We start from the raw sequence: 57462 nt of genomic DNA on the forward strand, positions 1-57462 counted from the left end.
CCAACCCGGCACCCGGCCCGCGCCCCCCCCCGGGTCTCTCCCCCCCCGGGGCCCCCTTCGGGGGGGGGGGGGGCGGGCGGCCCCCCCCCCCCCCCCCCCCCCCCCGCGACCGTTGGCGGTCCTTACTGCGGACCGAGTTCCTGCGCGGACGTATCGGCGTCGTTGCCCTGCGCGACGAGCACGTGGATATCGTTCGGCGTCACGTCGCCGACCCCGCCCGACGGAATCGTCAGCAGCAGCCAGTCGGCGTTGTTGTTGATGGTGACCGGCGCGGTCTTGAGGATCGGCGTCTTGCTGCCGGCCGTCGTGACGATCACCTGGTAGCTGCCGCCGTTCAGGTAGTTCGAATCCTGCGTCGTGGCCGGCACCGCGTTCTGGTAGGCCGCGCCCGCCATCGTCGGGCTTTGCGTCGTGATGTCGGTGCCGGGCGGGACGACGTACACGTCGACGTTCTGCGCGTTCGGCGACGCGTTGAAGCTGCGCACGCGCGCCTTGTCCGACAGCAGGCCCTTGTCGTACGGATCGTCGATCACGGAGATCAGCGACGTCGTGCTCGGCAGCGCGATCGTCGTGTAGTGATGGCCGTTCGCCGCGCTGAACGTCTGCGCGGCGACGGTTGTCGTCGTGCCTGAGACGTCGTAGCTCGCGTTCTGCGTGCCCGAATCGACGTCGTGATAGCGCGTCACGCCCTTGTACGCGACGCCGGCCTGGTCGAGCTTCGCGTTCAGGTAGTAGTCGAGATTCGGTCCGGCCGGCACCGCGTTGATGAAGCGCGCCTGCGGCTTCGAGATGCCGAGTACGGTGCCGACGTCGTTGCCGTCGCCGCCGCACGCCGCGAGCACGGAAACGGCGGAGCACAGGGCCACCAGCGTTCGTATTGATTTCATGTTGTCCTCTCGTTCAGGGAACCTGCTGACGATGCGGGACCGCCGCGCGAAGCGTCGCGCGGGGCGCAGCGCCGGTTGAGGGAAGGATGTTGACCGCCGCAGAGGCGGGCGCGGGGATGGCGCAAGCGTTGTGCCTGTGCGGCGGACGACGGCGTACGGCGGCCGGGAAGCGCGCACGCGCCGTTGCGGCGGCGTGCGCGGGACGAGGTAAACGAAGTGCGGCGAAGCGGGCGCGGGGCGGATGCCCGCTCGGTGCGGTTGTAAAAAAGACAGCGTCGCGCGGGCGACGCGCCGTGTCAGCGGTTCACGAGCCTGGCCGGATACGCGAGCGCGAGGGCGCAGCCGATCACCATGCACGCGGCAAAGCCGTACAGTCCCGCGCTTTGCGAATGGAACGTGTCGCGCAGCCAGCCGATGAAGTAGGTGCTGCCGAACCCGCCGAGGTTCGCGATCGAGCACGCGAATGCGATCCCGCCGGCGGCGGCCGAGCCCTTCAGGAACGTCGACGGCAGCGCCCAGACGACCGGCATCGCGGCGGCCGCGCCTGCATTGATCAGCGAGAACAGCAGTACCGTCCCGAGCGTGCCGTGCGACGACGAAGCCGCGACCGCCAGCGCGACGGCCGACACCATGAACGGTACGACGATATGCCAGCGGCGTTCGCGTGCGCGATCGGAGCTCGCGCCGCAGTACAGCGTGGCGAGCACGGCGGCGGCATTCGGGATCACCATCAGCCAGCCGATGTGATAAGCGTCCTTCACACCGGTGTCGCGCAGGATCGTCGGCAGCCAGAAGCTCACCGCATACAGGCCGAGCAGCACGCACAGGTCGATCAGGCCGAGCGCCCACACCTTCGGGTCGGAGAATGCCTTGGCGAGCGCATGGCTCTTGTTGCCGGACGGATCGGCGTCGAGGTTCGCGCGCAGCGTGCGCTTCTCGTCGGCGTTCAGCCATTGCGCGGCTTCGATGTTGTTGGGCAGCCAGCGCAGCACGGCGAAGCCGAGCAGCACCGACGGCAGCGCTTCGAGCAGGAACAGCCACTGCCAGCCGCCGAGCCCGTGCGCGCCGTCGAACGCGCGCATGATCCAGCCGGAGATCGGGCTGCCGATCATGCTCGACAGCGGCAGGCCGACCATGAACAGCGCGACGATCCGCGCACGGCGCGCATCGGGATACCACTGCGTCAGGTACAGCAGCACGCCCGGCAGGAAGCCGGCCTCGGCGGCACCGAGCAGGAAGCGCACGACGTAGAACTGCATCGGCGTATGCACGAACATCGTCGCACCCGACAGCAGGCCCCACGTGATCATGATCCGCGCGATCCACAGTTTCGCGCCGACGCGTTGCAGCACCAGGTTGCTCGGGACTTCGAACAGGATGTAGCCGCCGAAGAACAGGCCGGCGCCGAGGCCGTACACGGTATCGCTGAACTTCAGTGCGTCGAGCATCTGGAGTTTCGCGAGGCCGATGTTGATGCGGTCGAGATAGGCCGCGAAGTAGCACAGGCAGAAGAGGGTGATGAGGCGCAGCGTGACCTTGCGATAGAGCTGGCCGTGCAACGCGTCGTCGGGGGAAACGGCGGCGCTCGGGTGTGCGGTAGACATGGGACTGCCCCTGTTCGAGTGTGACGGATGAATGGGTGGCTCGATCGACGCGCGCGGAGGTTCCGCTGCGCACTGGAGTCTGTATATCACGGCAATTAAATAGCGTACACACTAGAAAATACCGAATCGCACAGGCATGAATCCGACCATTCGAATGAAAGCGTTTGCGCGAGAAAATCCGTGTTTATGAAGGGGTTTTCGGTGATATGGAGTGCCCGCTGAAAAGGGTGGTCCGGGTACGGATGCATGCACGAAATTCGTGCGCATACGCTCAAAAAAGAAGTGTGTGCGCGGAAGCCTGCGACAGCGCGCGAATGCACGTGCGACAGTCGCCGCGAACGGGCCCGGCGGGCCCTCGCGCCGGCGTCGTGGCCGTGGCGCCCTGTCCATGGGGCAATCGCCAGGCGCGATGCGTGCCCGGCGCCGCGCAACCTGATGCACCGCAATGACGCAGCGATCCGTTCGCCGATTGCGCCGATTTGAGGGTGTACACTGCTTGTCTTTCACTTACACCCGGCACGGGGCCTGCACTTTCATGGCGTCTTCCAAGGATTCCTACGACTTTCACGACCAGGTCGGGCACCTGCTGCGCCGCGCGTATCAGCGGCACGTATCGATCTTCCAGGAAGCGATTCCCGATTCGGACCTCACGGCCGCGCAGTTCGTGACGCTGTGCGCGGTCAAGGAGCGGCAGGCGTGCTCGCTGAACGACATCGTCAAGGCGACCGCGATCGACCAGGCGACGATCCGCGGCGTCGTCGAGCGCCTGAAGGCGCGCGCGCTGATCGAGGTGCTGCCCGACCCGAACGACGGCCGCAAGCTGATCGTGCGCGCCACCGCGCCCGGCCTCGCATTGATCGACCGCACGGTGCCGTTCGCACGGCAGGTGACGGAGCGTACGTATGGCGCGCTCAATCCCGGCGAGCGCGTCGCGCTGCAGTTCCTGCTGCGCAAGATGATGGAAGACGACGGCGACGCGTGACGCGCGAGCGGCGCAGGTGCGGCCTACGCCGCGCCTGCCGCGACGGAGGCGCCCGCTTCGTCGGCGTGCATCAGCCGGCCGGCGTCGCGTAGTGCGGCGCGCACTGTTTCGGGTGTAAACGGCGGCGCGTAGAACCGCACGCCGGTCGCATCGAACAGCGCGTTCGCGACGGCGGCGGGGCCCGGCACCGAGGCCGATTCGCCCGCGCCGAGCGGCGGTTCGCCTTGCCTCGGCATCAAGACCACATCGACGTCCGGGACTTCCGCGAAGGTCAGGATCGGATAGCTCGCCCATTCGCGCGACGCGACCTTGCCGTCCGCGAACCGCACGCGTTCCTTCAGCGTGCGGCTCAATACCTGGATCACGTTGCCGTGGATCTGGTGGCGCACGCCATCCGGGTTGATCATCGTGCCCGTGTCCTGGCCGACCGTCACGCGTTCGATGCGTATTTCGCCCGACACGCGGTCGACGCACAGGTCGACGATCCATGCCGACCACGCCGCGCCGAAGCCGGGGAAGCGGCTGTGCACGTAGCGCGCATAGGCGATGCCGCGGCCGCGTGCGAGCCGCGACCCGTCGTGCTCGCGAGGCGGGCGTGGCACGCGCGGCGTCCAGCCCGCGCGGTCGGCCACGGCCTGCAGCAGCGCGATCGCGCGCGCGTCCTGCAGATGGCGCAGCCGGAACGCGAGCGGGTCGACGCCCGTCAGCGCCGCGCATTCGTCGGCGAACGCATCGTGCGCGAACGAGTTCGGCAACGCCGATACGCCGCGCAGCCACGATGCCCGCACGAGCGGCGCGAGATCCTCGCAGACGAAACGGCGATGCGGGCTCGCATACGGCGACACGGCCGTGCGATCGCCCATTTCGAACACGCGCGGCTCGGGCGCGAGCGTGCCGGTCAGCAGCGCCGCGAGCAGCGGCGCATCGTTCGACGGATAGCGTGTCGTGAAGTCGTAGCCGAGCAGGCGGCCGTCGCGCGTGACGGTGCCGGTTACCTGCATCAGCTGGCCCGTGCCTTTCGGTTCCCACAGATGCTCGTCCGCGCGCGACAACTGCACGCGCACCGGGCGGCCGACCGCGCGCGACAGCAGCAGCGCGTCGCCGCACACGTCGTCCGCGCCGTTGCGGCCGTAGCAGCCGGCCGCTTCCATCCGCACGACGTCGAGATCGGCTTCGTCGCGTGCGACGAGCGTCGCGAGGTCATGGCGCAGCGACACGGGGTTCTGCGTGCCGGACCACACGGTGATCCGCCCGTCGCCCGGCTCCCGGTAGTCGGCGAGCGCGCAGGACGGGCCGATCGAGCCGTGCATCTGGAACGGCCATGCATAGGTGCGCGACAGCGTGATCGTATCCGGTTGGGTTCGCGCGGCATCGACATCGCCTTCGTCGAGCAGCACGCGGCGCGTGGCCGGCGCGGCGGCGATCGCGGCGGCCGGATCGTCGAGCGGCGGCAGCGCGGGATGCGGCCGCCACGTCACGCGCAACTGGCGCGCCGCGCGGATCGCGTGTTCCTCGCGCTCGGCGACGACGCCGACGAAATCGCCGAGCGCGACGACGGCCACGAGCCCCGGCACGTTGGCCACCGACGCGCGGTCGACCTCGACGAGCGACGTGCCGACGAATGCGCCGCTGTCGTGGCCCGCATACGGCGGCCGCACGACGCGGCCGTGCAGCATGTCCGGAACGCGCATGTCGTGCACGAACGTGAGCTGGCCGGTCGCCTTCGCGGGCAGGTCGACACGCGGCGCCGATTTGCCGACGATCCGGTAGTGCGCGGGATCCTTCGTGCGGATGTTCAGGTCGAGCGTCAGCGCGATCCGGTGCGCGGCGACGAGCGCGGCGAACGTGATCGCCTGCCCGTCGGCCGAAATCGTTCCATCGTCGACGGCCAGCCGTTCCGCATCGACGCCGAACCGCTCGGCGGCGAGCGCCAGCAACGTGTGACGCGCCTGCGCGGCCGCGCAGCGCAGCGGCGTCGCGGAAATCTGGATCGTCGCGCTCGCGATGGTCGGGCCCTGGTTCGGGGTCGCGGCCGTGTCGCCGAGCATCATCGTCACGCGCGCGGCCGGCACGTCGAGTTCCTCGGCGACGATCTGCGCGAGCGACGTGCGGATGCCGGTGCCGAGATCGACGTGGCCGTTGAACGCGAGGATGCGGCCGTCGTCGAGAATCGCGACGAAGACTTCGGGCAGTGCCGGCACGTAGGACGACAGGCTGCCCGGCTGGCCGGGCGCCGGCTTGACGGGCGGCGCGGGTGGCCGGATGACGGTCAGGCAGCCGTCGCGCGCGAGCAGTTCGGAGCGATTCACGGGGGAGGGGTCCTGTCGGGAGCGGCGCGGCCGGCGGGCGGCGTCGGGGCGCGTTCGGGCGGCGGCGCGCGTGAAGCCAATCTAGGCCGCCAAAAGCGCAGCGTCAATCGCGGGCGGCACGACACATGGGGCCGCCCGCGATCCGTCGCGATTCAGCGCGCGCGGGCCTGTACCGCATCGATCGCCGCGATCGCGTCGTCGAGCGGCATCACGGCCGCATATTTCTGCTGCATGTCGAACAGGTTCGCGTCGTGCGGCGCGATTGCACGATCGCCGACGCAATCGGCCAGCACGAGCGGGCGAAACCCGTGCGACATCGCGTCGACCACGCTCGCGCGCACGCAGCCGCTCGTCACGGCGCCCGCGACGAGCAGCGTCTGCACCGCGCGCTGGGCGAGCCACGGCGCCAGCTGCGTGCCGAAGAACGCCGACGGCACGGTCTTGCGCACGACGAGTTCGCCTGGCGCGGGCGTGAGTTCGGGCACGATCGCGCTGTTCGGGTGGTGCTCGGTCAGCGTCGCCATGCCGGGCACCTTCAGCGAGAACACGTTGTCGTCGCTGCCGTCGTCCGCATACACGATGCGGCTGTGCGCGACCGGCCAGCCGCGTTCGCGCGCGAGCGCGAGCGCACGCGTCGTGCGCGCGATCGCGGGCGCGATGTTGCCGCCGCCGAACGTCGCGGGATCGGCGAAGCCGACCACGAAATCGACGATCAGCAGGCCGATGTTGCCGTGCGGCGGCAGTGGCGTGCCGAAACCCTGCTGGCGATACACGTTCGCTTCGGCGTGACGGGAAAGATCGTTCATGGTGCGGGTGCTCGTCGGTCAGGCGGGTTGATCGGTCACGCGGCCGTCGCGCACGACGGTCTCGCCGTCGAGTTCGACCGTGCAGCGGCGCAGCGGGATGTCGATGTGGCAGGTGGTCGTGCGGTTGCCGCCGCCTTCGTTGTTCGGGCCGAGCGAGAACAGGAAGTTGCCCTCGAATGCGCGCGCATCCATCCCGATCGTCGCCTCGCGGTCGTACAGCCCGAGCGTCGACCAGCGCGCACGCGGCTGCAGCCCCCAGCCGATATGCGAGATCGCATAGCCTTCCGGGTCGGTGAACGTTTCCATGTAGTCGCGCAGCAGGTCGGCGTCGACGCCGCCTTCGATGCGCGTCGCGTAGCCGCCTTCGACGGTCAGCACGATCGGTTCGCTCACGTAGTGCTTCTGCGGCAGCAGGATGTCGCCGCGATCGATGACGATCGTGCCGCGCGCGGTGCGGTCGTTCGGGTAGGTCAGCGCGAAGCCGCTCGGCCAGTGGTCCCAGCGGCCCGGCGCGTCGACGAAGCCGTATTCGGCCGTCGGCGGGAACTCGCCGAGCGGGCACACGAGCGCGGTGCCGGCCGCCGAGGTCACGCGCATCTCGCGGGCAGCCGCGATTTTTTTCGACGCGGCGAGCACGCGCGTGCGGTCGGCCGGCGTCGGCACCATCCGCACGAGCATCTCGGGCGGCTCGACCGCGAGCAGGATCTTCGTGCCGGACTTCAGGATCTCGTGCTGCTCGGGCGAGAACAGCAGCGTCATCAGGTCGAGCACGAGGTCGCTCTCGCGCAGCGCGGCGATCGCGGCCTTGTTGCCGGTCAGCGGCGTCGTGCCGAGATAGGCGAGCGGGTCGCGGCTGAACGCCTTGTCGCCGTTCACCGGCGGCAGGTCGAGCCGGTTGACGATCGCGCCCATCGATTGCGTCGCGATCAGCGCGCACGACAGCGTCTGCGGGTGGGTGGCCGCGCTCGTCAGGATCGTGACGGTCTGGCCCGGTTCGAGGCGCGACAGCGTGAGGACCTGCTTCCACGCGTCGATCAGTTGGGTATCGCTGACTGGCATCGTCGGCTCCGGTAAAGGCGTATGGGAAAGAGGGCGGGCGCCGTGCGATCAGGCCGCGAGCGGTGCGCCGAGGAAGTCGCCGAACGCCGCGTAGAAGCCCGCGGCGTTGTCCCACGGAATCATGTGGCCGGCGTCGGGCACGCGCACGTGCCGCATCGACGGCGTCGCACGCTGCAGTTCGGCGACGTCGTCGTCGCGCACCACGTCGCCGCGCTCGGCCGTGATCAGCAGCGACGGCACGGCCAGTTGCGCGGCATCGGCGTGGAAATCGTCGGTATGGAATCCTTCGTACGACGCGCGCACCGCACGCTCGTCGCAGGTATGCAGCCATTCGGCGCGCAACTGCAGCTCGGCGTCGGTCCAGGTCGGGCAGAACGCGCGCATGCCTTCGGCGTCGGTGCCGGCGCGGGCGAGCGCCATCGAGTCGATGTACCACGGCAGCTTGCCCGGATAGTCGCGGCGGTTCGGGCCCGATACGGGCGGGTCGACGAGGACGACGGAGGCGAGCCCACGGATACCGTGCCGGGCCGCGCGCGCGGCGATCCGCGCGCCCATCGAATGGCCGACGAGGCTCGTGCGCGGCAGGCCGAGCGCGGCGACGAGCGCCGCGATGTCGTCCGCCTGCGCATCGAGGCCGTAGTCGAGCGACGGCGACGCGTCCGACAGCCCGCGGCCGCGCACGTCGAGCACGTAGGTGTCGAATGCCGCGCCGAACACTTCGCCGACGAAACCCCACGTGATCGCGGGGCTCGTGATGCCGGGGATCAGCACGATCGCCGAGCGCGACGCGCGCGCGCCGGTCGTGCCGCCGTAGCGCAGGTAGTGCTGGCGGATGCCGTTCGCGCGGATGTTCGCGCCGTACAGGAAAGTCGAGGACATGAATGGACTCCGTCGGAAGGGCCGCGCTCAGTACGCGCCGGACAGCAGCGCGCCGGCGCCGGGCACGACGGGCTCGAGGTCGAGCTCGCGCAGCATCGCGTAGGTGGTCGCGATCGCGGCCGTGACGACCGGCTTGCCCGTCATCGCCTCGACCTTCGCGACGGCCGGCAGCGACGGCATCTGCACGCAGGCGGACAGCACGATTGCGTCGGCGTCCTGGTACGGCAGCGTCTTCACGATGTCGGGCAGGCGTGCCGGATCGTGGCGGCCGACGTCGAGGTTGTCGGGAATCTCCAGCGCGCGATAGGCGAGTACGTCGAAGCCTTCGTTGCGGATGTAGCCGACCACGAGCTCGGTGAGCGGCAGCATGTAAGGCGCGACGACGACGATGCGCTTCGCGCCGATCACCTTCAGCGCGTCGACGAGCGCGCCCGCGCTAGTCAGCACGGGCGCCTGCGCGCCATTGTCGGCCGTGTGCTTCGTCAGGCGCGCCTGCGACACGCGGTGGTAGCCGTGGCCCATCGCCATGATCGCGACGAGGCACGCGTAGCCGAGCACGTCGACGCGCGCATCGCTCAGTTCCACCGCGCAGCGGTCGGATTCGGCATCCATTGCCGCGAGTTCTTCCTTGACGACCTTCTTCATCCGCATCCGGCTCGAGTGGTACGTGAAGCGCTCGGGACGGATCGTTTCGCGCAATCGCAGCATCGCGGGAATCTCGGTTTCCATCGTCGTGTTGGAACTCGGCACGATCTGGCCGATGCGGTAGGTCTTGCTCATGACGGGAGGCTCCGTGTCGGTAAGGGTGGGGCGGCACGCGGGTGCGGGATCGCCGGATGTCGAGCAAAGTCTAGTGTGTACATTTGAAAATGGCAATGAATCAAAATGAGGTGTAACGCAGCGAGTCCATTGGTGTGTGCGGGTTTTTGAGGAATTATCGGTATTTTCCCGAATGCAGTGACGACGCTCGATAATCCGCTTGTCCTGAATAAATTGAGTGTGTACGCTACATAAACGCCATTCAATCCGCCCGTATCCGTGCCGCGTTCGGCAATGGGCCCACGATCAGGAGATCCGCATGAGCAAACCCCGTATCGCAATCATCGGCGCCGGTCTCGGCGGCACGGCCGCGGCTGCGCTGCTGCAGCGCGGCGGTTACGACGTCGCGCTGTACGAGCAGGCGCCCGCGTTCTCGCGCCTCGGCGCGGGCATCCATCTCGGCCCGAACGTGATGAAGATCATGCGGCGCATCGGCTGCGAGGACGCGCTGGAGACGATGGGTTCGCACCCGGATTTCTGGTACAGCCGCGACTGGCAGACGGCCGACGTGCTGTCGCAGATTCCGCTTGGCGATTACGCGCGCAAGACCTACGGCGCGAGCTACCTGACCGTGCATCGCGGCGATTTCCATGCGTTGATGACGCAGGCGGTCACGGCCGGCACGATCCGCTTCGGCAAGCGGCTCGCGGCGGTCGAGGATACGGGCAGCGACGTGCGCCTGACGTTCACCGACGGCAGCGTCGAGACGGCCGACATCGTGATCGGCGCGGACGGCGTGAATTCGCGGATCCGCGAGCACCTGCTCGGCGCGGAACCGCCGCGCTACACGGGTTATGTCGCGCACCGCGCGGTGTTCCCGGCGGCGCTGCTCGGCAACAAGCCGTACGACATGTGCGTGAAGTGGTGGTCGGAGGATCGCCACATGATGGTCTACTACGTGACCGAGAAGCGTGACGAGTATTACTACGTGACGGGCGTGCCGCAGGCCGAGTGGCCCGATGGCGTATCGATGGTCGACAGCAGCCGCGACGAGATGCGTGAGGCGTTCGCGGGTTTCCACGCCGACATCCAGCACCTGATCGACGTTTCGCCGTCGATCACCAAGTGGCCGCTGCTCGAGCGCGATCCGCTGCCGTTGTGGAGCCGCGGCCGTCTCGTGCTGCTCGGCGACGCGTGCCATCCGATGAAGCCGCACATGGCGCAGGGCGCGGCGATGGCGATCGAGGATGCCGCGATGCTCGCGCGCTGTCTCGATGAAGTCGGCATCGGCGACCATGCGGGCGCATTCGCGCTGTACGAGGCGAACCGCGCGGCGCGCGCGTCGAAGGTGCAGCTCGTGTCGCACAACAACACGTGGCTGCGCACGAACGAGGATCCGTCGTGGGTGTTCGGTTACGACGTGTTCGACGTGCCGCTCGCGGCGCCGTCGCGCAGCAACGTGGCGGCCGCGGCCTGACGCGCCCGCCGTGCCCGCGCCGGCCGGCGCCGGGCCGTCGCGGCGATCGACGTGCGCGGGTACGTGCGCATTTCGGCGTGTTATATGTCAGGCGCGCGCCGGCGGGTGCCGGCCGGCGGCAGTGCCCGCCGCCGGCCGCTCCCGGCCCGCGCGCCGCATTCCGGAACCATTCATGTCCCATCCCGCCTCTCCGTCGCGGCCGCTGGCGTTTCGCGTGAACGGCACGCCGCACACCTTCGACGTCGCCGCGCCCGACGCACCGCTGCTACTGGTCCTGCGCAACGACTGCGCGCTCAACGGCCCGAAATACGGCTGCGGGCTCGGGCAGTGCGGTGCGTGCACGGTGCTCGTCGACGGGCAAGCCACGCGTTCGTGCGTCGTGCCGGCCGCCGCCGCGAACGGGCGCGACGTCACGACGCTCGAAGGGCTCGGCTCGCGCGACGCGCTGCATCCGATCCAGCGCGCGTTCATCGACGAGCAGGCCGCGCAATGCGGCTATTGCCTGAACGGGATGATCATGAGCACGAAGGCGCTGCTCGACCGCCACCCCGCGCCGGACGATGCGGCGATCCGCGACGCGTTGCGCTTCAACCTGTGTCGTTGCGGCACGCATCTGGAGATCATCCGTGCGGTGCATCGCGCGGCACGCTATCTGCGAGACGGCGATGAAGCGTGACGCAAGCCTGCCTGCGCAGCCGGAGCGCGCCGAGGCGCCCGACACGCGCGACGATACCGCTGCAGGCGCATCGCACGCGCACCGTGCGCGCTACGAATGGCCGATCGGCGACGCGCACGCGCGCGCATCGTTCGACATCGAGACGCGCACCGCACCCGACGGGCGGATGACGGCCTGGCGCTATCGCGTGCAGGCGGCCGGTGCAGGCGCGCACGATGCGCGCGGAGCGGCGGCGGACCGGGCGCATGCCGGCGCGGCGTCGCCGTTCGTCTACCGGCACGCGCAGACCTCGATCGAGCTGGCCGATGCCGACGGTGCGATTCCCGGCCACGCGCACGCATTTGCCCGTGAATCCTTCGTCGACGAACTCGCCAGCGCGTTGCGACGCGACCCGGTCGCGCTGCGGCTGCAGCACCTCGATGCCGCGCGGGACGCGGGGCCGCGCGAGACGATCCGGATGGTCAGCGAGCGCGCCGCATGGGGTGCGCCGGTCTCGGCCCGTACGAACACGCGTTCGACGGTCAGCGGACGCGGCTTCGCATTCGACGGCGATCCCGCGGCCGAATCCGACGCTGCCCGCCATGACGACGATCCGCGCTGGTCCGCATGGGTCGTCGATCTCGAAGTCGATCGCGCGACGGGCGACGTTGCGGTGCGGCGCGTCGTGGCCGGGCAGGGCAACGGCGAGCCGGGCGATGCGGCGCTGGCCGGCTTGCCCGCGTGGCAGATCGAGGCCGCGATTTCACGCGTGATGGGGGCCCGGTTGTCCGCGCGGCCCGCGCACGACGAGACCGGTGCCGGTGCGCAGCCGGACGCGATCGCACACGAACTGGTCGCACTCGACGCAGCGGCGCACCGCGCGCAGGGCGAGCTGTCCGTGCACGATGCGCGCCGGATCGAGCAGGCGGCGGCACCGGCCGCGGCGGCGATCGCGAATGCACTGTACGATGCGACGGGCGTGCGTTTTCGTGCGCCGCCATTCGATGCCGCGCACATTCGCGCGGCACTCGCGCAACCGGTGCCGGTTGGTGCCGGCGACGGGCTGCATGCGGCCCCGCGCCGTGCATCGCGCTGGCGCCGCTGGCTGGCCGGCGGCGGCGCGGGCGGCGTGGTCGGCGGGCTGATCGGGCTCGCATGCGCGATCCTGCCGGGGCCAGCGCCGATCGCGCCCGTTGCGCCCGGCGGCGCGGACGGCGCGATGTGGAGCGCCGCGACGCTCGAACGCGGCCGCCAGGTCGCGCTTGCCGGCGATTGCGCGGTGTGCCACACGGCGCCCGGCGGCGCGACCAACGCGGGCGGGCTCGCGCTCGATACGCCGTTCGGCACGATCTACACGACGAACCTCACGCCCGATCCGGAAACCGGCATCGGCACCTGGTCGTATCCGGCGTTCGCCCGCGCGATGCGCGAAGGCCTCTCGCGCGACGGTACGCACCTGTATCCGGCGTTCCCGTACACGGCGTTCGCGAAGCTGAGCGAGCCCGACCTGCTCGCGCTCTATGCGTACCTGATGTCGCAGCCACCGGTGAAGCACGTGCCGCCGAAGACGAAACTGCCGTTCCCGCTCGACCAGCGGCGCCTCGTCGCCGGCTGGAACTGGCTGTATCACGACGCACGGCCGTTTGCACCGGACCCGGCGCGCTCCGCGACGTGGAATCGCGGCAAGTATCTGGTCGACGGTGCCGGGCACTGCGGCGCCTGCCATACGCCGCGCAACGCGCTCGGTGCGGAGAAGGGCGGCCTGGCCTACCTGTCTGGCGGCGAAGCGGAGGGATGGGTCGCGCCGCCGCTCGTCGCGTCGCCGGCCTCGCCCGTGCCATGGACCGAAGGCGCGCTGTTCGACTATCTGCGCACAGGTTTCTCCGCGCAGCACGGCGTCGCGGCCGGACCGATGGCGCCCGTCGTCGCGGGGCTCGCGGCGCTGCCCGAGTCCGACGTCCGGGCGATCGCGCACTATCTGGCGTCGCTGTCGCCGCCGGTCGATGCCGCGGTCGCCGCGGACGCGGCAACCCGCCAGGCGCGCGGCGCGGAAACCGTCGCGACGCTCGGCCTCGAGAACGGCCGCCGCGCGTTCGACACGGCATGCGCGGTCTGTCATGCGGAATCGGGCGGCGTCGGGCATTTCGGCGTGCGTCCGCTGATGGGCGTCAACACGAGCGTCAGCCAGTCGACGCCGGACAACCTGCTGCGCGTGCTGCACCACGGGATCGACCAGCCGGCCACCGACCAGCTCGGCTACATGCCGGGTTTCGGCGCGGCCTTCGACGACCGCCAGATGGCCGAGCTTGCCGCCTACATCCGTGCGCGCTATGCACCGGGGCAGCCGGCGTGGCGGAACCTGGCGGAAGCATCGGCGAGGATCCGGCAGGCGGGCGAACCTTGACCGTCATGCGCGCGTGAGCGCGCGGAACGCCATGCGGGCAGGGCGAAATGACCTGCCCGACGAAAATGAGCGCGGGCGACGGCTGTAAATCTTGCCTGAAACGGCCATCGTTTAACCATTCGAAACAATGTGTTCACTGAAAGGGGCATGATCTCCGGCGATCGAGCAGGCATACTGTCGCCTATGTTGCTCAATGCACGTCGAACGGCGTGCGCCTGCCCCTCATGTCCATTCCAGTCTCTTACCGAACCCTGCGATGGTTGACCGTCGCGGCTGTTGCATGCTTGCTCGCCGCGTGTTCGACCGCTTCCGACGTGACCGCGACGTCGAACCCGAACGTGTACACCGTGACGACGCGCACGGTCGGCGTGTCGACGACGTGGGCCGATGCCCACGAGAAGGCCGTCAGCGAAGCCACCAACTACTGCACGCAGCGCGGGATGCGCGCGAGCATGAAGACGGAATCGCTGACCGGCGGCCGCCGTGTCGACGCGCGCTCCGAACTCGCATTCGAGTGCCATCCGACCTTCGAGACGGCATCGAACCCGCGCGGTTGAACGCACGGAGGTGCCGGCGCACCGCCGGCGCCTGAAGCGACGCCTGCATTTCCCTCCCCCGCATGCAAACCGACCCGCGATGCCGGACTGGCACATCGCGGGTCGGCGCACGTCCGGCGCTGGCCGTTCGGCTCAGGCCGGCCGTGCCTCGTACAGCTTCACGCACGCGGAGAAATCGAGCGTGCCGAGCCCCTGCTGGCTCATCGACTGATAGAGCTGCTGCGCGAGCGCGCCCATCCACACCGGCTGATGCGCGCTCCGGGCGGCTTCGGTCGCCAGCCCGAGATCCTTCAGCATCAGGTTCGCCGCGAAGCCGCCCGCATAGCCGCGTGCGGCCGGCGCCGTGTCGCTCACGCCCGGATACGGGTTGTACGTGTCCGAGCTCCAGCAGCGGCCGGTCGACGTGTTGATGATGCCGGCCAGCACGGCCGGATCGATGCCGAGCGCGGCGCCGAGCGCCATGGCTTCCGACACGCCCATCATCGAGATCCCGAGCAGCAGGTTGTTGCAGATCTTCGCGATCTGCCCGGTGCCCGTGCCGCCGCAATGCACGACGTTCCTGCCCATGTCGAGCAGCACGGGGCGGATGCGCTCGAAGAGCGCGGCGCTCGCGCCGACCATGAAGGTCAGCGTGCCGGCCTGCGCGCCGCCGGTGCCGCCCGACACGGGCGCATCGGCGAGCGGGAAGTCGCGTCGTGCGGCGGCGTCGGCCACCGCGCGCACGGTGCCGGGATCGATCGTGCTGCAGTCGATCAGCAGTGCGCCCGCTCGCGCGCCGGCCAGCACGCCGTCGTCGCCGAGGTAGACCGCGCGCACGTGCTGCGCGGCCGGCAGCATCGTGATCGCGACAGCGCCGCGTGCGGCCGCTTCGCGCGGCGAGCCGGCCGCCGTCGCGCCTGCGCGCACCGCGGCGTCGACCGCATGTGCGTCGAGGTCGAACACCGTCAGCGCGTGGCCGGCCTTGAGCAAATTGGCGGCCATGGGGCCGCCCATGTTGCCGAGTCCGATGAATGCAATGTCCATGTGCGGGCCCTCAATCAGCGCAGCGCGATCGTCGTGTTCACGCCGCCGGCCGTCGCGTCGTCGTCGAACCAGCGCGCGGTGACCGTCTTCGTCTGCGTGTAGAACTGCACGACCTGCTTGCCGTACGGGCCGAGATCGCCGAGCTTCGAGCCGCGCGAGCCCGTGAAGCTGAAGTAGGGCACCGGCACCGGAATCGGGATGTTGATGCCGACCTGGCCGATGTCGATCTCGCTCTGGAACTTGCGTGCGGCCGCGCCGCTCTGCGTGAACAGGCCGACGCCGTTGCCCATCGGGTTGCGATTGACGAGCGCGATCGCGTCGTCGAGCGTGTCGGCTTCGAGCACGACCACCACCGGCCCGAAGATTTCTTCCGTATAGATCGACATGTCGGTCGTCACGCCCGAGAAGATCGTCGGGCCGACGAAGTTGCCCTGCTCGTAGCCGGGCACCTTCACGTCGCGGCCGTCGAGTTCCAGCTTCGCGCCGGCCTTCACGCCTTCGTCGATCAGCGCGGTGATGCGCGCCTGCGCGGCCTTCGACACGACCGGGCCGACATCGGTGCCGGGCTCGTGGCCCGCGTTGATCTTCAGCACCTTCGCCTTCTCGACGAGATCGGGCAGCCAGTCGCGCGCCTTGCCGACCAGCACGACGACCGAGGTCGCCATGCAGCGCTGGCCGGCCGCGCCGAAGCCCGCGCCGACGAGCGCGTTGATCGACTGCTCGCGGTGCGCATCGGGCAGCACAACCGCGTGGTTCTTCGCGCCCATCATCGACTGCACGCGCTTGCCGTGCTGGCTGCCGAGGTTGTACACGTGCGTGCCGACGCGCGTCGAACCGACGAACGAGATCGCCTTGATGTCCGGATGCGTGCACAGGCGGTCGACCACCGTCTTGCCGCCGTGCACGACGTTCAGCACGCCTTGCGGCACGCCGGCCTCGATCGCGAGTTCGACCAGCTGCATCGTCGACAGCGGGTCCTGCTCCGACGGCTTCAGCACGAACGTGTTGCCGCACACGATCGCCATCGGGAACATCCACAGCGGGATCATGCCGGGGAAGTTGAACGGCGTGATGCCCGCGCACACGCCGATCGGCTGGCGCAGCGTGTAGGTATCGACGCCGCCCGCGACGTTCTCCGCGAATTCGCCTTGCTGCAGCGTGCCGATCGAGCACGCATGCTCGACGACCTCGAGGCCGCGGAAGATGTCGCCCTGCGCGTCGGGCAGCGTCTTGCCTTGCTCGGCCGTCAGCGTGTGCGCGATCCGTTCGAGATTGCGGCGCACGAGGTCCTGGAACTTCAGCATGATGCGCAGCCGCGCGCCGATCGGCGTCGTCTTCCACGTCTGGAACGCGCGCTGCGCGGACGCGATCGCGGCGTCGACCTCGTCGAGCGTCGCATACGGCACGCGGCCGATCACGTCCTGCGTCGCGGGATTGACGATGTCGCTCCATTCGGCGCTCTGCGATTCGACGAATGCGCCGTCGATCAGCAGCTTGGCGGTGGGCACGGCGAGGGTGGTCTGGGGAACTGCGGCGTTCATGGAACTCTCCGGGGAAACGGTGTGGCGATGACAAAGGGGGGCTGCTCCCGCCGCGCGTGCAGGCGCGGCGGGCGGCAGGACGAACTGAAATCGATCGGATGCCGGCGGCGGGCTCACGCGCGCGCCGGGCGCATCAATGCGGTACACATGAGCGCGAACACGCCGAAGCCGACGAGGTACGCGATCACGTAGTGCGGCTGGCCGCCGCCGGCCTTGAGCAGCGACGTCGCGATCATCGGCGCGAAGCCGCCGCCGATCACGCCGGCGAGCTGCACCGACAGCGAGATGCCGCTGTAGCGGATTTCAGCGGGGAACTGCTGCGCGAACAGCAGCGATTCCGGCGCATAGAGGATCGGGAACACGACGCCGAGGCCGAGCACGATCGCCCACCATGCGGTCGACGTCTGCTGCGTGCCGAGCATCATGAAGAACGGCGCGGCGAACGCGCACATCAGCACGAGGCCGATCGCGAACATCCGGCGCTGTCCGATGCGGTCGCTCAGGTGGCCGCACAGCGGCATCGTCACGAGCGACAGCGCGGCGCCGGCCGTGATCGCGTGCAGCATCTCGGCCTTCGGCAGGTGCAGCTGCTGCGTCGCGTAGGCGAGCGCGAACGTGACGACCATGTAGAACCACGTGTTCTCCGCGGCGCGCGCGCCGACGATCGTCAGCACCTCGCGCGGATGGCGGCGCAGCGCGGTCGTTACCGGCGACTTCTCGGCCTTGCCCTGGCGCTGCATCTTCTCGAAGTCGGGCGATTCGGGCACCTTCGCGCGGATGAACCAGCCGAGCCCGACGAGCGCGATGCTCGCGAGGAACGGCACGCGCCAGCCCCACGACAGCATGTCGGCTTCCGGCAGCGCGGCGACCGCGGCCATCGCGACCGACGACAGGATCAGGCCGAGTCCGACGCCCGTCTGCGGCAGGCTGCCGAACAGCCCCTTGCGGCCTTTCGGCGCGTGTTCGACGGCCATCAGCACCGCGCCGCCCCATTCGCCGCCCACCGCCATCCCCTGCAGGAAGCGCATCGCGATCAAGAGCGCCGCGGCCCAGTAGCCGATGCTGTCGTACGACGGGATCAGCCCGATGATCATGCTCGGCACGCCCATCAGCAGCAGCGTGATCATCAGCATCGACTTGCGGCCGATGCGGTCGCCGAAGTGGCCGAACACGATGCCGCCCATCGGCCGCCCGATGAAGCCGACCGCGAACGTGCCGAACGCCGCGAGCGTGCCGACGACGGGGTCCAGCGACGGGAAGAAGATGCGGTTGAACACGAGCGCGGCGGCCGTGCCGTAGAGGAAGAAGTCGTACCACTCGATCGTCGTGCCTGCCATGCTGGCCCAGCCGGCCAGCAGGTAATGCTTCGCGGTGCGCTCGGGCGCGGGTGTCGCGATGGTCGCATGCTCATCGAGGGTGGATCGGGTCTGCATGGTGTCTCCGTGGTGGTGCCGCGGCTCGTGGTCCGCAGGTCACGGTCGAGTATAGTTATGCGCAGATTCATCATGTACCGATAAAGAAACCGGTTGGATGTGCATTTATGCATATCGACGGCCGGCCCGGAGACTCCAGCCCCTTTTTCCCTCGCCGATGCGACATGCCACCGAGCCGGTTTCCGGCAACCTGAACTGGGACGACCTGCGCTTTTTCCTCGAAGTCGCGCGCACGCAGCGCGCAAGCGGCGCCGCGAAGCGGCTCGGCGTCGACTACACGACCGTCGCGCGGCGCATCCGTGCGCTCGAGGCCGCGATGGGCACGCTGCTGTTCGACAAGTCGCGCTCCGGCGGCTTCACGCTGACGGCCGAAGGGCAGCGGCTCGTCGCGTACGCGGACGCGATGGAGACGACCGTGCAGTCGGCATGCGACCAGGTCGCGAACACCGGCGAGGCGCTGTCGGGCCACGTGCGGATCGGGTCGACGGAAGGGTTCGGCTGCTTTTTCCTCGCGCCGCAGCTCGCGCAGTTTCGCGCCGAGCATCCGCACGTGACGGTCGACCTGCTGCCCGTGCCGCATTTCGTCAACCTGCCGAAGCGCGAGGCCGACCTCGCGATCACGCTCGAGCGGCCCGAGCGCGGGCCCTACGTGGTCACGAAGCTGTGCGATTACCGGTTGCGGCTCTACGCGACGCGCGACTACCTCGCGAGCCACGCGCCGATCACCTGCACGGACGATCTCGCGCAGCACACGTTCATCAGCTACGTCGACGATCTCGCGTTCAGCAACGAGTTGCTGTACCTCGATCGCGCGGTGCCCGGTGCGACGGCCGGGCTGCGCACGACGAGCGTGATCGCGCAGTACTTCGCGGCGCTGCAGGGCGGCGGGCTCGCGATCCTGCCGTGCTTCATGGCGGCCACGCAGCCGGCGCTGGTGCCGGTGCTGCCGGACGACGTGGTCGTCACGCGGTGCTTCTGGCTGACGTGCCGCGAGGATCTGCGCAAGCTGCGGCGCGTGACCGCGCTGTGGGATTACCTGCGCGCGGCGGCGGACGCGAATCGCGCGCTGCTGTCGGGCGAATCGGGGACGCTGCGATTCGTCGGCGAGCCGGAATAGCGGGCCGCGTGCGCGTCGTGATGACGGGCCGCACGCTTCGGCATGGCGGCGGTTGTGCCATCATGTGCGCACCGACAGCCGCCAGGAGACGGTCGTGGAAATTCATTCGCAGTGGACGTTCGATTGCCGGCCCGAGCACGTGTGGCCGCATTTCCTGCATGCGCGGATGGACGACACGCGGCCGTTGCTGTTCCGCCTCGGCGTGCCGAAGCCGGTCAGCTGCCGCGTGCTCGAAGGCGTGCCGGCCGTCGGCAACACGCGGCAGTGCACGACCGATCGCGGCACCATCGACCAGCGGATTCTCGTGCTCGACGAGCATCGCCGGCTGCGTTACCGGATGGTGGCGTCGACGGTCTGGTGCCGCGACTGGGTCGGCCTGCTGGAAGACGAATTCACGCTGACGCCCGTGGAAGGCGGCAGGACACGCGTCGAGCGGCGCACCGTGTTCAGCGCGCGCGGTTTGTTCAGGCCGGTTCGGCAGATCGGTTTATGGCTCGCGTTGCAGCAGGCTCATCGATACGCGGCGCGCAACTGGCGGCGTCTCGCGATGGCGGCGCAGGGGCAGGCGGTCGCGACGGAGCCGGCATTCAACCCGGGCACTCGAGCCGATCCGCGAGCTCGTTCAGGTCCCTGACGTCGAAGTCCCACGCATCGTCGGCTTTCAGGTCGGTCGTCTGGCCGGGCCCGTGCTCGGTCGGCCGCAGCACGAACGCGGTCGACAGCCCCTGTCGGCGCGCGGCGGCGAGGTCGCCGTTGTGGGCGGCGACCAGGCACAGCTCGGCCGGTGCGAGGCCGAGAATGTCGACGGTGTCGCTGTACACCTGCGGCGACGGCTTGTACGCGCGGACGACTTCCGCGCCGAGGATCGCGTCCCACGGCAGCCCCGCGCGCTTCGCGACGTCGACCATCAGCCGGATGTTGCCGTTCGACAGCGGCGCGATGATGAAGCGCCGCTTCAGCCGGTGCAGCGCGGCGACGGCGTCGGGCCACGGGTCGAGGCTGTGCCATGCGAGGTTGAGCGTGTCGATGTCGGCGTCGGGCACGTCGTCGATGCCGAAACGGTCGAGCGTGCGGACGAGGTTTTCGCGATGCAGCACGTCGAGCCGCACGTAGCGGCGGCGCCCGCTGCGGATTTCCTCCATCGACGGCGAATATTCGGCGCGCCATGCGTCGGCGAACACGAACGGGTCGAGCGCGGGCGCGTGGCGGTCCAGGAACGCGGCAGCGCCGCGTGCGACACCGCTTCTCCAGTCGACGATCGTTCCGAAGACATCGAAAACGAGCGCCTTGATTTCGGCAGGGTTCGTCATGGTGATCCAGTGAAGGTCGTTCGATGAGGGCCTACGTCGCCGTGCCGCCGGAATGCGCGACACCGGTTCCATCGACATTGAATCACGGATACGAAAACGCGGCCCGGCCGGCCGCGATCGCGTCCCGGTCGTGCCGGAACGGAGGGGAAGGCAACGGCCGCGCGCGGCCGCCGGCCGGAAACGCCAGCGGCGGCCGCGCGTGCCGTGCCGGTCAGCTCTTGTCGTACGAGAACTGGATGCCGGCCGTGCCGCCGGTTTCGATGAACAGGTCGATGAACGCCGGCACGGTGGCGCTGCGCGCCCAGTCGCGCTGCAGTTCGCAGAACAGCTGCGCGACACTGATCATCTTGCCGCCGGCCTGCTCGATGCGGCGCAGCGCGGCTTCGTGCGCGGCGACCGACGTGCCGCCGACCGCGTCGACGACCACGTATACCTCGTAGCCGGCCTTCAGCGCGTCGAGCGCCGGGAACGTCAGGCACGCTTCGGTCCACAGCGCGGTCATGATCAGTTTCTTGCGGCCGGTCGCCTCGACGGCCTGGCGGAATTCGACGTCTTCCCACGAGTTGATGCTCGTGCGGTCGTAGGTCGGATAGCCTTCGAGCGCATGGCGCAGTTGCGGGATCGGCGGCTTGTTCAGGCCCGTCTTCACGTTCACGGTCGAGTGGACGATCGGCAGGCCGTACGCGACGGCCGCCTTCGACGCGCCGACGATGTTGTTGATCAGCAGCTGGCGATCCATCGACGCGATGGAGTTCACCTGGACCGGCTGGTAATCGATGACGATGAACGCCGCGTTCTGCGGGGTGAGCAGGTGGTCGTTCGCGGGGTCGCGAACCGGTTCGCTTGCCATGGTTGCCTCCAGTGACGTGCGGAATGTGAAGGGGGGACTTCAAGCTTAGTGAATCGATCGGGCGGCCGATGGAGCCGGCCGGGACAATTTCCGACCGCCGCGACACGCTCGATCCACGTTGAAACAGAATGCTATGCGTGCAACAACCGGCGTTCCAGTCCCTTAAAATGCCGTCAGTGTTCTATGAATGGAACAATCATGGATGACCTGAACGACCTCTACTATTTCGTGAAGGTGGTCGAGCACGGCGGGTTCACGCAGGCGGGGCGCGCGCTGGATGTGCCGAAATCGACGCTGAGCCGCCGCATCGCCGCGCTGGAAGCGAAGTACGACGTGCGGCTGCTGCAGCGCACGACGCGTCATTTCACGGTCACGGAAACCGGGCGCGAATTCTACGAGCGCTGCCTTGCCGTGCTGGTCGAGGCCGACGCCGCGCGCGAGGTGATCGAGCGGCGGCACGCGGAACCGCGCGGCGTCGTCCGCGTGAGTTGCCCGACCGCGCTGCTCGAATACCGCGTGAGCGAACTCGTCGCGCGCTTCATGGCGATTCATCCGCAGGTGCAGGTGCATCTCGAGGCAACGAACCGCCGCGTCGACCTGCTGAGCGAAGGATTCGACCTCGCGCTGCGCGTGCGCTTCCCGCCGCTGGAGGACAGCGATCTCGTGATGCGCGTGCTGGCCGACAGCCCGCAGCGGCTGGTCGCCGCGCCGCAATGGCTGGACGGGCGAGGGGCGCTGTCGGATCCGGCCGAGCTGGCCGGCGCGCCGAGTCTCGACTGGGGGCCGGCACGGCATCATCTGTGGCAACTGGTCGGGCCGAACGGCGAGCACGCGCAGTTGCGCCATCATCCGCGCTTCGTGACCGACGACATGCACGCGCTGCGCGACGCGGCGATTCATGGCGTCGGCATCGTGCAGCTGCCGTGCATGGTCGTCGAGGACGACCTGCGCGACGGCACGCTGGTCGACGTGCTGCCGGGCTGGGCGCCGAAGGGCGGCGTGGTGCACGCGGTGTTTCCGTCGCGGCGCGGGCTGCTGCCGCGCGTACGGCTGCTGATCGACTTCCTGGCCGAACACATCCGGAAGGATTGACGGGCGGCGCGCTGCCTGCGACGTCCGCGCGCGTGTCGGTCGCTGCCGCGATCGATGCGCTGAAAGCCGTGACGCGTCCGCTGCCGGGCGCGGAAGGCAGGGCAGGAACGGGGCCGGGCGCCGTCACAATCTGACGAACCGGTGTCGGCGAAGGGCTGCCTGTACTTTCGGCGGGCTGACCGCCGGGCCGCATGCGGCGGGGCAACCGCGCGTAACCCCTGATGCACGCGGATGCGCGGGTTGTCGCGGATTGGTGTTAAATATATTTCGGCGCGCCCCGACTCGGCGCGCAAAACGGGGCGCACCGGGCATCGGCGTAAACCCGGAGCGAAAACGGCACGAAAGATCGAAAACGAATCGGGCGCATCAGACCCGATCGGACAGACGGCAGGATTCATCTTGAATACCGAACCGCAAAATTCTCGTTACAGCCTCGGCCTCGCGGCGGAAGTGCTCGCGTCCGAGCAAAGCGTGCTGAGGCTGATCACGCGCAACACACCGCTGCCGGAACTGTTGGTCGAGGTCTGCCGGCGTGCCGAGGCGTTGCTCGGCGACGGCGCGTCATGCACGATCCTGCTGCTCGATACGGACGGCGCGCACGTGCGCGTCGGCGCGGCGCCGTCGCTGCCCGCGCAGTACAGCGCGGCGATCGACGGCGCGCCGATCGGGCCGGCAGCCGGCTCGTGCGGCACGGCGATGTACGAGCGCCGGATGATCGCCGTCGAAGACATCGAAACCGATCCACTGTGGGCCGACTACCGTTCCGTCGCATTGCCGTTGGGCCTGCGCGCGTGCTGGTCGGTGCCGTTTCTCGACGACACGGGCGCCGTGCTCGGCGCATTCGCCGTCTATCACCGCACACCGTGCCGGCCAAGCGATGAGGAAACCGAACTGCTGCGCGACATCGGCAACAGCGTCGGCCTCGCGGTGCACCAGGACCGGATCGCACGGCAGCTCGTGCGCAGCGAGGAGCATCACCGGCTCGTCGTCAACAGCCTGAACGAAGGAATCCTCGTCGTGTCGCGCGACGGCGTCGTGGTCGCGAGCAACCCGAGCGCGAACCGGATGATGCGCGTGAAGGGCGATCTCGTCGGCCGGCGGCTGTCCACGGTGATCCTGCGCAAGCTGCGCGAGGACGGCACACCGATCGCGCCCGACGCGTGGCCGAGCCGGCTCGCGCTCGAGACGGCCACGCCGATGCTCGACTACACGGTCGGCTTCGGCCTCGCGGACGGCGACATCATCTGGGTGCGCGGCAATGCGGTGCCGATCGTGAGGCCCGGCGAGACGCGGGCCGATTCCGTGCTCGTGTCGTTCAACGACATCGGCCCCGTGCGCGAAGCGCAGCAGCAACTGCGCTACCTGGCGACGCGCGATGCGCTGACGGGCCTCTACAACCGCCGCTGGCTCGCCGACCGCATGCGCGAGCTGTTCGGCGGGCACGATGCGGCGGGCGGGCCCGCGCGCGTCGCGATCCTGTTCATCGATCTCGTCGGTTTCAAGAAGGTCAACGACACGGCCGGCCACGACGCGGGCGACGCGCTGCTGCGCAGCGTCGCGGCGCGGCTCGCGGCCTGCGCGGGCGGCCGCTACGCGCTCACGCGCGTCGGCGGCGACGAGTTCGTGATCCTCGTCGACGACTGCGACGATCCCGACCGCCTCGCGGTGCTCGCGCGCGAGGTGATCGACGCGATCGCGAAGCCGTTCGCGATCGCGAACAACGAGTACTGGCTCGGCGTGTCGATCGGGATCAGCGTGGCGCCCCGTGACGGCGACGATGCGGTCACGCTGATGCGCAACGCCGATTCGGCGATGTACGACGCGAAGCAGCGCGGCCGCAACCATTTCACGTTCTTCACCGCGCAGCTCAACCTGCGGCTGCAGCGCCGCTTCGCGGTCGAGCAGTCGCTGCGGCGCGCGCTGACGTCGGACATGCTGCGGCTCGCGTATCAGCCCGTCGTCGATGCGCGCAGCGGCCGCACGGTCGGTGCGGAAGCGCTGCTGCGCTGGACCAGCCCGGAGCTCGGGCCGATGTCGCCGGCGGAATTCATTCCGGTCGCGGAAGATACGGGGCTGATCGTCGCGATCGGCCAGTGGGTGCTCGAAACGGCCTGCAGGCAGGCGGCCGAATGGCGCCGCACGATCGCCCCCGACCTGATGCTGGCCGTCAACCTGTCGCCCCGGCAGTTCCACGAAGGGCTCGTCGAATCGGTCGGCCGCTGTCTCGCGCAAACGCAGCTCGATCCGTCCGCGCTCGAACTCGAGATCACCGAAGGACTGCTGATGAACGACACGGACACCGTGCTGCCGATGCTCGAAGCGCTCACGGACATGAACGTGCGGATCTCGGTCGACGATTTCGGTACCGGCTATTCGTCGCTCGCCTACCTGAAGCGCTTTCCGCTGCACAACCTGAAAGTCGACCGCTCGTTCGTGTCGGGCGTGCCCGATCATCACGACTCGGTCGCGATCACGCAGGCCGTCGTCGCGATGGCGCATTCGCTCGGCATGAAGGTCACGGCGGAGGGCGTCGAGACGCAGGCGCAGTCGTGGTTCCTGCAGCAGATCGGCTGCGACATGCAGCAGGGCTACCTGTTCAGCCGCCCGCTGGACCCGAACGACTACGCGCGCCGGCTCGGCGCCGCGTAAGCGACGCGCGCGATCAGTCGCGCGGCGCGCCGAACTCGCCGGCGCCGGGCGGCGTCGGCGACGTATCGATCTCGACGCGGTTCTTGCCTTCGTGCTTCGCGCGATACAGCGCGCGGTCGGCCGCTTCGATCAGCACGGTCGTCGGCAGGCCGGGCGCGGGCACGATGCTCGCGCCGCCGATGCTGATCGTCACGGTGTTGCCGGTCGACGAATGCGCGTGCCGCAGCCGCAGCGCCTCGATGGCGAGCCGGATCTTCTCGCCGAGCAGCCGCGCCGCGCCCGGCGACGTGGCCGGCATCACGACCGCGAACTCCTCGCCGCCGAAGCGCGCGGCGAGATCGCCCGATTGCCCGAGGCAGCGCTCGATGGTCGACGCGATCTGCTTGAGCACGCTGTCGCCCGACACGTGTCCGTACGTGTCGTTGTACAGCTTGAAATTGTCGACGTCGATCATCAGCAGCGACAGCTCGCTGCGCTCGCGCGTGCCGCGGCGCCATTCGGCGGCCAGGTATTCGTCGAGATAGCGCCGGTTCGACAGCCCCGTCAGGCCGTCGGAATGCGTGAGGCGCCGCAGTTCGAGATTGGCTTCGAGCAGTTGCTGCTGCGACTGCCGCAGCGCGCGATAGGCCTCGTCGCGCTGCAGCAGGTTCATATATGAACGCGAGTGGTAGCGGATGCGCGCGACGAGCTCGATGCGATCGGGCAGCTTCACGAGATAGTCGTTCGCACCGGCCGCGAACGCGGCGCTCTTGATCACCGGTTCTTCCTGCGTCGACAGCACGATGATCGGCACGTCGCGTGTCGCCGGGTTCGCGCGGTACGACTTCACGAGGCTCAGCCCGTCGATGCCGGGCATCACGAGGTCCTGCAGGATCACGGTCGGCCGCGTGTCGATCGCGGTGGCCATCGCGTCGTCCGAGCGCGGGCAGTAGTGGAAGTCGATGCCTTCCTCGTCGACGAGCGCGCGCCGTACGGCTTCCGCGACGATCGTCTGGTCGTCGACCAGCAGCACCATGGCCGGCACGTCGGCGGTCGGCGTGATCGGGCTGCCCGGCGGGCGGGTCAGGTCGCTAGTCATGATCGATGCGGCGTGTTGCGAGGGCAGGCATGGGTGTTGCACGTGTTCATCGGGCTCAGATCCGTGCGAGCGCCGCCAGCTCGCCCGCGATGCGTCCGAGCGGCAGGATCGCGCGCGCCGCGCCGAGCGTCGCGGCTGCCTTCGGCATGCCGTACACGGCGCTGGTCGCCTCGTCCTGCGCGATCGTATGGTAGCCCTTCATCCGCAGCGCCTTCAGGCCGATCGCACCGTCGCGCCCCATCCCCGTCAGCAGCACGCCGATCACGCGGCCGGGCCAGTGCTCGGTCAGGCTGTTGAAGAACACGTCGACCGATGGACGATACGGCGTGGCGGCCGGCTCGCGCGTGTATTCGAGCGTGCCGGTGCGCGTGATGCGCAGATGATCGTCGGTCGCGGCGAGCAGCGCGACGCCCGGCTGCGGGCGGTCGCCTTCGCGCGCGACGCGCACGGCGAGCGGCGTCTGGCCGTCGAGCCATTGCGCCATGCCTTCCGCGAACGCGCGGTCGACGTGCTGCACGATCACGATCGGCGCGCTGAAATCGGCTGGCAGGCCGCCGAGGATCGATGCGAGCGCGCCCGGGCCGCCGGCCGACGCACCGATCGCGATCAGCGGGCCGCCGCCGGCGCGGGCGGCCGTGCCGGCGAGGCGCGTGCCGCCCGGCGCGTCGAGCAGCCGGCCGATCTGGTCGATCTTCGCGAGCAGGAGTCGGGTCGTGTCGCCGGCCGCGCCGTCGCCGAGCCGCGGCGTATCGACCGCGTCGAGCGCACCGGCGCCCATCGCCTCGAATACGCGCCACGCATTCGCGCCGATGCAGCTCGTCACGATCAGGATCGCGCACGGTCGTTCGGATCGCATGATCCGCCGCGTCGCTTCGATCCCGTCGAATTTCGGCATGACCAGGTCCATCAGCACGACGTCGGGCGGCTGCGCGGCGCACAGTTCGACGGCCTGCGCGCCGTCGGTCGCGACCCACAGCACGCGGTGCTCGGGCCGGCGCGCGATCGCACGGCGCATCGCCTCGACGGCAAGCGGGAGGTCGTTGACGATGCCGATGTTCACAAGCGGAATTCTCCGGTCGGTTCGTAGTGTTGGAGGATGGCCGGGTTCATGGAAGGGGCTGCCTGTCCGGTGCCGCCGGGTGGCATCGGCGGCCGGACGGCACGGTTTTCTTTTGGGTTGACGACGCCCCGCATGCTGTCATGCGGCGCGGACGGCGGCAATCGAAAAATTTGCCCATTGTGCCGTTTCAGTGCGTTTCCTCCATGACTGCACGGTGTTTCCGGGCGATACGGGGCGGCGGGCCGGTGCATCCGCGCCTGCCGGGCCGTCGAACCGTGCCGGCGCAGGCCGCGCTAGCGGGCATGTTACCGTGCCGGCGTCGACAAACAGGAAGGGGGAGAACCGGATGACCGTGCCCGATACCGTACTCGTCAGCCGCGATCCGTACGCGCCGGCCGTGATCGAGCGCGACGGCCGGTTGCCGTACCGGATCGCCATCGTGAGCGGGCATGCGTCGTTCCACCGCGAATTTCCGGTCGATCCGGACGCGGTGCACGTGCTGCGCGACGACGCCGAACGCGACTACTTCCTGTTCGCGGTGCTTCACCATCCGTACCGGCCGAGCGCGACGAACCTGTCCGACGCGGCGCGCGAACGCTACTTCGGCACGATCCTGTTTGCCGGCCGCGCAGCGGATGCGCGGCCGCGTCGTCAATGGCTGCGCGCGTAGCCCTGGATCAGCGCGCGCATCATCCCCTCGACCGTCGCGTCGCGCAGGTCGCCTTCCTGCTCGGCTTCCTCGACGAGCGCGGCATAGGCCGTCGCGAGCGTCACGCGGTCGACTTCATGGCGTTGCTCCATCAGCGTCACCATCCCGTCCTTCGCCAGATGAGCCGAGAACGCGCGGCTGCCGATGGTCTGGAATACGTCAATCATGGCGGCTCTCCCGTCCGTTGCCGATGCTTTCCAGTGTAGTCGGCGGCCCAGGGCTCCGCCACGCACCGCGGCCGGTCGACCAGCCGGCCGCTGTTTCCTCCGATGAAACACCGTCGACACACGGCCGGGGCACGGTATCCGCACACTTCAACGTTTACCCGAACCCGCAAATTGTCGACTTTTTATCGATAAAGTCTCGTGTTAGATTTCGCCGTCCGAGCCCGATGCAAACCGGGCCGGCAGCGTGCGGCCGGCGTGCCGCGCGTCCAGACACAAGGAGGGGAAATGCTGGTGCTGATTGGGGTGCCGATCGTCGTGATCGGTTTCGCGCTGCGCTTCAACGCGCTGCTGGTGGTCACGATCGCGGGGCTCGCGACGGGGCTCGCGGGCGGGCTGAATCTCGTCGACATCGTCAGTGCGTTCGGCAAGGCGTTTACCGAAAACCGCTACATGGGGCTGATCTGGCTGACGCTGCCGGTGATCGCGCTGCTCGAGCGCAACGGGCTCAAGGAGCAGGCGAGGCGGATGATCTCGCGCGTGCAGGCGGCCACCACGGGCCGCGTGCTGATGCTGTACTTCGTGCTGCGCCAGGCCACGGCCGCGCTCGGCCTCACGTCGCTCGGCGGCCACGCGCAGATGGTGCGGCCGCTGATCGCGCCGATGGCCGAAGCCGCCGCCGTCAGCCGGCACGGCGAACTGCCCGAGGCCGTGCGCCAGCAGATTCGCGCGCATGCGTCGGGCGCCGACAACGTCGCCGTGTTCTTCGGCGAGGACATCTTCATCGCGATCCAGTCGATCCTGCTGATCAAGGGCTTTCTCGAACAGAACGGGATCTCGATCGAGCCGCTGCACCTGTCGGTGTGGGCGATCCCGACCGCGATCGCCGCGCTGCTGATCCACTGCACGCGCCTCGCGCTGCTCGACCGCCGGTTGACGCGCGGCTTCGGCCTGGTGAAGCAGGAGGGCGCGCGATGATCGGCCTGGAATCGCTGTACACGCTCGCGGGGCTGATGTTCGCCGCGTTCGCATGCTTCAACCTGACGGACCGCACGAACCCGCGCCGCGTCTTCAATTTCGCGTTCTGGGCGATCTACGCGGCCACGTTTCTGTTCGGCGCGCTACTGCCGCACTTCGTGACGGGCTGCCTCGCGATCGCGCTGGCGGTGATCGCGGGCTCCGGCAAGCTCGGGCGCGGCAAGTCCGACGAAGCGGGCGAAGCGGCGGCCGTGCGGCGCGAGACGCTCGCGCAGCGTTTCGGCAACCGGCTGTTCCTGCCCGCGCTGCTGATTCCGCTCGTCACGTTGATCGGCACGTTCGCGCTGAAGCACGTGCCGTTCGTCGATCCGAAGAGCGTGACGCTGATTTCGCTCGTGCTCGGCACGATCGTCGCGTTCGTCGTCGCGCTCGCGATGCTGCGCGATTCGCCCGTGCATGCGTTGAAGGAAGCACGCCACACGATGGACGCGGTCGGCTGGGCCGCGATCCTGCCGCAGATGCTCGCGGCGCTCGGCGCGCTGTTCGCGGTCGCGGGCGTCGGCGGCGTGGTGTCGGGGCTCGTGAGGGAGTGGGTGCCGATCGATTCGCCGTTCGCGGTGGTGGCGGCGTACACCGTCGGCATGGCGCTGTTCACGATGATCATGGGCAACGGCTTCGCCGCGTTTCCGGTGATGACGGCCGGCATCGGCCTGCCGCTGATCGTCCACCAGTTCCACGGCAACCCGGCGATCGTCGGCGCGATCGGGATGCTGAGCGGCTTCTGCGGTACGCTGATGACGCCGATGGCCGCGAACTTCAACATCGTGCCGGCGGCGCTGCTCGAACTGAAGGACAAGAACGGCGTGATCAAGACGCAGTGGCCGACAGCCTTGCTGCTGCTCGCCGTGAACACGCTGCTGATGTATGCGTTCGCATTCCGCTTCTGACGAGAGACGCACATGACCGACCGACTCACCCCCGAACTCGCCTCGAAATTCGCATCGCTCGCGCTCGCGCACCTGACCCGCGAATATCCGAACAAGCTCACGCATTCGCTCGAAGGCCCGCACGACGTACAGGGCCCGCGTGCGCTGCACCCGATCTTCTACGGCAGCTACGACTGGCACTCGTGCGTGCACGGCTACTGGCTCGTGCTGCGCGTGCTCGAACGCTACCCGGCGTTGCCGGAAGCCGAGCGCATCGTCGCGACCGTCGATGCGCACTTCACCGACGCGAACGTCGCCGGCGAGCGCGCGTATCTCGCGCTGCCGCACAACAGCGGCTTCGAGCGGCCCTACGGCTGGGCGTGGCTGCTCGCGCTTTCCGCTCAGCTCGAGCGACTCGCGCTGAAGGGTGTGCTGCCGCAGGCCGCGCGCTGGGCGAAGACGATGGCGCCGCTCACCGAGCTGTTCGTGTCGCGTTTCGAAACCTTCCTGCCGAAAGCGACCTATCCGCTGCGCGTGGGCACGCATTTCAACACTGCGTTCGCGCTGGCGCTCACGCTCGACTTCGCGCGCGACACGCAGCGCGACGGGCTCGCGGCATTGATCGTCGATACCGCGCGGCGCTGGCACCTGAACGACGTCGCGTGCCAGGCGTGGGAGCCGTCGGGCGACGAATTCCTGTCGCCTGCACTGATGGAAGCCGAGCTGATGCGGCGCGTGCTGCCGGCCGCCGAATTCGACGGCTGGTTCGCGCGCTTCCTGCCCGATCTCGCGCGCGGCGAGCCGGCGACGCTGTTCGAGCCGGCGACGGTCAGCGACCGCAGCGACGGCAAGATCGCGCACCTCGACGGGCTGAACCTGAGCCGCGCGTGGTGCCAGCGCGCGCTGGCCGGCGCGCTGCCGGAAGGCGACGCGCGGCGCGCGAAGCTGCTCGACGCGGCCGACCGGCATCTCGCGAGCGCGCTCGCGCACGTGGCCGGCGACTACATGGGCGAGCACTGGCTCGCGACGTTCGCGCTGCTCGCGCTGGACGCGTAGCGCGCGAAACCCCGCCGGCGGCAAGGTCTTCGGCGCGCGGCTATACTCGCCGCTCGGGCCGTTTCGCGCAGCATGCGTTGCACGAAACGGCCATCCGCCAGTTCGCCGCCTCGCCATGGACAAGCTGATTTCCTACGTTGCCGCGATCCACGGGCTCGCCGGCCCGGTGCAGATCGTGTCGCATGCTACGTCGCACGACCGCTGGACCGACGACGATGTCGAGGTCACGCGTGCCGAAACCGAATACCGCTTCGACAACGGCGCGATCGTGCGCCGCTCGGTCGAGCAGGACCGCGCACCGTCCGACCTGCTGTGCGCGGAATGCTGGATCGACTACGACGTGCTCCACCATCCCGATGCGCAGCCGATCAGCCCGTCGCGGCTGACGTTCGACAACGCGTGCCGCGAAACCTTCTGGCTGCGCTACCACCTCGCGTGAACGAGCGAATGCGCACGGTCGTCCCGGCCCAAAGCGGTATGAAGGATTCGGAGCGGGGATACAAGAAAGGCATGCAGCAAGCGATGAAGTGCTTCACGAACGTGAAGACGGATTCGCTGCCGTGGTGAGCGAAGCGGGGAAGGGCGTGTCACGCCCTCCCGCCGCCCTGGGCGTTACTGGTAGAAGTTGAGCGTGACCATCGCCGAACGACCCGGCGCCCACGTCGCGTAGATCGGGTACGCGCTCGCGTAATACTTCTTGTCGAACAGGTTCTGCACGTTGAGCTGCACGTCCATCGTCTTGTTCACGCGCCACGTCGCGGCCGCGTCGAAGCGTGCATAGCCGGGCGTCCACTTCCTGGTCGTCGCCGACACCGACGCGTAGGTCTGGCTCATCACCGTCGCACCCGCGCCGAGCGTGAGCTTCGGCATCACGTCGTAGCTCGTCCACAGCGTGAAGTTGTGCTTCGGCACCATCACCATCGGCAGGCCCGATGCGCCCGGGCTGCCGGGGCCGGCGTCGGTCGTGATCGCGTTCAGGTACGAGTAGCCGCCGAACACGTGCCACTTCGGCGTCAGGTTGCCCGCGAAGCCGAATTCGAAACCGCGCACGCGCTGCTTGCCCGCGTTGACCGTGTGACCGAGGCCGTCGCTCACGCGCGCGTTGGTCTTTTCGGTCTGGAACAGGGCCGACGTCAGCGACAGCTGATCCTGCAGCACGTCCCACTTCGCGCCGATCTCGATGTTGCGCGAGCGCTCGGGCGCGAGGTCCTGGTTCGTCGCGGTGATCTGGTCGGTGCCGCCGCCGAGGCCGCCGTTCGAGCCCGGCGGGTTCGACGACGTGCCGTACGACGCGTACAGGCTCACGTTGGTCACCGGCTTGAACACGAGGCCGAACTGGTAGCTGAACAGGTTCGACGTGTTCGACAGGTCGGCGACGCCGGCCTGCTTGCCGGTCGTGTCGTAACGGTCGAAACGCAGCCCCGTGTTGAACTGCCAGCGCTCGGACAGTTTCACGGTGTCGAAGAGGTACGCGGATACCGTATCGGTGCGCGTGTTCGTCGTCGCACCGGGGAAGCCCTTGTCGCCGTTCAGCACGATGTTGCCGGTCCACGCCATGTTCGGGTTCCAGCCGCCGGCAAGCGGCGTGCAGTTGCCGGCCACCGAGCACGGGCCGCCCGAGCGGATGTTGTTGCCGGCCGAATCCGACACGAGATAGCCCTCGTAGCGCGCCTGTTCATGGCTGAACTCGACCCCGGCCGTCATCGTGTGCCTCATGCCGAACAGGCTGGCGCTGCCGGTGACTTCGGTCTGGTTCGAGAAGCCGTTGAGCGCGTACTTGCCGCTCTTCGCCTGCAGGCCCAGCAGGTTCGGGTTCGATGCGAGGATCTGCGGATTCGTCGCCACGTAGTCGAGCGTCGAGCGGCCGAACATCGTCGTGTTCCTCAGCTTCCAGTCGTCGTTGATCTTGTGCTCGATGCGCACTTCGCCGGTGTCGGTCTGCCCGTAGCGGTAATCGCGCGTGTTCAGCCCGAAGAACTGCCCGCGATCGGTCGGCACCGGCGTGCCGCCCGACGCGCGGAACGGCACGCTGAAGTCCGGCATGTCGTACGAGTTCATGTGGTAGTAGCTGATCGTCACCGTGGTCGGCGTGTTCAGCCCGAACACGATCGACGGCGCGACGCCCCAGCGCTTGTTGTACACGTCGTTGCGGCCGGCCTGGTTCGCGTCGTGACCCATCACGTTCAGGCGCACGGCCGTCGTGTCGTTGATCTTGCGGTTCGCGTCGACCGTCGCGCGCTTGTAGCCGTCGGTGCCGAAGCCGATGCTGCTGTTGATGAAGTTGTCGTTCTTCGGCGTCTTCGTGACGATGTCGATGCTGCCGCCCACCGAGCCGCGGCCCGCGTAGACCGAATCGGGGCCCTTGATCACGCTGATCTGCTCGACCGCGAACGTCTCGCGGTTCTGCAGCCCCGAGTCGCGCATCCCGTCGACGAAGATCGAGTTGCGCGATTCGAAGCCGCGGATCACCGGGCGGTCGGCCGACGGGTTCGCGGCCGCGTCGCCGCCGAGGAACGTGATGCCGGGCACCGAGCGCAGCGCGTCCGCGAACGACGTGACGTTCTTTTCCTTGATCAACTGCTCGGGAATCACGGTAACCGAGCGCGGCGTGTCGAGCAGCGGCGCGGTGAACTTGTACGACGGCGAGCGCTTCACCTGCATGTCCGACAGCGCCGACGACTGGACCTCGATCGTCGGCAGCGCCGCCGGGACGTCGGCGGCAGGGGCGGGAACGGTAGCGGGAGCGGTTGCGGCGGAAGCGAGCAGCGGCGTCAGGAAAACGGAGCAGGTCAGCGCCGACACGAGGGCGCGAGGCCTCGTCTTGAACTGGGCAGGCATATCGGGAAGCAGCGGAGGATTCGGTGATCGGGTGCGTTTTCGCGATGCGGGCAGCACTGCCCGAAACATCGGAGAACGTCAATGCAAATGCGTATGATTCGCGTTTGCGGTCGCAATTGTACGGATTGGTATTGAATATGTAAACGATTGAATGGTTTTTGTACTAATCCGGTCAGGCTTTCGTGGGCGCGATTGCCTTTGCGTCGTGTGCAACACCGCTTTCCATCGCCTGGCCGGCGCGCGGCGGCGGCGACTCGCTACACTGCCGTACCGGTTGGACGGGCCCCGGCAGTCAGGCCCCGAGCAAGGAGACAAAACACGATGGACATCCAACGCGCAGCGGTCGTCACGTACCGTGGCAACGCGATCGAGAACACGCACGTCGCCCATGTGGCGGTGGTCGATGCACGCGGCAGGTTGCTGGCCCGGTTCGGCGATCCGTTCCGGATGACGCTGGCGCGGTCGGCGGCCAAGCCGGCGCAGGCGCTGTCGGTGATCGAGACGGGCGCGCCCGAGCGCTTCGGCTTCGACGATGCGGACATCGCGCTGATGTGCGCGTCGCACAGCAGCGAGGACCGCCACATCGAACGCACGCGGGCGATGCTCGCGAAGGTCGCCGCACACGAATCGGACCTGCGTTGCGGCGGCCATCCGCCGCTGTCCGATGCGGTGTACCGGTCGTGGATCAAGCGCGACTACACGCCGACCGGCGTGTGCAGCAACTGTTCGGGCAAGCATGTGGGGATGCTGGCCGGCGCGCAGGCGATCGGCGCGGCGATCGCCGACTACCATCTGCCCGACCATCCGATGCAGGTGCGCGTGAAGCATGTGGTGGCCGATGCATGCGGGTTGCGCGACGACGAAGTCGACTGGGGCATCGACGGGTGCAACCTGCCGACGCCGGCGTTTTCGCTGGATCGCCTCGCGCGTCTTTACGCGTCGCTGGCCGACGGTGCCGATGCGGTGGAGGCAGGCGGTGCGATCACTGATCGCGTCCGTGCACTGGCGCGCATTCATCGTGCGATGACGGCCCATCCGGAACTCGTCGCCGGCGACGGACGCTACTGCACCGTGCTGATGAACGCGTTCGACGGGCAGGTGGTCGGCAAGCTCGGCGCCGATGCGTGCTACGGGATCGGCGTGCGCGCGTCGGAACGCACGCGGCAGCTCGGTGCGGACGGCGCGCTCGGCATCTCGGTGAAGATCGAGGACGGCAATCTCGACGTGCTCTACATGGTCGTCAGCGAAGTCCTCGAGCGGCTGCAGATCGGCACGGCCGCGCAGCGCGCGCAACTGGCCGGCTTCCACCGGCCGCGGATGCTCAACACGCAGGGCGTCGAGTTCGGGCACGCCACGTTCCCGTTCGAATTGCAGGCGGCCTGAGCGCCATCGCCGCACCGGCGCGCGGCCCGCGATCCGGGCCGCGCGCTACGTGCGTGCGCCGCGGATCTTCGCGAGTTCGAGTTCCGACAGCTCGCCGATATGGGCGAGGTGCTCCGCGAGAAAATCCTTCAGCACGCGCAGCTTTGCCGAGCTGCGCCGGTTCGCCAGATATGCGATGTAGATGTAGTCGCCCGTCAGCCGGTTCTGCAGCCGGTAGCGCGGCAACACGGCTTCGAGCCGGCCGCTCGCGAGCAGGTCGCGCACCAGCCAGATCTCGAACTCCGCGATGCCGAGCCCCGCGCAGGTCGCTTCGAGCAGCAGCTCCGAATGATCGGTGACGAGATTGCCGGCCGGCAGCACGCTGTGCCGCGCGTCGCCGTTCACGAATTCCCAGCGCGGATCGCCTTCCGGGTGCACGTAGCGCAGGCAGTTGTGGTGCTTCAGGTCGTCGGGTGACGCCGGGCGCCCGCAGCGGTCGAGATAGCCGGGCGTCGCGCACAGGATGCTGTCGTTGCGCGACAGCCGGTGGACGACCAGGTTGTCCAGGTAGTTCTCGCCTTCGTGGATGTCGAGGTCGAAGCCGCCGGCCACGAGGTCGTTGTGGTTGTCGGTGAGCCGCACGTCGAGCTGGATCGTCGGGTAGCGCGCGAGAAACGGCGGGACCAGCGGCGCGAGATGACGGCGGCCGAACGCGACCGGCGCGGTGAGCTTCAGCGGGCCGCTCGGTTGCGCATTCAGCTCGGCGACGACGCGCAGCGTGTCGTCGAGATCGGCGATCAGCGTGACCGCTCGCTCCAGGTAGATGTGACCGGCTTCGGTGAGCGTCACGCTGTGCGTCGACCGGTGCAGCAGCGCGACGCCCAGGGCCTCCTCGATTGCCGTGACCTTGCGCGCGACGGTCGACGTCGACACGTGCATCTCCTTCGCGACTGCCGAAAAACTCCCCGTTTCGACCACTCTCACGAACGCACGCATCGCGCCCAGGTGATCGACGCCGGTTTCTCTCGCGCCTTTTTTCATTTTGATTCTCGCTGTTGCGTCCCACGCAAAACCGCTTTCGATAATACAGAAGCAAGCTTGTTTTTGCAAAGGCATAGAATGCGAACCCGTTGCGTCGGGAAGCGGTGGACGACGGGCGGCACGAGACATTCAGGAGGGCACGATGACAGAACACGGCTTCCGCGTCGAAGCGGATCTTTTAGGTAAGCGAAGTATTCCGGCGGACGCCTATTACGGCGTCCATACGCAGCGTGCGAAAGAGAATTTCGACATCACGGGCCGCACCATTGCGTCGCTGCCGTACCTCGTGATGGCGCTCGCGGCCGTGAAGGAAGCGGCGGCCGACGCCAACTGCGAGCTCGGGCTGCTGCCGCGGCCGTATCGCGATGCGATCGCCGCCGCGTGCGTCGAGATCCGCGAAGGGCGCCTGCACGACCAGTTCGTCGTCGACATCATCCAGGGCGGCGCCGGCACGTCGACCAACATGAACGCGAACGAGGTGATCTGCAACCGCGCACTCGAGATCATGGGGCATGCGCGCGGGCAGTACGAATACCTGCACCCGAACGAGCACGTCAATCTCGCGCAGAGCACCAACGACGTCTATCCGACCGCGATCCGCGTCGCGACGTGCTTCGCGGTCGAGCACCTGCTCGAAGCGATGGCGCGGCTGCGCGATGCATTCGCCGAACGGGCCGACGCGTTCGCCGGCCTGCTGAAGCTCGGCCGCACGCAGTTGCAGGACGCGGTGCCGATGACGCTCGGCCAGGAATTCTCGACCTACGCGGTGATGCTGACGGAAGACATTGCGCGGCTTCAGGAAGCCGGCTGGCTGATTCGCGAGATCAATCTCGGGGCGACCGCGATCGGCACGGGGATCACCGCGCATCCGGAGTACGCGGAGAAGGCGCTGGCCGCGCTGCGGCGCATCACCGGGCTCGACCTGAGCACCGCGCCGAACCTGATCGAGGCGACGCAGGATTGCGGCGCGTTCGTGCAGGTGTCGGGCGTGCTCAAGCGGATCGCCGTCAAGCTGTCGAAGATCTGCAACGACCTGCGGCTGCTGTCGAGCGGCCCGCGCGCCGGGTTCGGCGAGATCAACCTGCCGCCCGTGCAGGCCGGCTCGTCGATCATGCCCGGCAAGGTGAATCCGGTGATTCCTGAAGTCGTCAACCAGGTCGCGTTCGAGGTGTTCGGCAACGACCTGACCGTGACCTTCGCGGCCGAGGCCGGCCAGCTTCAGCTCAACGCGTTCGAGCCGGTGATCGCCAGCGCGCTGTTCCGCAGCTTCAGCCACCTGACGGCCGCCTGCACGACGCTTGCGCAGCGCTGCGTGAGCGGCATCACCGCGAATCCCGAGCGGCTGCGCGAAACGATGGAGCGCTCGGTTGCGCTCGCCACCGCATTGAATCCGTACATCGGCTACAAGCGTGCGACCGACGTCGCCGCCGAAGCGCACGCAACCGGCAAGTCGATCCGCGAGGTCGTGCTGGAACGCGAACTGATGACCGCCGCGCAACTCGACGAAGCGCTGCAGCCCGAAGCGCTGATCCGCCCGCGCGTGTTCTGACACCGGCCGCGCTCGCGGCCGTACCGAAAGCGCCCCCCAGCGGGGCGCGACATATCGACAAACAACGGAGACTCACGATGAAACACCCCAGCGAGCGCCCGGCCGGTCCGGCCGGCGGCGCGGATTCCCGCCATGCCGATCCCGATGCGATGTTCGCGTCGCACGAAGCCGGTTATGCGAAACAGTTGAAGCCGCGGCACGTGCAGATGATCGCCATGGGCGGCGCGATCGGCACGGGCCTCTTTCTCGGCGCGGGCGGGCGCCTGCAAAGCGCGGGGCCCGCGCTGGCGCTGGTGTATCTCGTGTGCGGCGTGTTCGCGTTCCTGATCATGCGCGCGCTCGGCGAACTCGTGATGCACCGGCCGACCAGCGGCAGCTTCGTGTCGTATGCACGCGAGTTCATGGGCGAGCGCGCATCGTTCGTCGCCGGCTGGATGTACTACCTGAACTGGGCGACGACCGGCATCGTCGACATTACCGCGGTCGCGATCTACATGAAGTACTGGGCCGTGTTCACCGACGTGCCGCAATGGGTGTTCGCGCTCGGCGCACTCGGGATCGTGTCGGTCATGAACATGATCGGCGTGAAGGTATTCGGCGAGATGGAGTTCTGGTTCTCGCTCGTCAAGGTCGGCACGCTCGCGGTGTTCCTCGCGGTCGGCGCCGTGTTTCTCGCGAGCGGCCATCCGGTCGCCGGCCAGATGCCGGGGCTGCATCTCGTTGCGGATCACGGCGGGATCTTTCCGCACGGTATCCTGCCGGCCGTGCTGATCGTGCAGGGCGTCGTGTTCGCGTACGCGAGCATCGAGCTCGTCGGCGTCGCGGCGGGCGAGACCGCCGATGCGCGCAAGGTGCTGCCGAAGGCGATCAACAGCGTGATGTGGCGCATCGCGCTGTTCTACGTCGGCTCGGTCGTGCTGTTGACGATGCTGCTGCCGTGGACCGCGTACAGCTCGCACGAAAGCCCGTTCGTCACGTTCTTCAGCAAGCTCGGCGTGCCGTACGTCGGTACCGTGATGAACGTCGTGGTGCTGACGGCCGCGCTGTCGAGCCTGAATTCCGGCCTCTATTCGACCGGCCGCGTGCTGCGTTCGCTCGCGATGGGCGGCTCGGCGCCGCGCTTCGTGTCGCGGATGAATGCGCGCGGCGTGCCGTATGGCGGGATCCTGATCACGGTCGCGATCAATGCGATCGGCGTGCCGCTGAACTACATCGTCCCGGCGCAGGCGTTCGAGATCGTGCTGAACATGGCGTCGCTCGGGATCATCACGACGTGGGGCTTCATCGTGATGTGCCAGATCCTGTTCCGCCGCAAGGTCAATCGCGGCGAGCTGAAGGACGTGTCGTTCCGGATGCCCGGCGCGCCGTTCACGTCGTGGCTCACGCTCGCGTTCCTCGTCGGCGTGCTGGTGCTGATGGCGTTCGACTATCCGGGCGGCACGTGGACGATCGCGATGATTCCGGTGGTCGTGCTCGCGCTGGTGGTCGGCTGGAAGCTCGCGAAGCGCGGTGCCGAGCGCGAGCGGGCGGTTGCCGCGCCTGTCTCCGCGCACGCCGTTGCGGATCCCGCACGCAACGCGTGACGGCATGCGCCGGGGGCGCCGGTCCGTTCTCGGGCCGGCGCCTCCGGCGCGGTCAGTTCAGCCCGGTGCGCTCGCCGACCCAGCGGGCGAAATCGCCGGCCATTTCCGCAGTCAGTTCGTGCCCGGCCGCGTACAGCCGCGTATCGTGCGCGACGCCGAGCGCCGTGAGCTTCGCGTCGGCCGTGTCGGCCCAGGCGACGGGCAGCTTGTCGTCGAAGCGGCCGTGGACGATCAGCGCATGGAGCGGACGAAGCGCATCGCGCGGCGCGATCAGCGGATCGATTTCCGGCAGGATGCGCCCGCACAGCACGGCGAACGCGCTCACGTCTTCCGGTGACGTGAGGCCGACGCCGGCGCTCATGATGCCGCCCTGGCTGAAGCCGGCGATCACGGTCGGCAACGCGGAATCCGCGCCGTCCTGCGCACGGAACGCGCGCAGCAGCGCGATCAGCTGCACGCGGCTGGCGTCCGCGCGGGCCGCATCGATTTCGGGGCCGTTCGGGCCGAAGCGCACCGGAAACCACGCATGCTGATTGGGCCCGAACGTGAGCGGCCCGCGCAGGAACGCGATTTCGATGCGCGGATCGATCGCGTCGGCCACGTTCAGCAGGTTGGTTTCGTTGCCGCCGACGCCGTGCAGCAGCAACAGGCGTGCGGCGGGGCGGCCGGCAGCCGGGCGCAGCCGGTACTGGAGGCCCGAATCGGGATCGGTGGTCAGCGGCAGGACGTCGGTCATCGCGTGGGTCCGGAAAGGGGAACGATGCGACAGTCTAGAGCGTGCGGACGGGGAGGTGAATCGCCGGATGGCGATTGATTGTTTCCTGGTCGGAATGAATCGGGCTGCGGTTCCTGCCGGGGACAGATCGCCGATATCGCGAAGGACGGCGCAGGCCTGCGGACGCCATTACGGCGCATACAAGAGCCAGCGAGCCGCCGCGAACGTGGCGCGCGTCGAGGCACTGCAGTTCGAGGTCGTCACGTTCGATGTCGAGGATGCGCAGCATGCCGGCGAAATCCGTGCGTATCTGACTGCCGCTGGTACGCCGATAGGCCCTTACGACGCGTTGATTGCAGGGCAGGCACGTGCCCGGCAGCTGGTGCTTGTCACGCACAATGTCCGTGAGTTCGAACGTGTCCCGCGGCTGCAAGTCGAAGACTGGCTCGTCGAGCCGAACGAAGGCTGAACGGCCGATCATGCCGGTTCGACCTTGACGAACCCGCAGGGTGTACGCCGCACCAATTATAAAAATGATGCCAAAACAAACGGGCTCGCCGATAATGCGCAAACGTTTTACCGGCATTGAATAAAACCGGTTTTGCGGATCATGAATAAACCAATGAATATCCGCTGTTTCGCCGATCCTGCAATCTCCGCAGCCGCGCCAGCCCTGGAAGCCAGGAGTTAACGGCCAATCCGCGAAAAACTTTAGAGTTTTTCCACCGCAATTATTCATTTCATTTTTGTCAATGACCGATTGATTTTCGGTCATCGGACAGTCATACACCATCCCCGATAATTCGGCGCTCACATTCTTTCAATAGACCAAAGGGCGATCGAAGCCGGATCGCTGCGGGGAGCTGTACTCATGACCATCCGTCATCGCATTACGCTGCTAGTCGTCCTGACGTTCTTCGCGCTGTCCGCGATCGGCATCTATGCCGTGTACCAGACACGCAAGAGCGCGTCCGAGGTGCGTCAGGTCACCCAGGGCATCGTGCCGAGCGCGCTCGCGTCGGCCGACCTCGTCGCCGATGTGAAGAACATCCAGATCGCGACGATGACGCTCGTCTATGCGCCCGACGCGAACACCGCCGCGCAGGCGCGCGACGAGCTGAAGGCGAAGCAGGCCGCGCTGCGCGCCGCACTCGACGTGCAGGCGAAATCGGCGGTCGGCCGCGCGCAGGAAGGCCTCGTCGCGCAGGCGAAGGACAGCGTCGCGAACTATTTCGCGGCGATCGACGACACCGTGAAGATGAAGGCGGACGGCAAGGCCGAGATGGCGCAGGCCTACCTGTTCGCGAACGTCGCGCAGTATCGCGACGAACTCGAGAGCATCGTCGACACGCTGCGCGTCGAGAAGAACCGCCAGAAGGACGACGCGATCAGCGCGCTGAACGGGATGCTCGCCACGACGGCGACCGCGATCGCGGGTGTCGCCGGCACGGTGATCGTGCTGCTGACCGCCCTCGGCTTCGTGTTGTATCGCCAGATCACGCGCCCGCTGATCGGGATGCAGACGGCGATGAGCGAGATCGCGACGAGCCAGGATTTCACGCGCCGCGTGCCGGTGGGCCGGATGGACGAAATCGGCCATTCGATCGTCGCGTTCAACGGGATGATCGAGAAGATCCAGGAGAACGCCGCGCAGCTCAAGCAGAAGACGGCCGACATCCAGGCGATGCTGCAGAACATGCAGCAGGGCATCCTGACCGTCGTCGAGGGCGGTGTCGTGCATGCGGAATATTCGGCGTACCTCGAAACCATCTTCGAGACGAACGACATCGCCGGCCGCGACCTGATGGCGCTCGTGTTCGACGATTCGGCGATCGGCGCCGACGCGCGTTCGCAGGTCGATGCGGCCGTGCACGCGTGTCTCGGCGAAGACAGCATGAACTTCGAATTCAACGAGCACCTGCTCGTCAACGAAGTCGCGAAGCGGATGCCGGACGGCCGCGAGAAGTGGCTCGACCTGAGCTGGTCGGCGATCACCGACGAGACCGACACGGTCGTGCGCCTGATGCTGTGCGTGCGCGACGTGACCGAGATCCGCGAGCTGACCGCGCAGGCCGGCGAGCAGCAGCGCCGCCTCGAGATGATCGGCGAGATCCTGTCGATCAGCCAGGACAAGTTCCACGACTTCGTGCACAGCGCGAAGGGCTTCCTCAGCGAGAACGAGCGGATGATCCGCCAGCACGAACGCGCCGATCACTCGATCGTCGCGGCGCTGTTCCGCAACATGCACACGATCAAGGGCAATGCACGCACGTACAGCCTGCAGCACCTGACGAACATCGTCCACGAAGCGGAGCAGGCGTACGAATCGCTGCGTCGTGCGGACGGCGGCCCCGAGTGGAACCGCGACGCGCTGATGGACGACCTGGCGCGCGTGCGCGACGCCGTCGAACACTACGCGACGATCAATGCGGTCACGCTCGGTCGCAGCGGCGAAGCGGCGCAGGGCGGCGCCGACTTCCTGATGGTCGAACGTGCGCATATCAGCGAAAGCCTGCGCGTGCTCGACGGCGCCGATCCGGCGAACGTGTCCGACTGGCACGCGGCCCGCGATGCCGTGCGCCGCATGCTGAGCCAGCTCGGCACGCAGGGCATCGGCGATGCGCTCGGCGGCGTGATCGAGTCGCTGCCGTCGCTCGCGGCCGAACTCGGCAAGCCGGCGCCCGTCGTGCATATCGACAGCCACGGCCATCGCGTGCGCAGCGAGATCGTCGCGACGCTGAAGAACGTGTTCATGCACCTGCTGCGCAATGCGATCGACCATGGCATCGAATCGTCGGAAGAGCGGCGCGCGGCCGGCAAGGCGGCGTCCGGCACGATCGACATCGCGGTCGGCGTGGGCGGCGGCGAGCTGTGGTTCGTGCTCGGCGACGACGGCCGCGGCCTGGCGCTCGACCGGATTCGCCGCATCGCGCGCGAGCGCGGCTGGATCGAGGCGGGCAACGAAGCGGCGCTGTCCGACGAGGATGTCGCCGAGCTGATTTTCCGGCCGGGCTTCTCGACCGCGCAAGCGGTGACCGAAGTGTCGGGCCGCGGCGTCGGCATGGACGCGGTGCGCAACTTCCTGAAACGCGACGGCGGCAATATCGCGCTGCGTTTCACCGACGATCGCGCCGGCGCACCGTATCGCACGTTCGAGACGATCGTGTCGCTGCCGGCGCGCTTCGCGGCGGACGCTGCCGTCGACGGCGCCGGGCATGAGCAGCGTGCGCGCATCGCGGATATCGGCGCAGCGGAGTGACGAAGTGATCGTGCAGGCGTGGATGATTCAGGTGGCCGCCGCGCTGGCGGGCGGTGCGGTCGTCGCGGTGGCGGCGGTCGTGTTTCGCGTGACGCGCCGGCGGCGCGTCGCGGCGATGGCGCACGACGCGGATACGTTGCGCGGCGCGCTCGCCGCGGCCGACGCACGCGCGAAAGAGGCGGCGTCCGCGCATGCGGCGGCGGCCGACGCCTGGGCGCAACGCGAGGCGCAGCTCGAGGAGGCGCTGGCGCGCGAGGCGTCCGCGGCCGGCACGCAGCGCGATGCGCTGCAGGCGCTGTCGGCCGACCGCGCGGCGCTCGCGCAGCATGCGATGAAGATCGCCGACGAAGCGGCGCGCCTGCGCGGCCTCGCCGGCACGTTCGAGCGCTGGCACGAGCAGATGATCTCGCTGACCACGCAGAACCAGGACATGCGCGTGAAGAACCAGGAGCTGTCGGCGATCGTCGCGCACGTGTCGATCGTGTCGCTGAACGCGTCGATCGAAGCCGCCCGCGCGGGGTCGGCCGGGCGCGGCTTCTCGATCGTCGCGAGCGAGGTGCGCGGGCTGGCCGCGCGCTCGCAGCAATTGTCGAATAGCTATCGCGACAGCCTGAACCGCAACGATCTCGTGACGGCCGCCACGTTCCAGGACATCCAGGCCGGCGGCAAGATGATCACGGCCGCGCTCGCGACCGTCGAGACGCTGGCCGGGCAGCTGCACGCACGCATCGAAGGAGAGGCGGCGTGATCAGCGCGCAGGCGAAGGCCGGCTTCGAGCGGATCTTCTTCGACGCGGCGCGCACGCGGCTCGCGTCCGGCGGCGCGTGCGACATCCGGCCGTCCGCCGGCCACGAGCATGGCGGGCACGATCGCTCGCATGCGCGGTCGCGGTCGATGCCGAAGGTGCCCGAGCATGTCGCGGTGCTGACGATCTCGGCGCTGCATTTCCGCCTGCTGCTCGCGCTGCGCTTCAGCGACGACGACGCGACGCGCCGCCGTTTCGCCGGCGCGAGTGCCGGCACCAGCAGCCAGCGGCCGCTGCCCGAGGCATTCATGGAAGTCGCGAACCTGTGCTGCGGCGCGATCAACCAGGCGCTGACCGTGCCGTTTCCCGATCTCGGGATGTCGACGCCGACCCTGCTGAGCGGCGCGAGCATCGACTACCTGCCGGCGCTCGCACCCGATCACGTGGCCGCGTACGACCTGACGCTCGACGGCGACGTGCGGGTCGGCGCGACGCTGTGCGTGTGCGCGAACGCGCCGGTCGATTTCCATGTGCCGGAAACGGCCGCCGTGGATACCGGCGGCGAGCTCGAACTGTTCTGACCGACCATCAGGAATCCATGAGATGACCGAAGACCAACCCGTCAGCAAGGTGCTCGTCCTCGACGACAGCCGCGCACACGCCGATGCGATCAAGCGCTTCTGCGACGAGCACAACCTGGTCGGCCTGACCGTGCGGCGCAGCCGGCTGCTGAAGGTGCTGCGCTCGAACATCGACCTCGGCGCGATCCTGCTGGCCGAGGATTACGGCGGCTCGCCGGCCGAGAGCGCGATCATCGCGACGCAGATCGATGCGCTGCGCCCCGAGCTGCCGATCATCCTGCGCCGCGAATCGCTCGCGTCGCGCGACGGGCTGCCCGATGCGCTCGCGCGCGTCGCGTGCGCGGCCTACGTCGCGGACGACATGACGCCGCTCGCGCGTGCGATCGACGAATACCTGTTCGGCCGCGACTATCCGAACGCGCTCGTGCGCGGCATCTCGGAGATCACCGAGGCGCGCATCGACAGCCTGTTCCCGGGCATGGCGATCGAGCACGAGACGCCGTGCATCGTCCGCGACCAGATCATCTTCGGCGAAGTGTTCAGCCTGATCGCGCTTGAAAGCGCGTGGTGCCGCGGCTACATGCTGCTGCAGACGAGCGAGCAGCCGCTGCTCGACATGATCGGCGGCACGCGCGAGGGCGGCCGCGCGCCGGATTTCCGCGACGTGAACAGTGTGCTCGGCGAACTGACGAACCTCGTGTGGGGCGCGTTCAAGAACCGCTATCTCGGCGATGCGGAGGCACTGGCGCGCCATCCGGTGCAGGTGCCGCTCGTCGTCAATCACAAGCAGAAGTTCATCTCGTTCGGCGGCGACTGTCCGCAGCTCTGCTTCAAGTACCGGATGACCGACCCGGCTTCGGGACGCTCGGTCCGTCTCGACCAGCGTTTCGTGTTCAGCCTGAGCTGGTCGCCGGAGGATTTCCGCGAATCGGTGCAGGACGTCGGGCCGATGGTCGAATCGGGCGAACTCGAACTGTTTTGAAGTCAGCAACAAGGAAAGGGGAATACGACATGGCAAAGATTCTGGTGGTCGACGATTCGGGCACGGTGCGCGACGAAGTCGCGGGCTTCCTGCGCAACAACGGGCTCGACGTCGCGACGGCCGTCGACGGCAAGGACGGGCTCGCGAAGCTCAAGGCGACGCCCGGCGTGCGCCTCGTGATCAGCGACGTGAACATGCCGAACATGGACGGCCTGACGATGGTCGAGAAGATCCGCGGCGAACTGGCGAACACGGCGGTCAACGTCGTGATGCTGACGACGGAAAGCAGCCCGGCGATGAAGGAGCGCGGCAAGGCGGCCGGCGTGAAGGGCTGGATCGTGAAGCCGTTCAAGGGCGACGCGGTGCTCGACGCGCTGAAGAAGCTCGCGGGCTGACGCGCAGCGGACCATGGCGGGCCCGTCGATCGCGCGCGTCGCGAGCGGCGGGTGGCGACATGGCGTGGCTGACAGCGCGCGCAATTTACAGCGCGCGGCGATGTCCGTATCCTGCCCGATGCCGAGGGCGGCGTGCCTGCGTGTCACGCCCGGCATCCACAACAATCAGGAACGGGACACCTCCCCATGAAAATCACAATCGACCGGGCCGCGCTCGCGCGCATTCCGGTGCTGGTCCGGCCGACGGACGGCAAGCGCATTCCGTTCGCGCAATACAAGGTCACGGGCTGCCACGGCTCGTACGAAGGCGTGACCGAAGAAACGGGCCGCGGCGTGATGTATCGCTGCAAGACACAGTCGAGGATCGACGTGTCGTTCCATCAGTCGCGTCCCTGACATGAGCGGGAGCGTGCCCGAATCCGGCCGCGCGGCGGCGCGGCGCATGGAGATGCTGTTCGCGAAAGGCATCTTTTTCACCTTGGTCGGCGCGGGTTTGCTGACCGGCGTCGCGCTGTATGCGCAGTCGACGCGCGAATTCCTGCGGACGTCGGTCGTCGTGCCGGGCCGCGTCGTCAAGCTCAATGCCGGCCCGCATCACCCTGAGATCGCGTTCACGACGCTCGCGGGCGAGCATGTCGAGTACCCGCAGGGCGGTGCGGTCAGCGAGCCGGACGGCGCGACGGTCGAGGTCCGCTATGCGCCGGACGCGCCTGAGATGACCGCGCGGCTGAATACGTTCGGTGCGATCTGGGGCGACGTGCTGAGCTTCGGTGTGATGGGCACCTTTTTCTTCGGCGCGGGCGTCGGGCACCTGTGGATCGGCGTGCGCACGTGGCGCAGCGGGCGCCGGCCGGCCGCGCGCTGACACACCGCGTTAGCTGGCCGCCGCCGTCGCGAATTCGTCGACGACGGCTTCGATCACGGCCTGCACGCGCGCGGTCTTGTAGAGATCGGCATGGGCGACGAGCCACACGTCGAAATGATTGCAGCGCTGCGGCATGAGTCGCACCAGTTCCGGCTCGGTATCTGCGCGGAAGCACGGCAGCTCCGCGACGCCCAGCCCCGCCAGCGCGGCTTCCACCAGCATCATCGTCGACGAGGTCTGGAACATCACGCGGCCGCGCGACGTCGGCTCGCCGCACAGCGCGTCCCACATCGAGGGCACCACCGGCTGCTGGTACATCACCAGATCGTGCCCGTCGAACGCGCTGCCCGCGACCGGTTCGCCCCGTTCGGCCAGGTAGCGGCGCGACGCATAGATGCCCGTTTCGAGATGCCCGAGCCGCCTGGCGATCAGGTCCGGCGATTCCGGCCGCAACGTGCGAATCGCGAGATCCGCTTCGCGGCGCGTGAGGTTGGTGATTTGCGCTGACGTCACGCACACGACGTCGATGCCGGCATGCCTGCGCCGCAAGTTGGCGATCGCGGGCACCACGAAGCGCTTGCCGAGCGTGTCGGTCGTCGCGATGCGCACGGACCCGGCCAGTTGCTCGTCGAGCCCCATCACGCGGCGCTCGATCGTGAGCGACGCGCGCTCCATCGTTTCGGCCGGTTCGAGCAGTGCTTCGCCCGCGGTCGTCAGCACATAGAGGGACGGGGTGCGGAGAAACAGCCGGGCCGATAGCTCGTCCTCGAGCGCGGCGATCCGGCGTCCGACCGTCGCCTGGTCGACATTCAGCTGCGCCGCGGCGCCGCGCAGCGTGCCGGTGCGCGCCAGCGCAAGGAAGAAGCGGGCGTTGTCCCAGTTCATGCGGATTGATTGTGTCATCGGGCGGGCGGCGACGGGCGGGAAAGGGGTGATGCAAATCTGCATCAGATGGATGCGAAATTACCACTTTTCTGCATTGCGTACCGTTCCTAGACTTCCGGCATCTGCCTGGAGGTGTCATGTCCGATTGCCAATCTGTCTCCGCCCACGTTTCCCCCGTCGCGCTGGCGGCCCCGAGCCGCGCGACGGCGCGCGAGCAGCGTCTGACGCTGGCGCTCGTCGCGATCGGGATGTTCATGGCCGTCCTCGATTCGACGATCGTCAACGTGGCGCTGCCCGCGATGCGCACGAGCCTCGGCGCGACGGTTGCCGAGCTCGCGTGGATCGTCGACGCCTACACGCTCAGCTTCGCCGCGCTGATCCTCGCGGGCGGCGCGTTGTCCGACCGGTTCGGCGCGAAGCACGTGTACCTCGCCGGGTTGGCGCTGTTCGTCGGCGCATCGGCCGCGTGCGGCGTCGCGTCATCGGTGGCGATCCTCGTGGTCGCGCGCTTCGTGCAGGGCATGGGCGCCGCGCTCTTCTTGCCCGCATCGCTCGCGGTCGTGCGCAGTACCTTCGACGTGCCCGCCGAGCGCGCGCGGGCGATTGCGGTCTGGGCCGGCATCGCGTCGGTCGCGGTTGCCGTCGGACCGGTGCTGGGCGGCATCCTGGTCGACGATTTCGGCTGGCGCAGCGCGTTCCTGATCAACGTGCCGACCGGCGCGGTCGCCTTTGCCGGCGCGGCCGCGCTCGTTCGGGCATCGATCGCGCGCGACGTGCGCCACTTCGACTGGGCCGGCCAGTGCGTCGGGGCGGCGGCGCTCGGCGCGCTGTGTTTCGCGGTGATCGAATTGCCGACGCGCGGTGCAGGCGCCACGGAGGTCCGTGCCGCGTTGCTGGTTGCCGCGCTCGCCGCCGCCGTGCTGGTCGTCGTCGAGCGGCGTGCCCGCCATCCGATGGTGCCGCTCGCGTGGTTTCGCAACCGCGTGTTCGTCGCGATGAACCTGATGGGGAGCCTCGTCTATGTCGGCTACTTCGGGCTGCTGTTCGTGCTGAGCCTGTACCTGCACGGGCGCTTCGGCATGAGCGCGCGGCAGATCGGGCTGACGCTGTTGCCGTTCGCGCTGAGCCTGTCGCTCGGCAATCTGTTGTCGGGGAAACTGCATGGACGCGTTCGTCCGGTCACACTGATGGCGAACGGCCTCGCGATGGCCGCGCTGGCCATTCCGGCGATCGCGGTCGCGCTCACGCTGCGTGCACCGTGGCCGGTGGTCTGGGCCGCCATGGCCGCATTCGGCACCGGGACCGCGTTGTCGGTCGCGCCGATGATCGCGACCGTGCTCGAACAGGTGCCTGCGGATGCGGCGGGCGTGGCGTCCGGATTCCTCAACGCGGCGCGGCAGGCCGGCAGCCTGCTTGGCGTGGCCATCGCAGGCGCGGCGACGATACTGTTGCCGGACCTGACCGACGCGCTGTGGGCGGTCGCGGCGCTCGGGTGTGCCGCCTACGCGATTGCCGCGCTGGCCGCGAGGACGGCAGGCCGCGCGGAGGCCGCACGAGGGCGCCGTTGACGCGCGACCGGCAGGGTCGTTGCGCAGTGGCCGGCAGGCCGCCGCACGCGTGCATGCGCGTGCGCGTGCGTCGCCGCGGCTGGACGTGGTGCGGAATGCGGAGGACCATTTAGCCACGATGCCGCGCACGGACGGACATGATTTTCGTCCGGTCGCGCCGCATCGAATCCCGCCGAACCCCGTCGAGCGAAACACCATGGAACCCGATCAAGAGACCGCCGAGCCCATCCTGCTGCGCGACGCGCACGACGGTGTCGTCACGCTGAGGTTGAACCGCCCGCAGCAGTTCAACGCGTTGTCCGAAGCGATGCTCACGAGCCTGCACGACGCGTTCGATACGCTGGCGGCCGATCCGCACGTGCGCTGCGTTGTGCTGGCCGCCGAAGGCCGGGCGTTCTGCGCGGGCCACGACCTGCGGCAGATGCGCAGCAAGCCCGAACTCGACTACTACCGCACGCTGTTCGCGCAGTGCAGCCGCGTGATGCTCGCGATGCGCGCGTTGCCGGTGCCGGTGATCGCGCGCGTGCACGGCATCGCGACAGCGGCCGGCTGCCAGCTCGTCGCCGCATGCGACCTCGCGATCGCCGCCGATACCGCGCGCTTCGCGGTATCGGGCATCAACGTCGGGCTGTTCTGCTCGACGCCGGCCGTCGCGCTGAGCCGCAACGTCGCCGCGAAGCGCGCGTTCGACATGCTCGTGACCGGACGATTCGTCGATGCGGCGACGGCCGCCGCGTGGGGGCTCGTCAACGAGGCCGTGCCCGAGGACGCGCTCGATGCGGCCGTCGCGCGCAAGGTCGCGGAGATCGTCGCGAAGAGCCCTGCCGCGGTGCGGTATGGCAAGCAGATGTTCTATCGGCAGCGCGAGTTGCCGCTCGACGAAGCCTATGCGTATGCGGGCGACGTGATGGCGCGCAACATGATGGAGGAGGATGCGGGCGAGGGGATCGACGCGTTTCTCGAGAAGCGCAAGCCGACGTGGCGTTCGTAGCGCGTTCCCGTCGACTCACGCTCCGGTTCGCCGGACAGCAAACGGGCCGCCCGAGGCGGCCCGCAACCAAAACGGCATGTGCAGCGACGCCGGTCAGCGCCCGTAGCTGCCCGTGCGCAGCGCCGGCTGCACGGTCGACGCGCCCGGCGGCACGATGACGACCGGCACGCGCGGCGCGAGCGCGCACATCAGCTCGTAGCCGATCGTGCCGCTGGCTTGCGCGACATCGTCCACCTTCACCTGGTCGCCCCACAGCTCGACGCGCGATCCGATACCCGCGTTCGGGCACGGCGTCAGGTCGACGGTCAGCATGTCCATCGACACGCGGCCGACGATGCGCGTCATCACGCCGTCCACCGCGATCGGCGTGCCGGTCGGCGCGTGGCGCGGATAGCCGTCCGCATAGCCGCACGCGACGACGCCGATCCGCATCGGCTGGTCGGCCGTGAAGCGACGGCCGTAGCCGACGGTTTCTTCCGGCGACAGCGTCTGCACGCCGATGAGCTTGCTCGTCAGCGTCATCGCGGCCGTGAGCGGCGTGTCGGCGATATGGCGTGACGCGCCCGTCGGCGACGCACCGTACAGGATCGTGCCGGGCCGCACCCAGTCGCGGTGCGCACGCGGGTGCCACAGCACGGCTGCCGAATTCGACACCGAGCGCTCGCCCGGAATCCCGGCCGTGGTCGCGTCGAACTGGTCGAGCTGCCAGTCGACTTCACCTTCGTCGGCGTTCGCGAAATGCATCATCAGCGTGATCTTGCCGATCGACGGCGCGCTCGCCGCGCGCTCCCATGCCGCACGGAACACGGCGGGGCGATAGCCGAGCCGGTTCATCCCGGAATTCATCTTGAGCTGGATGTCGATCGGCTGTTGCGGCTTCGCGGCGATCAGCAGGTCGAGCTGTTCGTCGCAATGGACGCTCACCGTCAGCCGATGGCGATCGGCCAGTTCGACGTCGGCCGGCTCGAAGATCCCTTCGAGCAGCAGCACGGGCTTGTCCCAGCCGAGTTCGCGCACGCGCACGGCTTCGTCGAGATCGAGCAGCGCGATGCCGTCGGCGGCCGCGAGACCGGGGTAGATCCTGTCGATGCCGTGGCCGTACGCGTTGGCCTTGATCACGGCCCACACGCGCGATTGCGCGGCGGTGCGGCGAATGAAGTCGAGGTTGTGGCGGACGGCGTCAGGGCGGATATGGGCGACGATGGGACGGGGCATGGTGATGGCTCGGGTCGGATGTCGTGCGGCGCGCGGCGGCGCGGATCGAAACGGCGGTCTGGCGCGATAGTGCGTCAGGCCAGTGTTGAGCGCTATCTTATTGGTGTTCGACCAGTTTTAATTAACGTATTTATCGACGATTTGGTGGAAATTTTGGCGATCAAGCGTGCCGCCCGCAACTGCCCATGGCCTGTGCGGCGGCCGAGTCTCCCGTCTAGAAAACCGGTGCGCGAACAGCGCGGCGCAATGCTAAGCTCTCGGCGATCTTGCCATTGATCAATGTAATCATAACGGAGGAGACTTGGATGACGACGTCCCAGCTGTGCTTGTTCATCGTGGCGCTGTTGCCGTTCCCGATGACGTTTCTTGCCAAGGCCCGCAAGGGCTACGACAACCGTACGCCGCGCGATTATCTGGCGAAGCTCGACGGCTGGCGCGCCCGCGCGCAGGCCGTGCATCAGAATTCATGGGAAGCGTTCGCGCTGTTCACGGCCGCGCTGGTGGTGGCGTGGCACAACGGCGCGAACGTGCATCGCGTCGACCAGCTCGCGATGGCGTTCGTCGCCATCCGTGTCGTCTATGCGTTGATGTACCTGCTGAACTGGGCGTCGCTGCGTTCGCTCGTGTGGACTGGCGGGATGGCGTGCGTCGTCGCGCTGTTCTTCGCCGCGCCGTAAGCGGCCGGTGAGCCGGGGCGCCGGCCGCGAATGCCGGCGCTACGACGCGCCGCCCGCGCCCCGTGCGTGACTGTCGTTGGATGCGGGCGCAACCCGCTTGGCGACGAACGGCGGTGCTTCCGCTTCGCTGCGCAGGAACGCGATCAACGGATCGAGCAGCCGGTGCCGCGTCGACGGATGGCGGCGCAGCACGAAACGCCACGACGCATCGCGTGCGAGGCCCGGCACCAGCGGCACCAGGCGCCCGCTGCGCAGTTCGGGTTCGATCAGCGGCACGCGGCCGAGCGCGATGCCCGCACCGCCGAGCGCCGCACCGATCACCTGGCTGAAGCTGCTGTAACGCACGATCTTCGTCTCGAAGTCGTCCGGCAAGCCGAAGTGCACCGCCCAGTTGCGCCAGTCGATCTCGGGGCTGTCCTCGTGCATCTCCTGCAGCAGCCGCGAGCGGCACACGTACCCCGATGCGTACGGAAACAGTTCGGGGCTGCACACCGGGAACACGGTCTCCCGCATCAGTACGTCGTCGTCTGCGCGCAGCCGGTGCGCGGGCACGTGCACGATCGCGAGGTCGACGCCGCTGCGCGCGAAATCCGGCTCGTCGTCGAGCACGATCGCATGCAGCGGGGTGTCGGGATGCAGTGAAGAGAATTCCGCAAGACGGCGCGCGAGCCACATCGACGAAAACGGTGCGTTGGCGGACACGGTCAGCCGTTGCGCGGTGCCGCGAATCTCGGCACAGGCGTCGGTCAGGCGCGATAGTGCGTCGCTGACGGCCGGCAGCAGGCGTGTACCGGCCGGTGTGAGGCTGATGCCGCCGAGCCCCGTGCTGCGTTCGAGCAGCCTTGCGCCCAGCGATTCCTCGAGCGAGCGGATCTGGTGACTGACCGCGCTGGTCGACACGTTCAGCTCGACCGCCGCGCGCGCGAACCCGCCGAGGCGGACGGCCGCCTCGAAAGCACGCAGCGCGCTAAGGGGAGGAAGGTGCGACATGGCGGGTATTGTAGTTGACTCAACACCCGTTGAAAAATCATCTTTTGCCGCGCGCGGGCGGTGCGGGTAGCCTCGATCCGGTCAAGAAAAAAGCAACGAATCACCGACCGGAGGGCTTCATGTATTTCGACCGACGACTATGGGCAATGATGGCGGGACTGCGCTGGCGCGTGGCGGCAGCCGTCGCGCTCGGGCTGCTCGCGATGGGTGTCGGCATCCTGCGTTTCGTCTTTCTCGGCCGCGTGCTGGCGCTGGTTTTTGCCGGTGCGCCCGCACGCAGCATCGGCGAAGCCGTCGCTGCAACGGCCGCTTGCGTGCTGCTGCGCGCATGGCTCGACCATCGCCGCACGGTGCTCGCGCAACACACGGCCGGACGCGTGCAGGCCACGCTGCGCGCGCGGCTGTTCGACCGGATCGCGGCGCTCGGCCCCGCGTGGTTCAGCGGCGAGCGCACGGGCGGCGTGATGCTGGCCGTCGTCGACGGCGTCGAGCAGTTGCAGACCTTCTTCGGCGTCTACCTGCCGCAGCTCGTGATCGCCGCGTGCGCGCCGGTGATGATCTTCGCGGTGCTTGCATGGTGGGACGTGCCGACGGCCGCGATCCTGCTGGTCGCGGCGCTCGTCACGCTCGCGCTGCCGCAGCTCGTGCATCGCGCCGACAAGCGTGCGGCGCTCGCACGTTCGGCCGCGTTCAAGGCGTTCGGCGAGGAGTTTCTCGACGCGGTGCAGGGCCTGCCGACGCTGAAGGCGTTCGGGCAGGGCACCGCGTTCGGCGCGAAGCTCGCCGCGAAGGCGCGCGCGCTGTCGGACAGCACGTTCTGGGTGCTCGCGCTCGGCCTGCTGACGCGGTTCTTCACCGATCTCGGCACGGGCCTCGGCGCGGCCGCGGCGATCGTGGTGGGTGCGTGGCGCGTGCGGCACGGCGACATGAGCCTCGAGGCATTGCTGATCGTGCTGATGGCCGGCAGCGAAATCTTCCGGCCGCTGCGCGACCTGCGGGCGGTGTTGCACCAGGGGATGATCGGCCAGTCGGCGGCGAATGCGATCCATGCGCTGCTCGACGCGGGCAGCCACGCGCCTTCCGCCGACGCGCCGCGCGTAGCGGGCCTGCGGCCGGAGATTGCGTTCGACGACGTCAGTTTCGCGTATCCGGGGCGCCGCGCGGATGCGCACGCCGCGTTGAGCTTTACGGTTCGCGAAGGCGAAACGGTCGCCATCGTCGGGCCGAGCGGCGCGGGCAAGTCGACGATCGTGCGCCTGTTGCTGCGCCAGCACGATGCGCAGGGCGGTGCGGTACGCATCGGCGGCCACGACGTGCGCGCGCTCGACGCCGACCAGGTACGCGGCATGATCGCGGTGGTCGCGCAGGATGCGACGCTGTTCGACGGCAGCGTGGCCGACAACCTGCGGCTCGGCCGCCCCGATGCGAGCGACGCCGAGATGATCGCGGCCGCGCGCGCCGCCAACGCGCACGATTTCATCTCGGCGCTGCCGGACGGCTATGCGACGCGCATCGGCGAACGCGGCCTCACGCTGTCGGGCGGCCAGCGCCAGCGCATCGCGATTGCCCGCGCGCTGCTGCGCGATGCGCCGATCCTGCTGCTCGACGAGGCGCTGTCGTCGGTCGACGCGGAGAACGAAGCGCTGATCCAGCAGGCGCTCGACCGGCTCACGCGCGGGCGGACGACGCTCGTGCTCGCACACCGGCTGTCCAGCGTGATCGGGGCCGATCGCATTCTCGTGCTCGACCAGGGGCGGGTGGTCGACGAAGGCACGCACGCGGCGCTGATCGCGCGCGACGGCCCGTATCGCCGGCTGATGGGGCCGCAGCTGGAGGCCGTCGCCGAATCCGTCGGCACGGCGGCGACGGCCGGCGCGACCGCGCGTGCGTCGTCGGGCCCGCAGGTGCGGCCGCTGAACGACGATGCAGCGACCATCGGCTGGCCGGAGACATGGCAGACGCTGCTGCGCTTCGTGCAGCCGTGGAAGGGCAAGGTCGTGCTGACCGTGCTGTTCGGGATCGGCCGCGTGCTCGCGTTCATCGGCGTCGGCGTGATCGGCGCGCTGGTGGTCGGCGCGGTGTCCTCCGGCCGCGTGAGCACCGCGCTCGTCGTCGCGCTGCTCGTGATCGCGCCGGTGGCGGCCGTGCTGCACTGGCTCGAATCGTGGCTCGCGCACGACATGGCGTACCGGCTGCTCGCGGAAATGCGCATCGCGCTGTTCGCGACGCTCGAACGCCTCGCGCCGGCCGGGCTGCTGCGCCGCCGTTCCGGCGATCTCGTATCGCTCGCGACGCAGGACGTCGAGACCGTCGAATATTTCTACGCGCACACGCTGGCGCCCGCGTTCGTCGCGGTATTGGTGCCGGCCGGCGTGCTGGTGTTGCTTGCTTCGATCGCGTGGCCGCTCGCGCTCGTGCTGCTGCCGTTCCTGCTGTGGGCCGGACTGGCGCCCGTGCTCGCGCGGCGCGACGTCGACCGGCTCGGCACCGGCGCGCGCGAAGCGCTCGGCCAGCTCGGCGCGCACCTGACCGAAACGATCCAGGGGCTCGCGGAACTGACCGCGTTCCAGGCGATCGTGCGCCGTCGCGCGGCGTTCGTGGCCGAGGTCGACGCGTACCGCCGGCAGCGCGCGAAACTGCTCGACGACCTGTCGGCGCAAAGCGCCGCGCTGGAAGTCGCGAGCGGGCTCGGCGGGCTGGCGGTCGCGGCGCTCGGCGCGCTGTTGTGCGCACGCGGCTGGTTCCCGCATGAGTCGTTGCCGCTGCTGGTGCTGGTTGCCGTGGCCGCGTTCATGCCGGTGGCCGAAATCGGCCAGGTCGCGCGCCAGCTTGCCGACACGATCGCGTCGACGCGCCGCTTGCGTGCACTGGAGAAGGAGCCCGTGCCAGTGACGGACGGCACGCATGCGATGCCCGGCAATCCGGCCGTGCGTTTCGAAACCGCGTCGTTCACGTATCCGGGCCGCAGCGTGCCCGCGATCGACCGCGTGAGCTTCGACGTGCCGCCGGGCAGCACGGTCGCGCTGGTCGGCGCATCGGGCGCCGGCAAGTCGACGGTCGCGAGCCTGCTGCTGCGCTTCTGGGATCCGCAGCAGGGCCGCGTGACGCTCGGCGGCGTCGATCTGCGCGACCTGCGGCTCGACGACCTGCGACAGCACATCGCGCTGGTTGCGCAGGATACCTACCTGTTCAACGACACGCTCGAAGCGAACATCCGGCTTGCCGCGAACGACGCGTCCGACGCGGACGTGCAGCGCGCGATCGACCATGCGGCGCTCGGCGACTTCGTCGCGCGGCTGCCGGACGGGCTCGCGACGCGCGTCGGCGAGCGCGGCGTGCAGCTGTCGGGCGGCCAGCGCCAGCGGGTCGCGATCGCGCGCGCCTTCCTGAAGGACGCGCCGGTGCTGATCCTCGACGAGGCGACGTCCCATCTGGATACGATCAGCGAGCAGCAGATCCGCGCGGCGCTGGAAGACCTGATGACGCAGCGCACGTCGATCATCATCGCGCACCGGCTGTCGACCGTGCGCAATGCCGACCTGATCCTCGTGATCGAACGGGGCAGCGTGATCGAGGCGGGAAGCCACGTGGACCTGATGGCGCGACAGGGCGCGTATGCGCGGCTCGTGTCGCATCAGGCGAGCGGGGTGGCGGCGTGATTGATACGACATCGGCGCGTCGCCGGTAAACACATTCCGCAACATCCGTCGAATCGCGCTGACGGTTGGCGGCACGCGCGTGGTTGAACCGCTGACCGTCCGCGCGGACGAACGCGCGGGCGGCGCATGGCGCGCCGCCTTCCGTTGGCGGTTGGCGCCCGCCGTTGTCCGCAACCCGCGCCCGCCGCCACGCCCCTT

At 68.6% G+C, this 57462-nt stretch carries 49 protein-coding genes and 1 pseudogene; 29 read left to right on the top strand and 21 right to left on the bottom strand.

Translation table 11 applies throughout. From position 1 onward, the window contains the following. Nucleotides 1–122: 122 nt before the first annotated feature. Complete coding sequence (locus tag DIE03_RS31350) at nucleotides 123–887, bottom strand: DUF4397 domain-containing protein (RefSeq protein ID WP_124456074.1); 765 nt, start codon at nucleotides 885–887, stop codon at nucleotides 123–125. 296 nt (nucleotides 888–1183) lie between these two features. After that, a complete protein-coding gene (locus DIE03_RS31355) occupies nucleotides 1184–2491 on the bottom strand; it encodes an MFS transporter (protein ID WP_124456075.1) in 1308 nt (435 codons plus the stop codon). 535 nt (nucleotides 2492–3026) lie between these two features. Between DIE03_RS31355 and DIE03_RS31360 the strand changes: the two genes are divergently transcribed. After that, nucleotides 3027–3473 carry a MarR family winged helix-turn-helix transcriptional regulator gene (locus DIE03_RS31360; protein WP_124456076.1) on the top strand — a complete coding sequence of 149 codons (447 nt, stop codon included), beginning with the start codon at nucleotides 3027–3029 and terminating at the stop codon, nucleotides 3471–3473. A gap of 23 nt (nucleotides 3474–3496) precedes the next feature. Here DIE03_RS31360 and DIE03_RS31365 read toward each other — a convergent pair whose 3' ends face one another. The 5 genes from DIE03_RS31365 to DIE03_RS31385 form a co-directional block, all read right to left on the bottom strand. Further along, nucleotides 3497–5782 carry a molybdopterin cofactor-binding domain-containing protein gene (locus tag DIE03_RS31365; RefSeq protein ID WP_124456077.1) on the bottom strand — a complete coding sequence of 762 codons (2286 nt, stop codon included), beginning with the start codon at nucleotides 5780–5782 and terminating at the stop codon, nucleotides 3497–3499. A gap of 152 nt (nucleotides 5783–5934) precedes the next feature. Further along, nucleotides 5935–6588, bottom strand: coding sequence for an isochorismatase family protein (locus DIE03_RS31370; RefSeq protein WP_089427863.1), 654 nt, complete (start codon nucleotides 6586–6588; stop codon nucleotides 5935–5937). Between the two features lie 18 nt (nucleotides 6589–6606). After that, complete coding sequence (locus DIE03_RS31375; protein WP_124456078.1) at nucleotides 6607–7647, bottom strand: 2,5-dihydroxypyridine 5,6-dioxygenase; 1041 nt, start codon at nucleotides 7645–7647, stop codon at nucleotides 6607–6609. Nucleotides 7648–7695: 48 nt separating this feature from the next. Then, on the bottom strand, nucleotides 7696–8526 hold the full coding sequence (locus tag DIE03_RS31380) for an alpha/beta fold hydrolase (RefSeq protein ID WP_124456079.1): 831 nt from the start codon (nucleotides 8524–8526) through the stop codon (nucleotides 7696–7698). Nucleotides 8527–8553: 27 nt separating this feature from the next. Beyond that, nucleotides 8554–9306, bottom strand: a complete 753-nt coding sequence (locus DIE03_RS31385; RefSeq protein WP_124456080.1) for an Asp/Glu racemase — start codon at nucleotides 9304–9306, stop codon at nucleotides 8554–8556. Between the two features lie 298 nt (nucleotides 9307–9604). On the opposite strand from DIE03_RS31385, the gene DIE03_RS31390 reads away from it, so the two are divergent. From DIE03_RS31390 to DIE03_RS31405, 4 genes are all read left to right on the top strand, one after another. Then, a complete protein-coding gene (locus DIE03_RS31390) occupies nucleotides 9605–10762 on the top strand; it encodes an FAD-dependent monooxygenase (protein ID WP_124456081.1) in 1158 nt (385 codons plus the stop codon). Between the two features lie 172 nt (nucleotides 10763–10934). Beyond that, nucleotides 10935–11438, top strand: a complete 504-nt coding sequence (locus DIE03_RS31395; protein ID WP_124456082.1) for a (2Fe-2S)-binding protein — start codon at nucleotides 10935–10937, stop codon at nucleotides 11436–11438. Then, on the top strand, nucleotides 11428–13821 hold the full coding sequence (locus DIE03_RS31400; protein WP_124456083.1) for a c-type cytochrome: 2394 nt from the start codon (nucleotides 11428–11430) through the stop codon (nucleotides 13819–13821). The genes DIE03_RS31395 and DIE03_RS31400 overlap by 11 nt, the downstream gene beginning before the upstream one ends. A 224-nt stretch (nucleotides 13822–14045) precedes the next feature. After that, a complete protein-coding gene (locus DIE03_RS31405; protein ID WP_124456084.1) occupies nucleotides 14046–14378 on the top strand; it encodes a hypothetical protein in 333 nt (110 codons plus the stop codon). A 132-nt stretch (nucleotides 14379–14510) separates the two neighbouring features. Here DIE03_RS31405 and mmsB read toward each other — a convergent pair whose 3' ends face one another. The 3 genes from mmsB to DIE03_RS31420 all read right to left on the bottom strand — a co-directional run bounded on the left by mmsB (nucleotide 14511) and on the right by DIE03_RS31420 (nucleotide 18375). Next, nucleotides 14511–15401 (bottom strand): 3-hydroxyisobutyrate dehydrogenase, encoded by an 891-nt coding sequence (gene mmsB / locus DIE03_RS31410; RefSeq protein WP_124456085.1) that lies wholly within the window; start codon nucleotides 15399–15401, stop codon nucleotides 14511–14513. 14 nt (nucleotides 15402–15415) lie between these two features. Continuing rightward, nucleotides 15416–16942, bottom strand: coding sequence for a CoA-acylating methylmalonate-semialdehyde dehydrogenase (locus DIE03_RS31415; protein ID WP_124456086.1), 1527 nt, complete (start codon nucleotides 16940–16942; stop codon nucleotides 15416–15418). A 113-nt stretch (nucleotides 16943–17055) separates the two neighbouring features. Further along, nucleotides 17056–18375, bottom strand: a complete 1320-nt coding sequence (locus tag DIE03_RS31420) for an MFS transporter (RefSeq protein WP_124456087.1) — start codon at nucleotides 18373–18375, stop codon at nucleotides 17056–17058. Nucleotides 18376–18532: 157 nt separating this feature from the next. Here DIE03_RS31420 and DIE03_RS31425 point away from each other — a divergent pair, with 157 nt between their 5' ends. Beyond that, a complete protein-coding gene (locus tag DIE03_RS31425; protein ID WP_124456088.1) occupies nucleotides 18533–19492 on the top strand; it encodes a LysR family transcriptional regulator in 960 nt (319 codons plus the stop codon). A 94-nt stretch (nucleotides 19493–19586) separates the two neighbouring features. Next, nucleotides 19587–20126 (top strand): SRPBCC family protein, encoded by a 540-nt coding sequence (locus DIE03_RS31430; RefSeq protein WP_221623706.1) that lies wholly within the window; start codon nucleotides 19587–19589, stop codon nucleotides 20124–20126. Here DIE03_RS31430 and DIE03_RS31435 read toward each other — a convergent pair. Next, nucleotides 20080–20802, bottom strand: coding sequence for a haloacid dehalogenase type II (locus tag DIE03_RS31435; RefSeq protein ID WP_124456089.1), 723 nt, complete (start codon nucleotides 20800–20802; stop codon nucleotides 20080–20082). The two genes, DIE03_RS31430 and DIE03_RS31435, sit on opposite strands and share 47 nt — an antisense overlap. Nucleotides 20803–21013: 211 nt before the next feature. Beyond that, complete coding sequence (locus tag DIE03_RS31440) at nucleotides 21014–21652, bottom strand: hydrolase (RefSeq protein ID WP_124456090.1); 639 nt, start codon at nucleotides 21650–21652, stop codon at nucleotides 21014–21016. 198 nt (nucleotides 21653–21850) lie between these two features. Between DIE03_RS31440 and DIE03_RS31445 the strand changes: the two genes are divergently transcribed. Continuing rightward, a complete protein-coding gene (locus DIE03_RS31445) occupies nucleotides 21851–22744 on the top strand; it encodes a LysR substrate-binding domain-containing protein (RefSeq protein ID WP_124456091.1) in 894 nt (297 codons plus the stop codon). A 399-nt stretch (nucleotides 22745–23143) separates the two neighbouring features. After that, complete coding sequence (locus DIE03_RS31450; protein ID WP_124456092.1) at nucleotides 23144–25393, top strand: bifunctional diguanylate cyclase/phosphodiesterase; 2250 nt, start codon at nucleotides 23144–23146, stop codon at nucleotides 25391–25393. A 13-nt stretch (nucleotides 25394–25406) separates the two neighbouring features. Here the strand turns inward: DIE03_RS31450 and DIE03_RS31455 are convergent, their stop codons facing one another. Both DIE03_RS31455 and DIE03_RS31460 read right to left on the bottom strand, forming a co-directional pair. Beyond that, nucleotides 25407–26471, bottom strand: coding sequence for a diguanylate cyclase (locus DIE03_RS31455; RefSeq protein ID WP_124456093.1), 1065 nt, complete (start codon nucleotides 26469–26471; stop codon nucleotides 25407–25409). Nucleotides 26472–26526: 55 nt separating this feature from the next. Then, nucleotides 26527–27531 (bottom strand): chemotaxis response regulator protein-glutamate methylesterase, encoded by a 1005-nt coding sequence (locus tag DIE03_RS31460; RefSeq protein ID WP_124456094.1) that lies wholly within the window; start codon nucleotides 27529–27531, stop codon nucleotides 26527–26529. Between the two features lie 346 nt (nucleotides 27532–27877). Between DIE03_RS31460 and DIE03_RS31465 the strand changes: the two genes are divergently transcribed. Then, nucleotides 27878–28201: a hypothetical protein gene (locus tag DIE03_RS31465; RefSeq protein WP_260434984.1), complete on the top strand. Its 324-nt coding sequence runs from the start codon at nucleotides 27878–27880 to the stop codon at nucleotides 28199–28201. Here DIE03_RS31465 and DIE03_RS31470 read toward each other — a convergent pair. Beyond that, the gene (locus DIE03_RS31470; RefSeq protein WP_027782734.1) at nucleotides 28183–28407 is read right to left on the bottom strand and encodes a hypothetical protein; all 225 of its coding nucleotides are present in this window, start codon (nucleotides 28405–28407) and stop codon (nucleotides 28183–28185) included. The two genes, DIE03_RS31465 and DIE03_RS31470, sit on opposite strands and share 19 nt — an antisense overlap. Nucleotides 28408–28692: 285 nt before the next feature. On the opposite strand from DIE03_RS31470, the gene DIE03_RS31475 reads away from it, so the two are divergent. From DIE03_RS31475 to DIE03_RS31490, 4 genes are all read left to right on the top strand, one after another. Next, a complete protein-coding gene (locus tag DIE03_RS31475; RefSeq protein WP_124456095.1) occupies nucleotides 28693–29382 on the top strand; it encodes a DUF969 domain-containing protein in 690 nt (229 codons plus the stop codon). After that, a complete protein-coding gene (locus DIE03_RS31480) occupies nucleotides 29379–30329 on the top strand; it encodes a DUF979 domain-containing protein (RefSeq protein WP_124456096.1) in 951 nt (316 codons plus the stop codon). Before DIE03_RS31475 ends, DIE03_RS31480 begins: the two co-directional genes overlap by 4 nt. Before the next feature lie 12 nt (nucleotides 30330–30341). Continuing rightward, nucleotides 30342–31364 carry a DUF2891 domain-containing protein gene (locus tag DIE03_RS31485; RefSeq protein WP_124456097.1) on the top strand — a complete coding sequence of 341 codons (1023 nt, stop codon included), beginning with the start codon at nucleotides 30342–30344 and terminating at the stop codon, nucleotides 31362–31364. Nucleotides 31365–31479: 115 nt separating this feature from the next. Next, entirely contained in the window at nucleotides 31480–31803 is a 324-nt protein-coding gene (locus DIE03_RS31490; RefSeq protein ID WP_124456098.1) for a hypothetical protein, read from the top strand. A gap of 173 nt (nucleotides 31804–31976) precedes the next feature. Here DIE03_RS31490 and DIE03_RS31495 read toward each other — a convergent pair whose 3' ends face one another. Continuing rightward, complete coding sequence (locus tag DIE03_RS31495) at nucleotides 31977–34202, bottom strand: TonB-dependent siderophore receptor (RefSeq protein ID WP_124456099.1); 2226 nt, start codon at nucleotides 34200–34202, stop codon at nucleotides 31977–31979. 321 nt (nucleotides 34203–34523) lie between these two features. Between DIE03_RS31495 and DIE03_RS31500 the strand changes: the two genes are divergently transcribed. Then, nucleotides 34524–35585, top strand: coding sequence for an asparaginase (locus DIE03_RS31500; RefSeq protein WP_124456100.1), 1062 nt, complete (start codon nucleotides 34524–34526; stop codon nucleotides 35583–35585). Between the two features lie 45 nt (nucleotides 35586–35630). Here DIE03_RS31500 and DIE03_RS31505 read toward each other — a convergent pair whose 3' ends face one another. Further along, nucleotides 35631–36605, bottom strand: a complete 975-nt coding sequence (locus DIE03_RS31505) for a LysR family transcriptional regulator (protein ID WP_124456101.1) — start codon at nucleotides 36603–36605, stop codon at nucleotides 35631–35633. A gap of 142 nt (nucleotides 36606–36747) precedes the next feature. Here DIE03_RS31505 and DIE03_RS31510 point away from each other — a divergent pair, with 142 nt between their 5' ends. Together DIE03_RS31510 and DIE03_RS31515 are read left to right on the top strand one after the other, a co-directional pair. Continuing rightward, a complete protein-coding gene (locus DIE03_RS31510; RefSeq protein ID WP_124456102.1) occupies nucleotides 36748–38154 on the top strand; it encodes an aspartate ammonia-lyase in 1407 nt (468 codons plus the stop codon). Nucleotides 38155–38231: 77 nt separating this feature from the next. Continuing rightward, complete coding sequence (locus DIE03_RS31515; RefSeq protein WP_124456103.1) at nucleotides 38232–39737, top strand: amino acid permease; 1506 nt, start codon at nucleotides 38232–38234, stop codon at nucleotides 39735–39737. Nucleotides 39738–39789: 52 nt separating this feature from the next. Here the strand turns inward: DIE03_RS31515 and DIE03_RS31520 are convergent, their stop codons facing one another. Further along, on the bottom strand, nucleotides 39790–40473 hold the full coding sequence (locus DIE03_RS31520; protein WP_124456104.1) for an alpha/beta hydrolase: 684 nt from the start codon (nucleotides 40471–40473) through the stop codon (nucleotides 39790–39792). A gap of 166 nt (nucleotides 40474–40639) precedes the next feature. Here DIE03_RS31520 and DIE03_RS31525 point away from each other — a divergent pair. The 8 genes and pseudogenes from DIE03_RS31525 to DIE03_RS31565 all read left to right on the top strand — a co-directional run. Beyond that, nucleotides 40640–40921, top strand: a pseudogene (locus tag DIE03_RS31525) (PIN domain-containing protein); the annotation flags it as partial. A 402-nt stretch (nucleotides 40922–41323) separates the two neighbouring features. Then, on the top strand, nucleotides 41324–43711 hold the full coding sequence (locus tag DIE03_RS31535; RefSeq protein ID WP_124456105.1) for an MCP four helix bundle domain-containing protein: 2388 nt from the start codon (nucleotides 41324–41326) through the stop codon (nucleotides 43709–43711). 22 nt (nucleotides 43712–43733) lie between these two features. Next, a complete protein-coding gene (locus tag DIE03_RS39025) occupies nucleotides 43734–44459 on the top strand; it encodes a methyl-accepting chemotaxis protein (RefSeq protein WP_124456147.1) in 726 nt (241 codons plus the stop codon). After that, complete coding sequence (locus DIE03_RS31545) at nucleotides 44456–45037, top strand: hypothetical protein (RefSeq protein WP_124456106.1); 582 nt, start codon at nucleotides 44456–44458, stop codon at nucleotides 45035–45037. Before DIE03_RS39025 ends, DIE03_RS31545 begins: the two co-directional genes overlap by 4 nt. Before the next feature lie 22 nt (nucleotides 45038–45059). Next, complete coding sequence (locus DIE03_RS31550; RefSeq protein ID WP_124456107.1) at nucleotides 45060–46019, top strand: chemotaxis protein CheX; 960 nt, start codon at nucleotides 45060–45062, stop codon at nucleotides 46017–46019. Between the two features lie 29 nt (nucleotides 46020–46048). Further along, nucleotides 46049–46414 carry a response regulator gene (locus tag DIE03_RS31555; RefSeq protein WP_124456108.1) on the top strand — a complete coding sequence of 122 codons (366 nt, stop codon included), beginning with the start codon at nucleotides 46049–46051 and terminating at the stop codon, nucleotides 46412–46414. 186 nt (nucleotides 46415–46600) lie between these two features. Next, nucleotides 46601–46810, top strand: a complete 210-nt coding sequence (locus tag DIE03_RS31560) for a hypothetical protein (RefSeq protein WP_124456109.1) — start codon at nucleotides 46601–46603, stop codon at nucleotides 46808–46810. A gap of 1 nt (nucleotide 46811) precedes the next feature. After that, nucleotides 46812–47279, top strand: a complete 468-nt coding sequence (locus DIE03_RS31565) for a DUF3592 domain-containing protein (RefSeq protein ID WP_124456110.1) — start codon at nucleotides 46812–46814, stop codon at nucleotides 47277–47279. Nucleotides 47280–47288: 9 nt separating this feature from the next. On the opposite strand, the gene DIE03_RS31570 is transcribed toward DIE03_RS31565, so the two are convergent. Beyond that, entirely contained in the window at nucleotides 47289–48164 is an 876-nt protein-coding gene (locus DIE03_RS31570) for a LysR family transcriptional regulator (RefSeq protein WP_185658258.1), read from the bottom strand. Between the two features lie 137 nt (nucleotides 48165–48301). On the opposite strand from DIE03_RS31570, the gene DIE03_RS31575 reads away from it, so the two are divergent. Next, nucleotides 48302–49732: an MFS transporter gene (locus DIE03_RS31575; RefSeq protein WP_124456112.1), complete on the top strand. Its 1431-nt coding sequence runs from the start codon at nucleotides 48302–48304 to the stop codon at nucleotides 49730–49732. A 196-nt stretch (nucleotides 49733–49928) separates the two neighbouring features. Further along, a complete protein-coding gene (locus tag DIE03_RS31580) occupies nucleotides 49929–50723 on the top strand; it encodes an enoyl-CoA hydratase (protein WP_124456113.1) in 795 nt (264 codons plus the stop codon). A gap of 93 nt (nucleotides 50724–50816) precedes the next feature. Here the strand turns inward: DIE03_RS31580 and alr are convergent, their stop codons facing one another. Beyond that, complete coding sequence (gene alr / locus DIE03_RS31585) at nucleotides 50817–51938, bottom strand: alanine racemase (protein WP_124456114.1); 1122 nt, start codon at nucleotides 51936–51938, stop codon at nucleotides 50817–50819. A 305-nt stretch (nucleotides 51939–52243) separates the two neighbouring features. On the opposite strand from alr, the gene DIE03_RS31595 reads away from it, so the two are divergent. Next, nucleotides 52244–52615 (top strand): MAPEG family protein, encoded by a 372-nt coding sequence (locus DIE03_RS31595; RefSeq protein WP_124456116.1) that lies wholly within the window; start codon nucleotides 52244–52246, stop codon nucleotides 52613–52615. Between the two features lie 39 nt (nucleotides 52616–52654). On the opposite strand, the gene DIE03_RS31600 is transcribed toward DIE03_RS31595, so the two are convergent. Further along, entirely contained in the window at nucleotides 52655–53605 is a 951-nt protein-coding gene (locus DIE03_RS31600) for a LysR family transcriptional regulator (protein WP_124456117.1), read from the bottom strand. A 119-nt stretch (nucleotides 53606–53724) separates the two neighbouring features. Between DIE03_RS31600 and DIE03_RS31605 the strand changes: the two genes are divergently transcribed. Further along, nucleotides 53725–57264 carry an ABC transporter ATP-binding protein gene (locus DIE03_RS31605; RefSeq protein ID WP_124456118.1) on the top strand — a complete coding sequence of 1180 codons (3540 nt, stop codon included), beginning with the start codon at nucleotides 53725–53727 and terminating at the stop codon, nucleotides 57262–57264. Nucleotides 57265–57462 lie beyond the last annotated feature (198 nt).

The organism is Burkholderia sp. Bp8992 (assembly GCF_003853705.1).
Classification (GTDB): domain Bacteria; phylum Pseudomonadota; class Gammaproteobacteria; order Burkholderiales; family Burkholderiaceae; genus Burkholderia.

Coding starts and splice junctions, on each gene's coding strand:
- DIE03_RS31605 (WP_124456118.1), top strand. CDS start 53,725: ATGTATTTCGACCGACGACTATGGGCAATGATGGCGGGACTGCGCTGG.
- DIE03_RS31520 (WP_124456104.1), bottom strand. CDS start 40,473: ATGACCGACGTCCTGCCGCTGACCACCGATCCCGATTCGGGCCTCCAG.
- DIE03_RS31515 (WP_124456103.1), top strand. CDS start 38,232: ATGAAACACCCCAGCGAGCGCCCGGCCGGTCCGGCCGGCGGCGCGGAT.
- DIE03_RS31375 (WP_124456078.1), bottom strand. CDS start 7,647: ATGCCAGTCAGCGATACCCAACTGATCGACGCGTGGAAGCAGGTCCTC.
- DIE03_RS31435 (WP_124456089.1), bottom strand. CDS start 20,802: ATGACGAACCCTGCCGAAATCAAGGCGCTCGTTTTCGATGTCTTCGGA.
- DIE03_RS31550 (WP_124456107.1), top strand. CDS start 45,060: ATGACCGAAGACCAACCCGTCAGCAAGGTGCTCGTCCTCGACGACAGC.
- DIE03_RS31560 (WP_124456109.1), top strand. CDS start 46,601: ATGAAAATCACAATCGACCGGGCCGCGCTCGCGCGCATTCCGGTGCTG.
- mmsB (WP_124456085.1), bottom strand. CDS start 15,401: ATGGACATTGCATTCATCGGACTCGGCAACATGGGCGGCCCCATGGCC.
- DIE03_RS31440 (WP_124456090.1), bottom strand. CDS start 21,652: ATGGCAAGCGAACCGGTTCGCGACCCCGCGAACGACCACCTGCTCACC.
- DIE03_RS31480 (WP_124456096.1), top strand. CDS start 29,379: ATGATCGGCCTGGAATCGCTGTACACGCTCGCGGGGCTGATGTTCGCC.
- DIE03_RS31495 (WP_124456099.1), bottom strand. CDS start 34,202: ATGCCTGCCCAGTTCAAGACGAGGCCTCGCGCCCTCGTGTCGGCGCTG.
- DIE03_RS31510 (WP_124456102.1), top strand. CDS start 36,748: ATGACAGAACACGGCTTCCGCGTCGAAGCGGATCTTTTAGGTAAGCGA.
- DIE03_RS31465 (WP_260434984.1), top strand. CDS start 27,878: ATGACCGTGCCCGATACCGTACTCGTCAGCCGCGATCCGTACGCGCCG.
- DIE03_RS39025 (WP_124456147.1), top strand. CDS start 43,734: ATGATTCAGGTGGCCGCCGCGCTGGCGGGCGGTGCGGTCGTCGCGGTG.
- DIE03_RS31380 (WP_124456079.1), bottom strand. CDS start 8,526: ATGTCCTCGACTTTCCTGTACGGCGCGAACATCCGCGCGAACGGCATC.
- DIE03_RS31555 (WP_124456108.1), top strand. CDS start 46,049: ATGGCAAAGATTCTGGTGGTCGACGATTCGGGCACGGTGCGCGACGAA.
- DIE03_RS31445 (WP_124456091.1), top strand. CDS start 21,851: ATGGATGACCTGAACGACCTCTACTATTTCGTGAAGGTGGTCGAGCAC.
- DIE03_RS31415 (WP_124456086.1), bottom strand. CDS start 16,942: ATGAACGCCGCAGTTCCCCAGACCACCCTCGCCGTGCCCACCGCCAAG.
- DIE03_RS31500 (WP_124456100.1), top strand. CDS start 34,524: ATGGACATCCAACGCGCAGCGGTCGTCACGTACCGTGGCAACGCGATC.
- DIE03_RS31390 (WP_124456081.1), top strand. CDS start 9,605: ATGAGCAAACCCCGTATCGCAATCATCGGCGCCGGTCTCGGCGGCACG.
- DIE03_RS31565 (WP_124456110.1), top strand. CDS start 46,812: ATGAGCGGGAGCGTGCCCGAATCCGGCCGCGCGGCGGCGCGGCGCATG.
- DIE03_RS31350 (WP_124456074.1), bottom strand. CDS start 887: ATGAAATCAATACGAACGCTGGTGGCCCTGTGCTCCGCCGTTTCCGTG.
- DIE03_RS31385 (WP_124456080.1), bottom strand. CDS start 9,306: ATGAGCAAGACCTACCGCATCGGCCAGATCGTGCCGAGTTCCAACACG.
- DIE03_RS31595 (WP_124456116.1), top strand. CDS start 52,244: ATGACGACGTCCCAGCTGTGCTTGTTCATCGTGGCGCTGTTGCCGTTC.
- DIE03_RS31490 (WP_124456098.1), top strand. CDS start 31,480: ATGGACAAGCTGATTTCCTACGTTGCCGCGATCCACGGGCTCGCCGGC.
- DIE03_RS31475 (WP_124456095.1), top strand. CDS start 28,693: ATGCTGGTGCTGATTGGGGTGCCGATCGTCGTGATCGGTTTCGCGCTG.
- DIE03_RS31575 (WP_124456112.1), top strand. CDS start 48,302: ATGTCCGATTGCCAATCTGTCTCCGCCCACGTTTCCCCCGTCGCGCTG.
- DIE03_RS31425 (WP_124456088.1), top strand. CDS start 18,533: ATGCGACATGCCACCGAGCCGGTTTCCGGCAACCTGAACTGGGACGAC.
- DIE03_RS31420 (WP_124456087.1), bottom strand. CDS start 18,375: ATGCAGACCCGATCCACCCTCGATGAGCATGCGACCATCGCGACACCC.
- DIE03_RS31355 (WP_124456075.1), bottom strand. CDS start 2,491: ATGTCTACCGCACACCCGAGCGCCGCCGTTTCCCCCGACGACGCGTTG.
- DIE03_RS31535 (WP_124456105.1), top strand. CDS start 41,324: ATGACCATCCGTCATCGCATTACGCTGCTAGTCGTCCTGACGTTCTTC.
- DIE03_RS31455 (WP_124456093.1), bottom strand. CDS start 26,471: ATGACTAGCGACCTGACCCGCCCGCCGGGCAGCCCGATCACGCCGACC.
- DIE03_RS31395 (WP_124456082.1), top strand. CDS start 10,935: ATGTCCCATCCCGCCTCTCCGTCGCGGCCGCTGGCGTTTCGCGTGAAC.
- DIE03_RS31485 (WP_124456097.1), top strand. CDS start 30,342: ATGACCGACCGACTCACCCCCGAACTCGCCTCGAAATTCGCATCGCTC.
- DIE03_RS31580 (WP_124456113.1), top strand. CDS start 49,929: ATGGAACCCGATCAAGAGACCGCCGAGCCCATCCTGCTGCGCGACGCG.
- DIE03_RS31505 (WP_124456101.1), bottom strand. CDS start 36,605: ATGAAAAAAGGCGCGAGAGAAACCGGCGTCGATCACCTGGGCGCGATG.
- alr (WP_124456114.1), bottom strand. CDS start 51,938: ATGCCCCGTCCCATCGTCGCCCATATCCGCCCTGACGCCGTCCGCCAC.
- DIE03_RS31370 (WP_089427863.1), bottom strand. CDS start 6,588: ATGAACGATCTTTCCCGTCACGCCGAAGCGAACGTGTATCGCCAGCAG.
- DIE03_RS31360 (WP_124456076.1), top strand. CDS start 3,027: ATGGCGTCTTCCAAGGATTCCTACGACTTTCACGACCAGGTCGGGCAC.
- DIE03_RS31470 (WP_027782734.1), bottom strand. CDS start 28,407: ATGATTGACGTATTCCAGACCATCGGCAGCCGCGCGTTCTCGGCTCAT.
- DIE03_RS31600 (WP_124456117.1), bottom strand. CDS start 53,605: ATGTCGCACCTTCCTCCCCTTAGCGCGCTGCGTGCTTTCGAGGCGGCC.
- DIE03_RS31570 (WP_185658258.1), bottom strand. CDS start 48,164: ATGAACTGGGACAACGCCCGCTTCTTCCTTGCGCTGGCGCGCACCGGC.
- DIE03_RS31400 (WP_124456083.1), top strand. CDS start 11,428: ATGAAGCGTGACGCAAGCCTGCCTGCGCAGCCGGAGCGCGCCGAGGCG.
- DIE03_RS31405 (WP_124456084.1), top strand. CDS start 14,046: ATGTCCATTCCAGTCTCTTACCGAACCCTGCGATGGTTGACCGTCGCG.